The organism is Bacillus sp. GBSW19 (genome assembly GCF_002998655.1).
In the GTDB taxonomy this organism is placed as follows: domain Bacteria; phylum Bacillota; class Bacilli; order Bacillales; family Bacillaceae; genus Bacillus.
In genome coordinates this window covers 460,080-517,750 of sequence record NZ_PVRF01000001.1, presented here as the reverse complement: position 1 = coordinate 517,750, position 57,671 = coordinate 460,080, and the positions used below count along the sequence as shown (strand labels likewise).

60 protein-coding genes (2 of these 60 cut by a window edge) are annotated in these 57,671 nt (G+C 41.1%); 18 read left to right on the top strand and 42 right to left on the bottom strand.

Going from position 1 to position 57,671, the window contains the following annotated elements; translation table 11 throughout:
- Together coxB and cyoE are read right to left on the bottom strand one after the other, a co-directional pair.
- A protein-coding gene (coxB, locus tag C6344_RS02770; protein ID WP_034662616.1) for a cytochrome c oxidase subunit II crosses the window boundary here: on the bottom strand, positions 1–390 show its 5' end (the start). It extends 678 nt beyond the left edge of the window; the window shows 390 of its 1,068 coding nt (coding positions 1–390); it begins with the start codon at positions 388–390; its stop codon lies off the left edge, out of view.
- A 279-nt stretch (positions 391–669) separates the two neighbouring features.
- Positions 670–1,587: a heme o synthase gene (gene cyoE, locus C6344_RS02765; RefSeq protein WP_003211774.1), complete on the bottom strand. Its 918-nt coding sequence runs from the start codon at positions 1,585–1,587 to the stop codon at positions 670–672.
- A gap of 394 nt (positions 1,588–1,981) precedes the next feature.
- Here cyoE and C6344_RS02760 point away from each other — a divergent pair, with 394 nt between their 5' ends.
- Entirely contained in the window at positions 1,982–2,905 is a 924-nt protein-coding gene (locus tag C6344_RS02760) for a COX15/CtaA family protein (protein ID WP_060596176.1), read from the top strand.
- Positions 2,906–2,945: 40 nt separating this feature from the next.
- Here the strand turns inward: C6344_RS02760 and C6344_RS02755 are convergent, their stop codons facing one another.
- From C6344_RS02755 to glsA, 5 genes are all read right to left on the bottom strand, one after another.
- Positions 2,946–4,379, bottom strand: a complete 1,434-nt coding sequence (locus C6344_RS02755) for a cryptochrome/photolyase family protein (RefSeq protein ID WP_106072700.1) — start codon at positions 4,377–4,379, stop codon at positions 2,946–2,948.
- 99 nt (positions 4,380–4,478) lie between these two features.
- Positions 4,479–7,925 carry a pyruvate carboxylase gene (gene pyc, locus C6344_RS02750; protein WP_106072699.1) on the bottom strand — a complete coding sequence of 1,149 codons (3,447 nt, stop codon included), beginning with the start codon at positions 7,923–7,925 and terminating at the stop codon, positions 4,479–4,481.
- An 80-nt stretch (positions 7,926–8,005) separates the two neighbouring features.
- A complete protein-coding gene (ftsW, locus tag C6344_RS02745) occupies positions 8,006–9,217 on the bottom strand; it encodes a putative lipid II flippase FtsW (RefSeq protein WP_034662626.1) in 1,212 nt (403 codons plus the stop codon).
- Between the two features lie 210 nt (positions 9,218–9,427).
- Positions 9,428–9,709, bottom strand: coding sequence for an Fpa/YlaN family protein (locus tag C6344_RS02740; RefSeq protein WP_003212509.1), 282 nt, complete (start codon positions 9,707–9,709; stop codon positions 9,428–9,430).
- A 122-nt stretch (positions 9,710–9,831) separates the two neighbouring features.
- Positions 9,832–10,761, bottom strand: coding sequence for a glutaminase A (glsA, locus tag C6344_RS02735; RefSeq protein ID WP_034662630.1), 930 nt, complete (start codon positions 10,759–10,761; stop codon positions 9,832–9,834).
- A 120-nt stretch (positions 10,762–10,881) separates the two neighbouring features.
- Here glsA and C6344_RS02730 point away from each other — a divergent pair, with 120 nt between their 5' ends.
- Positions 10,882–11,364, top strand: coding sequence for a hypothetical protein (locus C6344_RS02730; RefSeq protein ID WP_034662633.1), 483 nt, complete (start codon positions 10,882–10,884; stop codon positions 11,362–11,364).
- 16 nt (positions 11,365–11,380) lie between these two features.
- Here the strand turns inward: C6344_RS02730 and C6344_RS02725 are convergent, their stop codons facing one another.
- Positions 11,381–12,703: a PhoH family protein gene (locus C6344_RS02725; protein WP_106036760.1), complete on the bottom strand. Its 1,323-nt coding sequence runs from the start codon at positions 12,701–12,703 to the stop codon at positions 11,381–11,383.
- A gap of 140 nt (positions 12,704–12,843) precedes the next feature.
- On the opposite strand from C6344_RS02725, the gene C6344_RS02720 reads away from it, so the two are divergent.
- Positions 12,844–13,461, top strand: coding sequence for a YhcN/YlaJ family sporulation lipoprotein (locus C6344_RS02720; RefSeq protein WP_106072698.1), 618 nt, complete (start codon positions 12,844–12,846; stop codon positions 13,459–13,461).
- Positions 13,462–13,562: 101 nt separating this feature from the next.
- Positions 13,563–13,793 (top strand): YlaI family protein, encoded by a 231-nt coding sequence (locus C6344_RS02715; RefSeq protein WP_012009835.1) that lies wholly within the window; start codon positions 13,563–13,565, stop codon positions 13,791–13,793.
- A 31-nt stretch (positions 13,794–13,824) separates the two neighbouring features.
- Here the strand turns inward: C6344_RS02715 and C6344_RS02710 are convergent, their stop codons facing one another.
- The gene (locus tag C6344_RS02710; protein ID WP_044334035.1) at positions 13,825–14,106 is read right to left on the bottom strand and encodes a YlaH-like family protein; all 282 of its coding nucleotides are present in this window, start codon (positions 14,104–14,106) and stop codon (positions 13,825–13,827) included.
- A gap of 96 nt (positions 14,107–14,202) precedes the next feature.
- Complete coding sequence (gene typA, locus C6344_RS02705) at positions 14,203–16,041, bottom strand: translational GTPase TypA (RefSeq protein ID WP_106036759.1); 1,839 nt, start codon at positions 16,039–16,041, stop codon at positions 14,203–14,205.
- Between the two features lie 113 nt (positions 16,042–16,154).
- Here typA and C6344_RS02700 point away from each other — a divergent pair, with 113 nt between their 5' ends.
- The gene (locus C6344_RS02700) at positions 16,155–16,334 is read left to right on the top strand and encodes a DUF5325 family protein (protein ID WP_034662648.1); all 180 of its coding nucleotides are present in this window, start codon (positions 16,155–16,157) and stop codon (positions 16,332–16,334) included.
- A gap of 275 nt (positions 16,335–16,609) precedes the next feature.
- Positions 16,610–17,245, top strand: a complete 636-nt coding sequence (locus tag C6344_RS02695; RefSeq protein WP_066030952.1) for a hypothetical protein — start codon at positions 16,610–16,612, stop codon at positions 17,243–17,245.
- Positions 17,246–17,284: 39 nt separating this feature from the next.
- On the opposite strand, the gene C6344_RS02690 is transcribed toward C6344_RS02695, so the two are convergent.
- The 6 genes from C6344_RS02690 to C6344_RS02665 all read right to left on the bottom strand — a co-directional run bounded on the left by C6344_RS02690 (position 17,285) and on the right by C6344_RS02665 (position 21,520).
- Positions 17,285–17,581 carry an anti-sigma factor family protein gene (locus C6344_RS02690; RefSeq protein WP_060596170.1) on the bottom strand — a complete coding sequence of 99 codons (297 nt, stop codon included), beginning with the start codon at positions 17,579–17,581 and terminating at the stop codon, positions 17,285–17,287.
- Entirely contained in the window at positions 17,578–18,096 is a 519-nt protein-coding gene (locus tag C6344_RS02685; protein WP_060596398.1) for a sigma-70 family RNA polymerase sigma factor, read from the bottom strand. Before C6344_RS02685 ends, C6344_RS02690 begins: the two co-directional genes overlap by 4 nt.
- A complete protein-coding gene (locus C6344_RS02680) occupies positions 18,096–18,359 on the bottom strand; it encodes a hypothetical protein (protein WP_060596169.1) in 264 nt (87 codons plus the stop codon). The genes C6344_RS02685 and C6344_RS02680 overlap by 1 nt, the downstream gene beginning before the upstream one ends.
- Positions 18,349–20,280, bottom strand: a complete 1,932-nt coding sequence (locus C6344_RS02675) for a hypothetical protein (RefSeq protein WP_106030792.1) — start codon at positions 20,278–20,280, stop codon at positions 18,349–18,351. The genes C6344_RS02680 and C6344_RS02675 overlap by 11 nt, the downstream gene beginning before the upstream one ends.
- A 111-nt stretch (positions 20,281–20,391) precedes the next feature.
- Complete coding sequence (locus tag C6344_RS02670) at positions 20,392–21,198, bottom strand: inositol monophosphatase family protein (protein WP_106072697.1); 807 nt, start codon at positions 21,196–21,198, stop codon at positions 20,392–20,394.
- Positions 21,199–21,331: 133 nt separating this feature from the next.
- Complete coding sequence (locus tag C6344_RS02665) at positions 21,332–21,520, bottom strand: hypothetical protein (protein ID WP_003211901.1); 189 nt, start codon at positions 21,518–21,520, stop codon at positions 21,332–21,334.
- A 288-nt stretch (positions 21,521–21,808) separates the two neighbouring features.
- Here C6344_RS02665 and C6344_RS02660 point away from each other — a divergent pair, with 288 nt between their 5' ends.
- A complete protein-coding gene (locus C6344_RS02660; RefSeq protein ID WP_060596167.1) occupies positions 21,809–22,444 on the top strand; it encodes a DUF1054 domain-containing protein in 636 nt (211 codons plus the stop codon).
- A 229-nt stretch (positions 22,445–22,673) separates the two neighbouring features.
- Here the strand turns inward: C6344_RS02660 and C6344_RS02650 are convergent, their stop codons facing one another.
- A complete protein-coding gene (locus tag C6344_RS02650; protein WP_060596166.1) occupies positions 22,674–22,943 on the bottom strand; it encodes a UPF0223 family protein in 270 nt (89 codons plus the stop codon).
- Positions 22,944–23,133: 190 nt separating this feature from the next.
- Here C6344_RS02650 and C6344_RS02645 point away from each other — a divergent pair, with 190 nt between their 5' ends.
- Entirely contained in the window at positions 23,134–24,606 is a 1,473-nt protein-coding gene (locus C6344_RS02645; protein ID WP_106072903.1) for an aminotransferase class I/II-fold pyridoxal phosphate-dependent enzyme, read from the top strand.
- 43 nt (positions 24,607–24,649) lie between these two features.
- On the opposite strand, the gene C6344_RS02640 is transcribed toward C6344_RS02645, so the two are convergent.
- Complete coding sequence (locus tag C6344_RS02640; RefSeq protein ID WP_003212464.1) at positions 24,650–24,769, bottom strand: GapA-binding peptide SR1P; 120 nt, start codon at positions 24,767–24,769, stop codon at positions 24,650–24,652.
- Positions 24,770–25,085: 316 nt separating this feature from the next.
- Here C6344_RS02640 and C6344_RS02630 point away from each other — a divergent pair, with 316 nt between their 5' ends.
- Positions 25,086–25,466, top strand: coding sequence for a hypothetical protein (locus C6344_RS02630; protein ID WP_223250460.1), 381 nt, complete (start codon positions 25,086–25,088; stop codon positions 25,464–25,466).
- 117 nt (positions 25,467–25,583) lie between these two features.
- Here C6344_RS02630 and lpdA read toward each other — a convergent pair whose 3' ends face one another.
- The 5 genes from lpdA to C6344_RS02605 all read right to left on the bottom strand — a co-directional run bounded on the left by lpdA (position 25,584) and on the right by C6344_RS02605 (position 31,624).
- Positions 25,584–26,996 carry a dihydrolipoyl dehydrogenase gene (gene lpdA / locus C6344_RS02625; RefSeq protein WP_034662665.1) on the bottom strand — a complete coding sequence of 471 codons (1,413 nt, stop codon included), beginning with the start codon at positions 26,994–26,996 and terminating at the stop codon, positions 25,584–25,586.
- 4 nt (positions 26,997–27,000) lie between these two features.
- Entirely contained in the window at positions 27,001–28,341 is a 1,341-nt protein-coding gene (locus C6344_RS02620) for a dihydrolipoamide acetyltransferase family protein (RefSeq protein WP_024426891.1), read from the bottom strand.
- A gap of 107 nt (positions 28,342–28,448) precedes the next feature.
- A complete protein-coding gene (gene pdhB / locus C6344_RS02615; RefSeq protein WP_012009824.1) occupies positions 28,449–29,426 on the bottom strand; it encodes a pyruvate dehydrogenase complex E1 component subunit beta in 978 nt (325 codons plus the stop codon).
- Positions 29,427–29,429: 3 nt separating this feature from the next.
- Positions 29,430–30,545: a pyruvate dehydrogenase (acetyl-transferring) E1 component subunit alpha gene (pdhA, locus tag C6344_RS02610; protein WP_060596162.1), complete on the bottom strand. Its 1,116-nt coding sequence runs from the start codon at positions 30,543–30,545 to the stop codon at positions 29,430–29,432.
- 410 nt (positions 30,546–30,955) lie between these two features.
- A complete protein-coding gene (locus tag C6344_RS02605) occupies positions 30,956–31,624 on the bottom strand; it encodes a YkyA family protein (protein ID WP_066030955.1) in 669 nt (222 codons plus the stop codon).
- Between the two features lie 234 nt (positions 31,625–31,858).
- On the opposite strand from C6344_RS02605, the gene C6344_RS02600 reads away from it, so the two are divergent.
- Together C6344_RS02600 and def are read left to right on the top strand one after the other, a co-directional pair.
- Positions 31,859–32,050, top strand: coding sequence for a YjcZ family sporulation protein (locus C6344_RS02600; protein WP_106030973.1), 192 nt, complete (start codon positions 31,859–31,861; stop codon positions 32,048–32,050).
- A gap of 112 nt (positions 32,051–32,162) precedes the next feature.
- Positions 32,163–32,720: a peptide deformylase gene (gene def, locus C6344_RS02595; protein ID WP_034662672.1), complete on the top strand. Its 558-nt coding sequence runs from the start codon at positions 32,163–32,165 to the stop codon at positions 32,718–32,720.
- 39 nt (positions 32,721–32,759) lie between these two features.
- Here the strand turns inward: def and C6344_RS02590 are convergent, their stop codons facing one another.
- The gene (locus tag C6344_RS02590) at positions 32,760–33,539 is read right to left on the bottom strand and encodes a Cof-type HAD-IIB family hydrolase (RefSeq protein ID WP_034662673.1); all 780 of its coding nucleotides are present in this window, start codon (positions 33,537–33,539) and stop codon (positions 32,760–32,762) included.
- Between the two features lie 395 nt (positions 33,540–33,934).
- On the opposite strand from C6344_RS02590, the gene C6344_RS02585 reads away from it, so the two are divergent.
- Positions 33,935–34,144 (top strand): DNA-dependent RNA polymerase subunit epsilon, encoded by a 210-nt coding sequence (locus C6344_RS02585; RefSeq protein ID WP_003211882.1) that lies wholly within the window; start codon positions 33,935–33,937, stop codon positions 34,142–34,144.
- A gap of 5 nt (positions 34,145–34,149) precedes the next feature.
- Positions 34,150–35,817 (top strand): ribonuclease J1, encoded by a 1,668-nt coding sequence (gene rnjA / locus C6344_RS02580; RefSeq protein WP_012009818.1) that lies wholly within the window; start codon positions 34,150–34,152, stop codon positions 35,815–35,817.
- A 104-nt stretch (positions 35,818–35,921) separates the two neighbouring features.
- On the opposite strand, the gene ade is transcribed toward rnjA, so the two are convergent.
- The 5 genes from ade to abhA all read right to left on the bottom strand — a co-directional run bounded on the left by ade (position 35,922) and on the right by abhA (position 41,194).
- Entirely contained in the window at positions 35,922–37,652 is a 1,731-nt protein-coding gene (ade, locus tag C6344_RS02575) for an adenine deaminase (RefSeq protein WP_106061530.1), read from the bottom strand.
- Positions 37,653–37,913: 261 nt separating this feature from the next.
- Complete coding sequence (locus C6344_RS02570; protein WP_034662681.1) at positions 37,914–38,582, bottom strand: potassium channel family protein; 669 nt, start codon at positions 38,580–38,582, stop codon at positions 37,914–37,916.
- 37 nt (positions 38,583–38,619) lie between these two features.
- Positions 38,620–39,456 carry a gamma-glutamylcyclotransferase family protein gene (locus C6344_RS02565; protein ID WP_060596396.1) on the bottom strand — a complete coding sequence of 279 codons (837 nt, stop codon included), beginning with the start codon at positions 39,454–39,456 and terminating at the stop codon, positions 38,620–38,622.
- Between the two features lie 4 nt (positions 39,457–39,460).
- Positions 39,461–40,771 (bottom strand): ATP-binding protein, encoded by a 1,311-nt coding sequence (locus C6344_RS02560; protein WP_034662683.1) that lies wholly within the window; start codon positions 40,769–40,771, stop codon positions 39,461–39,463.
- 144 nt (positions 40,772–40,915) lie between these two features.
- Positions 40,916–41,194, bottom strand: coding sequence for a transcriptional regulator AbhA (gene abhA, locus C6344_RS02555; RefSeq protein WP_034662686.1), 279 nt, complete (start codon positions 41,192–41,194; stop codon positions 40,916–40,918).
- A gap of 276 nt (positions 41,195–41,470) precedes the next feature.
- Here abhA and mreBH point away from each other — a divergent pair, with 276 nt between their 5' ends.
- The 3 genes from mreBH (at position 41,471) to C6344_RS02545 (ending at position 44,023) form a co-directional block, all read left to right on the top strand.
- Positions 41,471–42,478, top strand: a complete 1,008-nt coding sequence (gene mreBH, locus C6344_RS02550) for a rod-share determining protein MreBH (RefSeq protein ID WP_034662688.1) — start codon at positions 41,471–41,473, stop codon at positions 42,476–42,478.
- A 74-nt stretch (positions 42,479–42,552) separates the two neighbouring features.
- The gene (locus C6344_RS18800; protein ID WP_003210922.1) at positions 42,553–42,684 is read left to right on the top strand and encodes a protein YkpC; all 132 of its coding nucleotides are present in this window, start codon (positions 42,553–42,555) and stop codon (positions 42,682–42,684) included.
- Between the two features lie 106 nt (positions 42,685–42,790).
- A complete protein-coding gene (locus tag C6344_RS02545) occupies positions 42,791–44,023 on the top strand; it encodes an aminopeptidase (RefSeq protein WP_060596159.1) in 1,233 nt (410 codons plus the stop codon).
- A gap of 236 nt (positions 44,024–44,259) precedes the next feature.
- Here the strand turns inward: C6344_RS02545 and C6344_RS02540 are convergent, their stop codons facing one another.
- Positions 44,260–45,879, bottom strand: a complete 1,620-nt coding sequence (locus C6344_RS02540; protein ID WP_034662692.1) for an ABC-F family ATP-binding cassette domain-containing protein — start codon at positions 45,877–45,879, stop codon at positions 44,260–44,262.
- Positions 45,880–46,022: 143 nt separating this feature from the next.
- Here C6344_RS02540 and C6344_RS02535 point away from each other — a divergent pair, with 143 nt between their 5' ends.
- The gene (locus tag C6344_RS02535; RefSeq protein WP_060596158.1) at positions 46,023–46,298 is read left to right on the top strand and encodes a hypothetical protein; all 276 of its coding nucleotides are present in this window, start codon (positions 46,023–46,025) and stop codon (positions 46,296–46,298) included.
- Positions 46,299–46,363: 65 nt separating this feature from the next.
- Here C6344_RS02535 and lepB read toward each other — a convergent pair whose 3' ends face one another.
- The 8 genes from lepB to yknW all read right to left on the bottom strand — a co-directional run bounded on the left by lepB (position 46,364) and on the right by yknW (position 54,662).
- Positions 46,364–46,936 (bottom strand): signal peptidase I, encoded by a 573-nt coding sequence (gene lepB / locus C6344_RS02530; RefSeq protein WP_034663870.1) that lies wholly within the window; start codon positions 46,934–46,936, stop codon positions 46,364–46,366.
- 211 nt (positions 46,937–47,147) lie between these two features.
- Positions 47,148–49,043, bottom strand: a complete 1,896-nt coding sequence (locus C6344_RS02525; RefSeq protein ID WP_095285096.1) for a PTS fructose transporter subunit IIABC — start codon at positions 49,041–49,043, stop codon at positions 47,148–47,150.
- A gap of 13 nt (positions 49,044–49,056) precedes the next feature.
- On the bottom strand, positions 49,057–49,968 hold the full coding sequence (gene pfkB / locus C6344_RS02520; RefSeq protein ID WP_060596156.1) for a 1-phosphofructokinase: 912 nt from the start codon (positions 49,966–49,968) through the stop codon (positions 49,057–49,059).
- Positions 49,965–50,720 carry a DeoR/GlpR family DNA-binding transcription regulator gene (locus tag C6344_RS02515; RefSeq protein ID WP_034662703.1) on the bottom strand — a complete coding sequence of 252 codons (756 nt, stop codon included), beginning with the start codon at positions 50,718–50,720 and terminating at the stop codon, positions 49,965–49,967. The genes pfkB and C6344_RS02515 overlap by 4 nt, the downstream gene beginning before the upstream one ends.
- A gap of 321 nt (positions 50,721–51,041) precedes the next feature.
- A complete protein-coding gene (locus C6344_RS02510; RefSeq protein ID WP_106072696.1) occupies positions 51,042–52,235 on the bottom strand; it encodes an ABC transporter permease in 1,194 nt (397 codons plus the stop codon).
- Positions 52,222–52,923, bottom strand: coding sequence for an ABC transporter ATP-binding protein (locus C6344_RS02505; RefSeq protein WP_106047738.1), 702 nt, complete (start codon positions 52,921–52,923; stop codon positions 52,222–52,224). Before C6344_RS02505 ends, C6344_RS02510 begins: the two co-directional genes overlap by 14 nt.
- On the bottom strand, positions 52,920–54,026 hold the full coding sequence (locus tag C6344_RS02500; RefSeq protein ID WP_106072695.1) for an efflux RND transporter periplasmic adaptor subunit: 1,107 nt from the start codon (positions 54,024–54,026) through the stop codon (positions 52,920–52,922). The genes C6344_RS02505 and C6344_RS02500 overlap by 4 nt, the downstream gene beginning before the upstream one ends.
- 9 nt (positions 54,027–54,035) lie before the next feature.
- Entirely contained in the window at positions 54,036–54,662 is a 627-nt protein-coding gene (gene yknW, locus C6344_RS02495; RefSeq protein WP_106047734.1) for a YknW family membrane protein, read from the bottom strand.
- Positions 54,663–55,178: 516 nt separating this feature from the next.
- Between yknW and C6344_RS02490 the strand changes: the two genes are divergently transcribed.
- A complete protein-coding gene (locus C6344_RS02490; protein ID WP_003211488.1) occupies positions 55,179–55,556 on the top strand; it encodes a Rok-like winged helix domain-containing protein in 378 nt (125 codons plus the stop codon).
- Between the two features lie 46 nt (positions 55,557–55,602).
- On the opposite strand, the gene moaD is transcribed toward C6344_RS02490, so the two are convergent.
- The 4 genes in view from moaD to C6344_RS02470 are tightly spaced (each overlapping or abutting the next) and all read right to left on the bottom strand, a layout consistent with a single transcriptional unit that may run on beyond the window.
- Positions 55,603–55,836 carry a molybdopterin converting factor subunit 1 gene (gene moaD, locus C6344_RS02485; RefSeq protein ID WP_060596152.1) on the bottom strand — a complete coding sequence of 78 codons (234 nt, stop codon included), beginning with the start codon at positions 55,834–55,836 and terminating at the stop codon, positions 55,603–55,605.
- Complete coding sequence (locus C6344_RS02480) at positions 55,829–56,320, bottom strand: molybdenum cofactor biosynthesis protein MoaE (RefSeq protein ID WP_106072694.1); 492 nt, start codon at positions 56,318–56,320, stop codon at positions 55,829–55,831. The genes moaD and C6344_RS02480 overlap by 8 nt, the downstream gene beginning before the upstream one ends.
- On the bottom strand, positions 56,317–56,841 hold the full coding sequence (mobB, locus tag C6344_RS02475) for a molybdopterin-guanine dinucleotide biosynthesis protein B (protein WP_034662725.1): 525 nt from the start codon (positions 56,839–56,841) through the stop codon (positions 56,317–56,319). Before mobB ends, C6344_RS02480 begins: the two co-directional genes overlap by 4 nt.
- Positions 56,823–57,671: the 3' portion of a molybdopterin molybdotransferase MoeA gene (locus tag C6344_RS02470; RefSeq protein ID WP_223254308.1), read on the bottom strand. Its footprint extends 429 nt past the window's final position; 849 of the gene's 1,278 nt are visible here — the last part of the coding sequence; its start codon lies off the right edge, out of view; it ends in the stop codon at positions 56,823–56,825. The genes mobB and C6344_RS02470 overlap by 19 nt, the downstream gene beginning before the upstream one ends.

Genomic DNA, 57,671 nt, shown 5'->3' with positions numbered 1-57,671 from the left:
TGTCTTTTCAGGATCTCGTTTTTTCTTATCCATAGCGCTTGTATCCCCAAGCTCAAGCGTGTATGCCACAACAGGCACAACGAGAATAATGAGGAGAAGAATCGGAATCGCTGTCCACGTAATTTCTAGGTTACGGTTCCCTTCCACCTGCTTTGGAATCGTATCTTCTCCCACTTTAGAACGTTTGAATTTAATGATGACGTAAAAGAAAATGATCGATACAACAATGACGACAAGAACCATAATGAGTGTACTCAGTACCGTTAGGAAAAACTGTTTATCTGCTACTTCCCCAACTGGTTTGAGTGTTGATAAGTATGGTTCACCACAGCCCGCCAAAACGAGCGTCAGTAAGAGAAACAGTGAATAAACACGCCATTTTCTTATCATAATTTGTCCCAACCCCTTTTGCTTGATCTCCTTTGCCTTTCGCTTTTTACCTCTTATTTATAAAATCACTTTTCACCCATTCATAACCCCCGCCTCTTATAAAAGCACTTACATTTCCTCTTTTCATAAAAAAATGATGTTTTTACTCAAAATACCATCTATGTATAAACAGAAAGCCGCCTAAATAGAACTGAATATCAGGCGGCTTTCATAGTTGTTAGAAAATGTTGTGTTATAAGATATAGCCATTGTTTTGATGTGATCAAAGTGTATTTTACTCTAGAATAGTGTAATGATAATCATCGCGACGAAAAAGATGGTTAAGTAGTTTAATGAATAAACGAACATGAGCGTTGACCACTTCATGACGTCTTTCATTTTAAAGCCCATAAGGCCAATGACGAGCCATCCAATATTCAGCAATGTGCCAAGTGCGACAATCGGCCATCCTAATCCACCTAAGAAAAATGGAAGTGGAAGAAGACATGCTGTCCAAATGATAATTTGGCGTTTCGTGACTTCAAAGCCATAAACGACTGGCAGCATTGGAATACCTGCCTTACGGTAATCTTCCGTTTTCTTAATCGCAAGTGACAGGAAGTGAGGGATTTGCCAAATGAACATAATCATAAACAAAACCCAAGCCGTTGTGTCAATTGTACCTGTGACAGCTGTCCAGCCGATTAATGGCGGCACCGCACCAGATACACTTCCAATAACGGTATTGATGGTGTAATGACGTTTAGACCACATGGTGTAAAGAACTGCATAAGTAAAGACTCCGATAAAACCAATCACTGCTGATGTTATGGTTGTCATCAGAAGCATGATGAGTCCAAGTACAACAAGCAAAATACCAAATGCATACGCTTGCCCCGGCTGAATCTTACCTGTAACCGTCGGTCTTGTTTTTGTTCTTTCCATTAATATATCAATATCACGGTCAAACGCATTATTAATGGCGCATGAACCGGCAATAATAAGAGAAGAACCAATCATTGTTAACAGCACAATATCAAGATTCCCAAGGAAACTCATACCTGTAAAATAAAAAGCAAGCCACATTCCAGTAAATGTTGTAATGAAGTTGGAATTGACGATGCCCATTTTAATCAGAGCAAGAAAATCTTTCCAAGCTGTTGTTTCTTCTATTTGTCCATGAATAGCTGCTTCCGCGGCTGTTTTGGAATTTGCCAATGTGTATAACCTCCCTTGCCCAAACCTTCAAACGAACAAATGAAACGTAAATTCGTTACAACTCTATCATACAAGATAAACAGCTGTAAAAAAACATCCTATTAAATAATAAACGACAATCTTGAAGTTATTTGTGAACTTTTCGTGAATTTATAAGGATTTATGTGTGTTTCAGAAGGCGGTGCAAAATGAAATATTCTCTCCTCTATTTCTATCAGACTGTCAAAGAAAGATCAAGCACTCTAAATCTGTAAACTTTGTGAACTAACATATCATTTTTTTGTGAACTTTGGTCATTATGAATTGCAACAGAACACGCATTTGGCTTAAACTTGAGAGCATATGAGGTTTTTCATTTAGATCAGAAGTTTTTTAGAGAAGGTGAAATAATTTGATGAAATTTGCTTTAAGGTTATTGAGCGTGATCACAACGTTTGTGATGCTGATCGTTTTGATTGGCGGTGCGCTTGTGACGAAAACCGGCTCGGGTCTTGGCTGCGGCCGGCAGTGGCCCCTTTGCCACGGACGTTTCTTCCCTGAAATGAACCCTGCTTCCATCATCGAATGGAGTCACCGCATGTCAACAGGGGTTTCCACCATTCTTGTTCTGGCACTGGCGGTCTTATGCTGGAAAAAGATTAGTCCAGTATTCCGTGAAACCAAATTTTTGGTCATCATGTCGATTATATTCTTACTGCTTCAAGCGCTTTTAGGAGCTCTAGCCGTCGTGTTTGGTTCTAACGCCCTTGTGATGGCACTGCACTTCGGTATTTCACTCATTTCTTTTGCTTCAGTGTTACTGCTTGCGCTTCTTGTATTTGAAGCAACCAGATCTGAAACAAAGCTTGTGAAGCCGCTTCATATCGGCAAAAAAATGCAGTTCCATATTTATGGTTTGATCACCTATACGTATATCGTGGTGTATACGGGTGCTTATGTGAGGCATACAAAGTCAAGCCTTGCTTGTTCTGTCTTCCCGTTTTGTTCAAAAGACGGTGCACTTCCAGCGTACTTTAATCAGTGGGTGCAAATGTCTCACCGAGCAGCAGCACTTCTTTTATTCGTCTGGATATTTGTTGCGATGTTCCATGCCATGAAACATTATAAAGAACAGAAGCAGCTGTATTATGGATGGATTATTTCAGCCATTCTGATTACACTTCAAGCCATTTCAGGTGTGATGTCTGTTTATTCTCAGCTTGCACTTGGTTACGCGCTGGCTCATTCATTCTTTATTTCCGGTTTGTTTGGGATACTTTGTTACTTCTGCTTACTCATTGCCCGGTTTAAATATGAAAGCAAAGAACCATTCAAATAAGAATTTGTATCCCCCTTTCATGCGGAATGGGGGATTTGTTTTATTGTTGTTTTGCTTCTTCAAATAGCGAAATGGCTTTTTTGCGTCTTTCCTGATGATCAACTGTAGGCAGCGGATATGTATCACCTAGCACACATCCCGATTTCAATTGCTCATCAATCGGCATTTTACTTGGTTCATGAATCCATTTTTCATCGACATGCTCTAGCTCTGGTACATATCTTCTAATATATTCCCCGCTCGGATCAAATCGCTTCGACTGGGTCGTTGGGTTAAAAATACGGAAGTACGGCACGGCATCTGTCCCGACAGAGGCAGCCCACTGAAATCCTCCGATATTTGACGCCTCATCATAATCCACAAGTTTTTTTGCAAAATACGCTTCGCCCTTTCTCCAATCAATCAAATAATCCTTTGTTAAAAATGAGGCTGTGACCATTCGCAAGCGGTTATGCATCCAGCCCTCCTCATTTAACTGTCTCATCCCTGCATCAACGAGCGGAAAGCCTGTTTCCCCTTTACACCAAGCTTCAAACAGCGCCTCATCTTCATTCCATTTCATTCCTTGAAACGCCGAATTGATTTCTTTTTCTTTCATCTCTGGATAATGTGCATAAATCATATGGTAAAAATCGCGCCATGCCAGCTCTTTGATAAAGGTCTCTCTGCCCTCGTCTTCAAATAGTGCTTCTTCATACATCGCATGAAAAATCGTTCGGATCGAAATAGTGCCTGTTTTTAAGAAACGCGACAGCTTGCTCGTTCCAAAAAGAGACGGAATATCTCGTTTCTCATGATAACGCGTTAATCTTTTTTGGATAAAGTGATGCAGCGTGTTCATCGCTTTGTCTGAGCCGATTTGATCAAACTTCCTTGAGCAGCCCTTTAACAAGTCTCGCAGTTTGTCATTTCCTTTTTGCGAAAGTGACTCATCACAAATCGTATGCTCACTGCTGAAAAATGATTTGTCAACTTTTATCACAGGCTGCTTTTCTTGCTTACGCCATGATTGATAGTATGGGGTAAACACTTGATAATGTGACCCATCTGCTTTTAAAATATCTCGCGCCCCGTGAAGGTGTGTATCTTGCCACGTTGACACATGAATGCCCTTCTTTTCTAAAAAATCGGTTACTTGCTGGTCACGCCTTTGGCCGATACCCACTTCATCTTCATTAAAAAAGACGGCTTTGATGTCATACACATCCATGACCTGTTGAAAGACGCGCAGGACATCATCATGGAGAAGGTGAACATACACTTGAGATTCTCTTGCTTCCTTGACGAAATGCGCCAAGTTTTGAAAGAAATGTTCGTTGTTTATATCCAGTTCCATTTCAGTAAAAAATGGATCTAGATGATAAAGAGCCAATAATTTGTACTCGTGTTTTTTTGCATATGTGATCGCTTTTGATAAGGCGATATGATCATCCAATCGCATATCTCGGCGAAACCAAATCACGACAATTTCCAACTTTCTTCACCTCACTCTATAGTGTAATTACTCTCGCAGGCTGCTGCACATTTTAATGCGCTCAAAAAAAGACACATCACGACGGATGTGTCTCACTTATTATTCAGGCTTTAACACAATCAGCAGATCACCGGTTTGAATCGGTTCTCCATTTGTCACATGTATTTCATCTACGACCGCAGTGAATGGCGCTTGTACAGTCGTTTCCATTTTCATGGCTTCATTGATCATCAAATGCTCACCTTGCGAGATTTTCTGTCCTTTTTCCACGAGCACTTTGATGACAGTGCCTGGCATTGATGCGGCAATGTGATTTGGATTTGAACGGTCCGCCTTCATTTTTTCTTGAACGGAGGATTTGATGCTTTCATCCTTAATCACCACTTCACGCGGCTGTCCATTTAGCTCAAAGTAAAGAACTCTTGTGGCATCTGGATTCGGTTCTCCAATCGACACGAGTTTGACAATCAGGGTTTTTCCTTTTTCGATTTCTACCTCAATCTCTTCACCGAGCCTCATCCCATAGAAGAACGTTGGAGTGTCAAGAACAGAGATGTCCCCATAGCTTTCTGCTGTTTGGACAAATTCAGAAAAGACTTTTGGATATAAGGCATACGCAATCGCGTCTTGCTCTGTCAGCGTCAGGTCATGAGATTCTTTGAACTGCTGCTGAATAGCTTCAAAGTCCACTGGCTTCAGCTTCTCACCAGGTCTGACAGTGAGCGGTTCTTCTCCTTTTAAAATCAGCTTTTGTAATTTTTCAGGGAATCCGCCATGCGGCTGGCCTAAATAGCCTTTAAATAATTCCACAACAGAATCCGGGAAGTCTAATGTTGCTCCTTTTTCATAGACATCTTCCTCTGTTAAATCATTTTGCACCATATAAAGTGCCATGTCTCCAACTACTTTAGAGGAAGGTGTGACCTTCACAATATCACCAAACATGTCATTCACACGTCTGTACATTTCTTTTACTTCGTTCCAGCGGTCGCCAAGGCCAACACCTTTCGCCTGCTGCTGCAAGTTACTATACTGACCGCCAGGCATTTCATGCTCATAAATTTCTGTATGAGGTGAGTTCATGCCGCTTTCGAATTCACGATAGTATTTTCTGACAGAATCCCAGTATTGAGAAAGGTGTTCGACAGATTGGACGTTCATGTCTGGCTTTCTTTCATGCCCATCTAAAGCATAGTACAGTGAGCTTGCACTTGGCTGCGATGTGAGTCCGGCCATAGAGCTGACGGCCACATCCACAATATCAACGCCTGCATCAATCGCTCTTGCATAGGTGAACAGTCCATTTCCACTCGTATCATGCGTATGAAGATGGATAGGGATCGTGAGCTCATCTTTTAAAGCAGAGACTAACTCATAAGCTGCCTGCGGCTTTAATAATCCCGCCATATCTTTAATACCTAAAATATGTGCACCGGCAGATTCAAGCTCTTTCGCAAGAGATACATAATACTCAAGATCATATTTCGGACGAGATGGATCAAGAATGTCCCCCGTATAACAAATGGCTGCCTCTGCCACTTTGCCTGATTCACGAACAGAATCAATGGCAAGCGTCATGCCTTTGACCCAGTTTAAGCTATCGAAAATACGGAAGACGTCAATGCCTGCTTCGGCCGACTCCTTTACAAATGCTTTAATCACATTATCCGCATAGTTTGTATATCCGACAGCGTTTGATGATCTTAAAAGCATTTGGAACAACGTGTTTGGCACTTCTTGGCGAAGCTCTTTTAATCGTTCCCAAGGATCTTCTTTTAAGAAACGGTACGCAACATCAAATGTAGCACCGCCCCACATTTCCATACTAAACAGCTCTGGCCATAAACCTGCTGTTGGCTGGGCAACTTTCTTTAAATCATGTGTTCTGAAGCGTGTCGCAAGCAGAGACTGATGCGCATCCCTAAAGGTTGTATCTGTTAAAAGGACGCTATTTTGTTCTTTCACCCAATTGGCAAGGCCCTCAGGTCCATGTGTGTCTAACAATTGTTTTGTCCCAGACGGAATCTCTTGATGAAGAGGAAGCTTCGGTACAATTGGCTTGTCAAAATGAGGCTTCTTTTTCTCCGCTATACCAGGGAATCCATTAATGGTCACGTTACCAATATAAGTCAGCATCTTCGTTCCACGGTCTTTTTGCTTAGGGAAATTAAATAGCTCTGGCGTTGAATCGATAAACGACGTATCGTATTCCCCTTTTAGAAACTTCTCATGCTTTGCCACGTTTTCAAGAAACGGAATGTTTGTTTTAATCCCGCGAATCCTGAATTCCTGTAAATTTCGGACCATTTTAGCAGCCGCTTGGTCAAATGTGAGCGCCCATGTGGACAGCTTGACCAATAGTGAATCGTAATAAGGTGTAATGACTGCACCTTGAAAGCTGTTCCCTGTATCAAGTCGTACACCAAATCCCCCGCCTGAACGGTAGGCCATAATTTTTCCTGTGTCTGGCATAAAATCATTTAAAGGATCTTCTGTTGTGACCCTTGATTGAATGGCAAAGCCATGTGTAAAAATATCTTCTTGCTTTGGTATACCGACTTCCTTGCTGTGAAGGCCATGACCCTTTGCGACAAGAATTTGGGTTTGGACGATATCGACACCTGTGATCATTTCAGTGATCGTGTGTTCTACCTGTACCCTTGGATTGACTTCAATAAAGTAAAACTCTCCATTTGCGACAAGGAATTCTACAGTCCCTGCATTAATATACGATACATTCTGGGCCAACTGAACAGCCGCTTCGCAAATATCTTCACGCAGTTGATCTGTAAGAGACACACTTGGCGCCACTTCAATGACCTTTTGATGCCGCCTTTGAACAGAGCAGTCACGCTCATATAAATGAATGATATTGCCGTGATTGTCACCAATCACCTGCACCTCAATATGTTTCGGATTTTCAATCAGTTTTTCAACGTATACTTCGTCATTTCCAAAAGCAGCTTTTGCCTCTGACTTCGCACGGTCATAGGCTTCCTTTAGCTCCTCTTTCGTTCTGACAATCCGCATACCTCGGCCGCCGCCGCCTAGTGAAGCTTTAATAATAAACGGGTAACCGTATTCTTCACCGAATTTTTCGACTTCTTTGACCGAATCAACTGGTCCGTCACTTCCTGGAATGACTGGAATTCCAGCTTTTTTCGCTTCATCTCTTGCCTTTACTTTATCTCCAAACATATCTAAATGCTGAGAAGTTGGACCGATAAATTGAATGCCTTCCTCTTCGCATCGTCTTGCAAAATGAATATTTTCAGATAAAAATCCGTAACCTGGATGGATCGCATCCACGTCATTTCGTTTTGCAATTTCGATGATCCCCTCGATATCAAGGTAGGCATCAATCGGTTTTTTCCCTTCTCCAACTAGATATGCTTCATCTGCTTTATAGCGATGATAAGAGCCCGAGTCTTCTTTGGAATAAATGGCCACTGTACGTAAATTGAGCTCCGTACAGGCCCTGAAGACTCTGATAGCAATTTCCCCTCTGTTTGCAACTAGAACCTTTTGAATTGTTCTCTGTGACATTTCTCACTCCTCCATATCCCTTAAAATTTTATATGTACTCTATAATAAAGGAAGAAATGAAAACTGTACACTTTTGTTTTCTAAAGATTCAAAGTTTTCTGCAATCCATTTTTTTGAACTGATGGCTTGCTCATTGATTTTTTCTTTTTGTAACGCTCTTTATATTCAGTAAACATGCTGATATTCAGCAATATTCCCATACAGCCGCTAAGTAAAATGATGGACGATCCCCCGTAGCTGATAAATGGAAGTGTGACCCCTGTAATCGGAATCAGACCTGAAACACCGCCTAAATTAATGCATGTTTGGATGGCAATCATGGAGGAAATTCCTATTGCAAGCAAACTTCCAAATGGATCTTCACACTTTCTTGCAATATAAAAACCTTTCACGACGATGAAGCCAAGGAGAGCGAGAACAAAAAATACACCGAAAAAGCCAAGCTCTTCTGAAATGATCGCCATGATAAAATCTGTATGCGGCTCTGGAAGATATCCGTACTTTTGAACGCTTTCTCCGAGACCCAGTCCAAAAAAGCCGCCTGATCCAATAGCATAATAGGAATTAATCAATTGATGTCCAGTCGCCCCTGCATCTTTAAATGGATCTTGGAAACTCTCAAAACGCCCGAGACGATTTTGCGTGAAAATTTTATCCCAAAAAAGAATAATAAATGGGGTCACGACGACCATCACGGCACTAAATAGCGCCAGCAGCTTCGCAAGTGTTTTCCCGCTAAAGCCTGAGCATAAAATCATCGCAAGGGCAATCATTCCAATGATAAAGGCTGTCCCATAGTCTGGCTGCAAAATGATAAATCCGCATAAGATCGAGACAATCACGATGGGAGGTGTGACTCCTCTTAAAATATGATCAATATAATGCTGCTTTTTTGCATACACAGCAGCAAGATAGATAATGACGACAATCTTCACAAATTCCGCTGGCTGAAGACTAAATGGGCCTATTTTGATCCAGCTTCTTGCGTTCCCTGCAATATGACCGCCAAAGTACACATAGATGAGTGAAAACACTGATAGCAGCAGCATACCGATCTGGAATTTCTTATTTGAAAACAGCTGATATGGAACTAGTGCTGTAAAGAACAAGATGACCGCTCCAACGATCATAAATAAAAGCTGTTTCTTAAAAAAATTATCTGGTGCGGCATCGTATCTGATCACAGATGTAATCATACTTGAGCTATACACCATGACCAAACCGAATGCGCTAATTAAAATAATGGCGAACAATAATGAGTAGTCATACGATTTTAGCATTCTCTTTAACATATAATCCTCTTCCTAACGTCTGTTTCTACTGCTTGATATCCTCTTAGCTGTTTTTATTCTACTACATTTTCTCCGTTTGATCTCGTTTTACCTCTTTTATATTGTTCGTCATTCATGAAAGAATCAAGTCCGTTTGACATCAATCAATGAAAAGAAAATAGAGGACAAAAAAACTCAAACTTATGTTGAGGAAGTTTGAGTTTTCAATCATTATTTTTTTGTGAACGCATCATGAAGTGCGGAAAGCTCTCTCTCAAGTTTATCGAGTAGTTTCTTACCTTCATGTTGATCAACTAATCCAAGCCGGACAGCAAAATCAATTTCTCTCGATAATCCGAACATTTGAGTATCTAAAACCTCTTCATAAAGAGGACATTGCGGCATCGTTAAGTTGTCCATTTGCACTTGGATCAATTTTAAAATTTTATCTGCATCCAATTTTAATAAAGCCAGTGCTTTTTGCCGATGATCGACTAAAATTTCTGACGCCAAAAGTATCCCTCCGTTCCCCAGGCGAGTACCTAATTCTTCTATTTATCATAAAGCGAAACGCCCAAAATTGCAAGCAGATTTGTACAGTTCGCTTTGTAAAAATAAAAAGAAGCCTTCCTTCATTAAAAGATACTCATCTCATATTTTTCACTCATCAGCTCAAGCAGCTTAATCCCAGCAATACTATTCCCTTTTTCATCCAGAGCTGGACCGAAGATACCGATCCCGAAATCATATGGTGCCGCCCCCATAATCCCGCCTGAGACACCGCTTTTAGCAGGAATTCCGATGTTAATGGCAAATTCTCCGCTCGCATTGTACATGCCGCACGTCACCATAAAGGTTTTACAAATTCTAGCGACATCTTTCGAAAGAATCTGCTTACCCGTCTCTGGATGTCTGCCGTCTAATGAAAAAACACAAGCAATTTTCGCCAAATCCAAGCTATTCATCATGATGGCACATTGTTTCGTATAGACGTCCATGACTTCTTCTACGTTCCCTCTAATAATATGATATTGCTTCATATAATAGCACATCGCCCGGTTAATCATGGATGTCTCAAATTCGGAGGCAGCTGTTTCTTTGCAGTATGTAATGCTTTTGTCATTTGCCAGCTCTCTAATGAAGCCAAGCAAACGGCTCAGCTGATCTTGCGGAGTCGCTCCTCTGATTAAACTCGTGACTGCGAGCGCCCCTGCATTAATCATTGGATTCAGCGGTTTATTCGGGCTCGCTGTTTCCAGTTTGATCATCGAATTAAACGGGTCACCTGTTGGTTCTTGTCCAACAAATTGAAATACTTTTTTTGGTCCTTCTTCTGAGAGCACGAGCGCAAGTGCTAATACTTTTGAAATGCTTTGAAGAGTAAACCGTTTATCTACATCTCCTGCCGAGTGGCACGTATTACTCACATGATACACAGCCACAGATAAATCCGTCTGATCCGCTTTGCCGAGTGCGGGAATATAGGATGCTACTTGACCATCTTTGGCCACTTTTTTTGCTTCTTCTACAAATCGCTGAAGCTCTTCATTGTCGCGACATGCCATGCCTAATATCCTCCCTATCCTTCATGTAAGATTAGTGTGTACAAGGAGACGCATGTTTATGAAAGTGACAAAGCGGGGGAAAACTTCTATAATTTATGTTGGAAAGGGGTTGTCTTGAACATGAGCATCATTCAAATCAAGGGGAACGTACAGTACAAGATCACCATTGATCCAAGTGTATGGATTTTTGATGACCGTAAATTTTTAATGGATTCATTCTTTGAAAAAAGTGCAGAAAGTGAAGAGAATCAGCTAGATCAGGAGCTTGACCAAGAGCGGGTCATAAGAGAAGGTCAAACACTTCCACCCACGTTAAAAACAGAGAAGAAGTACGAAAAGGAAAGACTCGTCACAGGCAGCTTCGGGATGAAGCTTGGCGATATGCTAAAAAATGCTGAGCCGCTTGAACATGCGGATACATGCGAATTTGTCACAGAAACAGGTACAATTGCTGTGCCGCTTTCTCAGGCAATGGAGAGCATTGCTCATTTCAGTCAAAATGGTAAGCCAATCACAGAAGAAGGACCAATCCACGTCTATTTCGCGGATCAGTCCAACCTCACTCAGCCGATAAAAGGTGTCAAAGAGCTGATGATTACATAAAGTCAGAGGGTCTGGACTATAGCAAATCAGCGGCAAGCTGTGCAAGTCCAGACCTTTCTCCTTTGACAAGCTTGACATGTCCAGAGATTTGCTGTCCTTTGAACCGCTCGATCACATACGTAAGCCCATTATTTAAGCTGTCTAAATAAGGATGATCAATCTGCTCTGGATCTCCCATCAGCACAATTTTACTTCCTTCTCCGACTCGCGTTAATAATGTTTTCACCTCGTGCTTTGTTAAATTCTGTGCCTCATCAATGATGATAAATTGATCAGGTATACTTCTTCCCCGGATATACGTTAATGCTTCGACTTGAATAGATCCAATTCCCGCCAAAATCGCATCAAGCTCACCTGGTTTTTTTGTATTAAATAAAAACTCTAGGTTGTCATAGATCGGCTGCATCCATGGTCTGAGCTTTTCTTCCTTTTCTCCTGGCAAGTAGCCTAAGTCTTTCCCAACAGGCACGATTGAGCGCGCCACGATCAACTTTTTAAACATACCGAGATCCTCTGTCTGCATTAATCCGGCAGCAAGTGCAAGCAATGTTTTACCAGTCCCTGCTTTTCCGATCAGCGTCACGAGCGGAATGTCACGGCGCAAAAGCAGCTCGAGTGCCATCGTCTGCTGGACATTTTTTGGACGGATTCCCCAAATATACTCTTGATCATAAACGAGACGTTTCATATGCTCTGCCTTTTGATCAAGCATTCCTAAAGCAGAACCGCCTTCATTTCCCTTCATGATGACAAATTGATGAGGGTTAAATGGTGCACTTGTGACCTCTTTTATTGGTAATTGATTGTGCTTATAAAATGTATTCAATTGCTCAGTCGGAATGTAGAGCTCATGATAGCCATTATCGATGTCTTCATTTTGCAGGACACGGTCACTTAAGAAGTCTTCTGCTTGAAGCCCTATAGCATCTGCCTTTACCCGCACTAACACATCCTTGCTGACCAAAATGACAGGCCGGCCATGAGGCTTTGTTTCTTCCTCTAAGCTCAAATTTTTCGCGACTGCCAAAATCCGATTATCGTTCGTTTTTTCAATAAAAATTTCTTGAAGCTCATGGAAGGAGCGGTGATTCAGTTCAATGCGCAGCGTCCCTTTTGATTCTAGTGTAATTTTTTCATGCAGTTTCCCTTTCGATCTTAAACCGTCGATTAAGCGTGAGACACGCCGGGCATTTTGCCCAACCTCGTCCATATATCTCTTTTTCGAGTCTACTTCTTCTAACACAACGGCTGGTATGACGACCTCGTTGTCTTCAAATGAAAAGATTGAATTCGGATCCTGTAATAACACATTTGTGTCTAATACATAAATTTTACTCAGGTCCTTCGCCTCCTGATCGGGGTTTCATTCATCCTTGTCTTTCCCAAAACGATTGTTAAAATATATGTTTTCATGAATAAAGTTAGAAGGTTAATTCAACAATAAAATAAATCATGCAGTTTGTGAAGGAGGGAATATAGATGCGACTATTTATGAAATTATTCATGATTCAAGCCATCATTCTGTTGGGCGCTTGCCAGCAGCAGGAAAAGCCAGAAGCACTGGACAAGCAAGATGGACGCCAGCACGTAGTACGGGTGTCAGACTCAACAAAGAAAAAGACCAATCAAGCCCGGTCATCCACAGATGTTGCGCAGCATCTTGTCAAAGTGACAGAGAACGTAGCAGATGTCAATGATGCAACGGCGATCGTCATCGGCCGCTATGCTGTTGTTGGTATTGATGTAAAAGATGATTTAGATAGAAGCAAAGTAGAAACCATTAAATATTCAGTTGCAAAAGCGCTGAAAAATGACCCAGAAGGTGCGAATGCTGTTGTAGTCGCTGATCCGGATACAGTCAGCCGGTTAAAAGAAATGGGCAAAGAAATACAAGCAGGCCGTCCTGTAAGTGGGATTATGGATGAACTAGCTGCCATTGTCGGCCGCGTGATGCCAGAGATGCCGAGAAATGAAATCGATCGTCACGAAAAAGACCCGACGAATGAGCCAAATGATCAGCTCAAACAAAACGATCAAAAGCAGTTAGACAAACATCAAAATGATCAATCAAACCATCATATGAATCAGAAGAAATAAAGAGAACGGCTTATATCTCCTGTGATATAAGCCTTTTTCTACGCTGATTTCAAGTGCTTGGAAAACATGCTATAATAAATGCAATAAGTGAGGTGAAAATGATGAGAGTGAAGTGCTCATTATGTGAGAAGCTTGAAACAATTGATGATGATACACTCGTTGCTAAGCGGTTAAGAAATCGACCGATTCATACATATATGTGCGATGACTGTCAGGAACGCATTAAAGTAAAGACAGAAGCACGCATCAAAACTGGCAGATTCTCTCTTTATCAAGATCCTGCGACGAAAGAGAAAAAGAAGAAAAAAGGAAAAAAAGAACAAAAGACATAAAAAAGACCTGACACATGTTCAGGTCTTTTTTTTACGTATTCACTGTTCCTTCTTTTTTTGCACGATGCAGCCGTATTTTATAAATAATCAAAATGGCAGCTGCCACGACTAGGCCTTCCGCTACTGGCAGAAAGATTCCTAGAAATGTGAGAAACGTGCAGCCAAAAATCAAAAACAAGTAAATCACGAGTGCTTTTAAAATCGGTAAACGTCTAGCAAAGCCGAGCTTAAAAACAATAATCGCTAAAACAAGGATGGTACCATATAGGAGCCACATCCCTGTTTGCGGATTTTCATCGACACGAAACAGCATCGCGAAAAAGGATAGATTTTCACTTACTTCCTGATCATTCAAAAAGATTCCCTCCCCTTATCTTTCAGGGTTCTATCTTTTTAATTCTTCATGGAATTACGATAATCCTGCTAGCTTTTTCTTCTTCGCTGCTTTCTCACGTTCGTTTTTATCTAAAATTTTCTTTCTTAAACGAATCGATTCAGGTGTAACCTCACAGTATTCGTCTTCATTCAAGTACTCAAGAGATTCCTCAAGTGACATAATACGTGGTTTCTTCATGCTCACCGTTTGATCTTTCGTCGCTGAACGTACGTTTGTTTGTTGTTTCATACGGCTAACGTTGACAACAAGATCGTTCTCACGGTTATGCTCACCAACAATCATTCCTTGGTATACTTCAGTACCCGGCTCAACGAAGATCACACCGCGCTCTTCAACGCCTTGGATTCCGTAAGCAGTCGCTTTACCTGTTTCCATTGAAACAAGTACACCTTGACGGCGTCCGCCAACTTGGCCAGACTGCATTGGCTGGTAGCTGTCAAACGTATGGTTTAAAATACCAAAACCACGAGTTAATGAAAGAAATTCAGTTGTATATCCGATTAAACCACGTGATGGCACTGTAAAGATCAGGCGAACTTGACCGTTACCATTATTGATCATGTCAATCATTTCACCTTTTCTTGCGCCCATTGATTCCATGATAGAGCCAGTGTGCTCTTCTGGTACATCAATTTGAACGCGTTCAACAGGCTCACATCGAACACCATCAACTTCTTTTACAATAACTTCTGGCTTCGATACTTGTAATTCAAATCCTTCACGTCTCATATTCTCAATAAGAATGGATAAGTGAAGCTCTCCGCGTCCAGATACAACCCAAGCATCAGGTGAATCAGTTGGATCCACACGAAGACTGACGTCTGTTTGAAGCTGCTGCTCTAAGCGCTCTTCAATTTTACGTGATGTCACGTATTTTCCTTCACGGCCTGCAAATGGGCTGTTGTTTACAACAAACGTCATTTGAAGTGTCGGCTCATCAATACGAAGGATTGGCAGGGCCTCTTGGTGTTCTACCGGACAAACCGTTTCACCTACGTTGATGTCTTCCATTCCCGATACAGCAACAAGATCTCCTGCTTTCGCTTCGTTGATTTCCACTCGTTTTAACCCTTGGAAACCAAAAATCTTTGTCACACGGAATTGTTTCACACTGCCGTCAACTTTCATTAAGGCCACTTGCTGTCCTACTTGCATTGTTCCTCTGAAGACACGGCCGATCCCGATTCTTCCAACATAATCATTGTAATCAAGTAGTGCCACTTGGAATTGAAGCGGCTCTTCATGGTTATCAACTGGGCAAGGGATATGGTTAACAATGGCTTCAAACAAAGATTCCATGTTTTCATCTTGCGTGCTCGCATCGTTACTTGCTGTACCATTGATTGCTGATGCATAGACAACTGGGAATTCAAGCTGTTCTTCTGTTGCATCCAATTCAATGAACAAGTCAATTACTTCATCGACTACTTCAGCCGGACGAGCAAAGTCGCGGTCAATTTTGTTGACAACAACGATTGGTGTTAAGTTTTGCTCAAGTGCTTTTTTCAGCACAAAGCGTGTTTGAGGCATACAGCCTTCATAAGCATCCACAACGAGAAGTACACCATCTACCATTTTCATGATACGCTCAACTTCACCACCGAAATCGGCGTGTCCTGGTGTATCTAAAATATTAATGCGTGTATCTTTATAATGGATCGCAGTATTTTTAGCTAAAATCGTAATACCGCGCTCTCGCTCTAAATCATTTGAATCCATGGCTCTCTCAGCGATATTTTCATTCGCACGGAAAGTACCAGCTTGATGGAGCAATTGGTCAACAAGCGTCGTTTTACCATGGTCAACGTGGGCAATAATTGCGATGTTGCGAAGATCTTTTCGAAGTTTCACATTTTCATCTCCTAAAATAATTAGATAACTTTCATATTATATCACAATCCCCTTTAAATGCCGATCGTTTTTCTGTAAACTTATATTAACTCTAAAAAAAGGGATGGAGACAAATGAAACAAATCAAATGGCTTCTATTATTATGTGCATTACTTGCAGTTGTCAGTATGGCGTTTATTGGGGTATCTCTTGCAGAAAAAAACGTGCTGGGTATTTGTCTAAGTATTATGTTCGCCATGATTTTCATGGGTACAGGATTTACATTAAAAAGAAAATTAAACGTGCAATCATAAAATTCCTCAAAAGCCTTTTACATTCTACATGTAGAAGGCTTTTTATTTTGAGTAAAAACAAGACCAATCACCTATGAAAGCTCGAGTGTAGAGACGAAACATATCATATAGAATTGGCAAAAGTAAGCAATCTGAACCTCTTCATTTTTCGACAATAACGTTTATAGTTCTCCAAAACCAAACATAAAGTTACAATTTTCCTATTCTTCCACAAAGTTTCTCATGGTATGCTGTTCTTGCAACAAAATTTAACAGAAAAGGGAGAGAAAAGAAGCATGAAGAAGTTTTTGAGTAAATCGCTCAGCTCTGTTGTATTTTTCGCTTTAGCTATCATCCTTACTTTCACAACAGTAGCTCCTGGGCAAGCAAGTGCTGCAACTTTCAAAGGGATTCCTTTTGAACAGCAGCAAATCATTAAAGAATTATTGGAGAAAAACGAGCGCGTCATCAACATTCTCATCAATTCATTTGTTGAAGAAGACAACAGCTACACATTTGATGTGAAAAAAGCTGTTGAGCTCGGACTAACTGAAGAAGAAGCGGCGACTGCTGAGAAATTCTTAGATCGCGCAGCTGTTCTTACAATCGTTTTCAGTGAAAGCATCACTAAAAACGAAAAAGGGAAATTGATCTTTGATTCAGCAAAAGCTGTTGAACTTGGTCTTACGAAAGAAGAAGCAGCTAAATTCGAAAAACTTTTCAAATCAGTGATCAGACTTGCTGATCTTGCTGGTGATGCACTTGTTCTAGACAAAAAAGGAAACGTTGTAATTGATTCAAAAATTGCAAAAGGCCTTGGATTCAGCTCTACTGAATTACTTGTTTTCAACCAAATGCTGAAGAAAATTCCTCAAGAGCAATTAAAAACGTTCTATGATGCAGTTCAAATGGCAAAAGAAAAATTAAGCTAAGCACAAACCCCCCATCTGGTTCGCCCAGATGGGGGTTTTTTATTTCAGCCAATAAAGAATGATCATCATGACGTACCCTAAACCAAACACGATGCTTGCTCGGAATATTAACTTGCCATAGTAGCGCTTCTCGAACCTTCTTTTTTCTTCCTTTTCATTTATATATGGCGTCCGATCAGGTGTCTGTATAAGAGTGATTGGTTCTTTCATTTCTTGATAAAGTTGCCGGCAGCTCTCGCAAGATTGTAGATGCTCGGCTATTATTTTATTGGTTTCTGCACTTGTGTCTCCCTCTATATAAAGTGGTAACAATTCTTCGATCAAATAACAGCTCATTTATTGAACTCCTCACAATGTAGCATTCGCTTCAGCTCTAATCTGGCTCGATGAAGGGTTGTTTTGACTTTAGATAAAGTCCAATTCAAAATTTCAGCTACTTCTTCATATGACAATTCCTGAATATCTCTTAAAATGAGGACCTCTCGGTATGAATCCTTCAGCTGATTGATATGATGCCACAGCCTTTGAATGTCAGCTTGTGTTTCGATGTGGTCCTCTGGTGTCATAAAGGACTGCTGCTCTAAGTAATCAACATCTTCTACATTCGTAAATGTCCATTTGATTTTCCGGCGATAGTCATTCACAAATGTATGATAAGCAATGGTATAAAGCCATGTTTTCATACTAGAGTGTCCTTTAAAAGAGGATAATCCATGTAAAGCCTTCATAAAAACATCCTGCGCAAGATCCTTGGCCGTTTCCATATTTCCTGTCCGCCGATATAAATATTTGGTGATTTCCTGAAAATATTCTTCATAGATTTTTTCAATTTGATCAGCTGGTCTGGACATTAGAAATAAAACCACACAGTCATCCAAATCGATAAGACAATGAAAAAGAAGTATAACGAGTAAATAAACCCCTTCATGCGCTTTAACTCATTATAGTCATTCTGATCTTCAATCAGCGCTGAACCCTGTTCATTCCCTATGACAACATGCTGAAATTGCTGTTCATGTGTCTTCATCCAGCTGGCTGCCTCGTCACCCAGCTCCCCTTCTTGATACAGTTCATATAAGTCTTGAAAGATGGCTTGTTTTTCTTTATCTGTCAAAACGGTGCACCTCTTTTGTTCGTCCATTTACTTCATAGATTTTACGCTCATTTGATCCGAAGGTTTGAATGATGACAAGCCATGAAATGTCCATGTCCCCTTCTTCGTTGATCATTCTGACTGGTTTTATTTGTTTTTTATAAATCATAGATGGTTTTTCACTTTTCAATACTTGTTGATAGACTTCATCACGATCTTTATTCGATACGGCATCCGGTATAAAGGACACTGGTTCCAGCCTCAGTTCAATTCCATCATGATCTCTAAACACACGCAGTAGATGAGAGGATCGGTTAAATGTATACTGTTTGGTTTCATTAGTGCCTGTCTTTTTCTTCACGTCTTCTGGCTTTTTCTCTATGAGCTTTAACAAATTCTCATCGCTGATTTCCCCTTTTTTCTGTTGAAGAAGCGATTTAGACAGCTTTAAATTGATAACATCTTTTGTGGAGCCATTAAACCGAAACTCCGATTGATCATTTGTTGTCACATTCACTTCATGCTGCCAATCCAAATAAAAATCATCAATACCTGTGATTTGATAAACTGGCGGCTTTAGATGTAAGTTTTGATACAGACTGTTTATTGTGTTTTTTATCTCAGTTTCCGTTATATTGATTCCGTCAATATCCTTTAATTTAAAGATGGCATTTCCATATTGCGCTTGTCGAAGTGTCCCCTTTTTCCAAGTAGCAAACGCAAAGCTTTCACTCTCGTTATGAGACATTTTTACTTTTGGCAGAAGAAGAACACTCGTCTCCCCGCCCTCTTTTTTGACAACTACTTGAATGCGATTGAGATCTATTGACCGTCCGCTTCTTTCAAAAAATTCAATTGTTTTTTTTCTATATTCTTTATCGGTCAGTTCCTTCCCCTCTACACGGCCTCGATAAGAATAACCGCTCAATTCGCCCGTAAATGCAGAAATGTTAACTTCATACTGATCAGCTGCAAACACATATTGATAAGGAATAGGCTCAGAACTAGCATTTAAATATAATTTCTGATCAGCTGGTACAAATTTTGAAGCAAGTTCTTTTGCACTTATGGCAGATAAAGGGCGATATTCTTCTGAGAAAGTATCGACCAATTCCGTTTTGGTGAATTGGAACATGGTATGAGGGATATTAACGATCGGGTTGAGTAATAGTAGAAAAAAGACAGCTATACACCCAGCACCCCACTGCCTTAGCCTCACCTTGTCTCGTAGTAAAGCACATAACAAATAAATCATCATAAAGCTTCCTGCTGCTGCAGCTAAAATCACAATCGATTTAAATGAAGATTGAAGCTCATACTTCGTGATAGAAGGATAAAAAATATAAAGCAGGGCAGCGAAAATCAGGCCATAAAACAACAGCGATTCCTTCCACTTCTGCTGCCAAAACAAACGGAAAAAAAGGTACAGTACCAAAACGGCAAAGCCAACCATGATCACTACAGTGATAAGGTCTCTCCATACTAGCCCTGTATCACCGCTGAGAAAGAACTTTTTACTTTCAGCAAAAAGGATAAACACTGTCTGACATAAAGGCAGAAGCAAGACAGATAAATCAAATGCAAAAAACATGCCTTTATTCTTTAAATAAGGAAGAGAGATCACATAATAAAGTGATGCAAGCAAGACATACCCATAGATGAGAAATTGCATGAAATCCGTCAGCACTTCAAATGTTTCAATCGTATACTGTCTGGCTAGGACTTGGTGGCTCATTTCAAGTGTCATTCCGCCTAGCAGGACTACTCTTAATACAAGCCCAGCATAAAATACATAATCACTTTTCTTTTCTTTCCATATAGGCAGTGTAATAAAAAGGACAAATAGTCCAAGTACACACCATTGAATGATGTGGATACTGTACTCATTTAAAATAAAATATCTTTCAAAATGGAGGGATAAATCACTAAACAAATCTAACATTAAAACACAATCCTTTACATCAAATTAAGGCCTCGTTCGTATAGACATTTCTCCTACCAAAAAGTTTCATCAAACACAAAAAATCACTTCATTCTCATGAAGTGATTTGGTTTATTTTTTATTTCCTCTGCCTTTTATGTAATCGTGTAAAATCTTTTCACAAACGGATCGATTTCCGGCGACTATACTGTTTTTCTCTAGAAAAGTTAGGCGTTCTCCATGTATATTTGAGTAGACAGCCCCTACTTCATCTAGAATCACACAGCCTGCTGCATAATCCCACGGCGCAAGCCTTAACGTGACGTATGCGTCACTTCTGCCGCTTGCGATATAAGCGAGCTCAAGGGCAGCTGATCCAATCGTTCTCGTCCCTCTCACATCACGCACGAGACGGGCAAACGGTTTAGCATCAAAATAAGGGCTTTCGATCGCCCAGGTCGGGTTAATGCCGACAATGGCTTTTTCAATCGCTACATCTTTTAATGGCGGAAGCAGGGTATCATTCATATAGGCCCCTTCCCCTTTGACCGCATGGTAAAGCTCGTCATGAATGACGTCATAAATGAGACCGATTTTCCCTATGCCATTTTCAAATATCCCGATGGAAATGGCAAAGTTGCGTTTTTGATGGACAAAGTTCATTGTGCCATCGATTGGATCAATGATCCACACAATCCCATCCAGCGAGGTCACCTCTTCCCCTTGTCCCTCTTCTCCTAAAATGTGATGATCTGAAAATGTCGATTGTATCTTTCCAATGAAAAAACGTTCTGTTTCTTTATCGATATTAGTGACAAGATCATTTGGATTTGATTTTGTTTCAATTGATAGACCTTCCTGCATGGACGCTTTAATACGGCTTCCTGCTTCTTTTACCCAAAGCTTTGCAAGACGGTCAATTTCCACCCAGTTTGTCATCAGACTGTAAACCTCTTTTCTATGTAATACCTATTTGTATTAGCATACTGATATTATGTACGTAAAAGCAAGAAAAAAGCAGCTTCATACAAAAACGAACCGATGAATTGGTTCGTTTTTACCTCACCTTGTTTTACCCTTTAAGCTGCTCCCATTCTTTTCTTAGGCGCTCAAGCTTTCGTTTGCTGCGTTCGATTTGGATGTCATCTTTTTGCTCGATGGCTTCATGAAGCGTAGAAAGCTCATAATCCACCTCTAATCTCCACACAGCGATGCGATTCTTCTTCTCCTGTCTATACCCCTGCTTCACGATTTGCTTCATTTGGTCAACGCCCCTTCCAGAGAATGATTCATTCCTTGTCAGTTTTCATTGATAAAAAATTCAATCGATAAGAGAATTGGTTCTTGCTTATATCGTATGAAGCGATCGCATAACCGCAACGACATTCTAAAAATTGTGTCTTTACCTATTTATTATGTACCACAAAATCGTTGTTTTTAAACGCTGTCCTACTTCCTCTACAATCTTTGATCTGACAGTGCATCTTTTTTTGAGCTTGACCCAAGCTATGATAAAATATGATCAGCTAAAGAATACAGGAGGCATAATATGAGTGAAATGCGTTTTAGAGATGAAGATTTTGAGACATTTACAGTTGACGGTTTAGATGAACGAATGACCGTATTAAAAGAAAGAGTCCGTCCAAAGCTCGAGGCACTTGGTGAACACTTTGCACCACTTCTTTCTTCTATTACAGGAGACGAAATGTTTGTACATGTCGCAAAGCATGCTAGAAGATCAGTCAATCCGCCAAATGATACGTGGGTTGCTTTTGCAAACAGCAAGCGTGGGTATAAAAAACTCCCTCATTTTCAAATTGGGCTGTGGAAAACACATGTCTTTGTATGGTTTGCGCTCATTTATGAATCTCCTGTGAAAGGCGAGTATGGTCAGCTGTTCGAAAAAGAACTAGATACCATTCAGAAGAAAATACCACAAGATTTTGTTTGGTCTAAAGATCATATGAAACCAGATGTCATGCGTCACAGCGAGCTTGATGCAGAACAGCTGAAAACGCTGTTTGAACGTGTCCAAACGGTGAAAAAAGCTGAGCTCCTTTGCGGCATTCAGCTGCCTAGAGAAGAAGTCGTTCAAATGAATAATGAAGAATACTTATCAAAAATCGAAGATGCCTTCCGCACGTTGACTTATCTATACCGCTTTACACAAAAAGAATCTGTATAAAAAAAACGAGCCCATGCGGCTCGTTTCTGATTGTTGACAAAAGGCTAAAATGATCTTCATTTTAGCCTTTTGTCTTCTTTTCAGCGTGATAGAAAACCTTTGCAGTCTAGGAAGGACGAGTACCGGAGCGGAGCGAATTTGACATTCGGGAGCACCGGCACGCAGGACTGACACCGAATGCGAGGGTTTGTCTACACGCTGAAACGAGCCCATGCAGGCTCGTTTTTTCTTACATACGTATAACGGCTGTCTCTTCTGCCTCTCTTGCAGATTTCACTGTACGATAAGGAGAATACCCGCTTTCCTTTTCAAACGCTGCACAATGCGTCTTTTCCTCTGCTTTTGATGGCACAACCTCTTTAAATCGTTTATAAGTATCTAATAACTCCTGCTTCGCAATTCCTTTTTCATAGGCTTTTTCAACAGCTTGAAAAAACGAAATAACGGCAATCTTTTCCTCTGTCGTCCAGTCGACATCCATTGGATATTGATATTCCATTTACTTGTCCCTCACTTTAACACTCATTTCTTATTTGAACTTTTATTATAGCATCTGTTCGATCAGAAACCGATTGATTTTATGCTTTACATTCCGATCAGTTCATAATATAATTCTTTTGTTTTATGCAATGAAATCTGCCATTATTGGCACAATAATAGCAGGTATTTCGATGAAGGTGGGAAAGCAATTGTCACAACATGATACACCCTTATACACTGGACTAAAAAAGCATGCTGCAACCAATCCAGTCCAATTTCACATTCCAGGCCATAAAAAAGGAGCCGGGATGGACCCTGAATTCAGAGCATTCATTGGCAACAATGCATTAAGCATTGATCTCATTAATATAGAACCTCTCGATGATTTACATTCACCTCGAGGGATGATAAAAGAAGCACAGGAGCTCGCTGCTGAAGCATTCGGTGCTGACCATACATTTTTCTCTATTCAAGGAACAAGCGGCGCCATCATGACAATGGTGATGACCGTATGCGGACCTGGAGATAAAATCATCATTCCGCGCAACGTCCATAAATCGATTATGTCCGCCATTGTATTTTCTGGCGCAGTTCCTGTTTTTATTCACCCAGAAATAGACAAAGAACTTGGCATCTCTCACGGCATTACACCAGAATCAGCGAAAAAGGCGCTCACGGAGCACCCAGATGCAAAAGGTCTGCTTGTGATTAATCCGACGTATTTTGGGGTTTCAGCAGACTTAAAATCGATTGTAGACATTGCCCATTCATTTCATGTGCCTGTCCTTGTCGATGAAGCACACGGCGTGCATATTCATTTTCACGATGAGCTTCCACTATCTGCGATGCAGGCAGGTGCCGACATGGCAGCAACGAGTGTCCATAAACTCGGCGGTTCCCTTACCCAGAGCTCTATTTTAAATATGAAGGAAGGGCTTGTCTCAAAAGATCGCGTACAATCGATTTTGAGCATGCTGACGACAACGTCTACTTCTTATTTGCTCTTGGCGTCACTTGATGTCGCTCGAAAGCGATTAGCCACTGAAGGAAAGGCACTTGCAGATGAAGCCATCCGTTTGGCTGAATCAGCGAGAAACCGTTTGAACCAAATTGATGGCATTACGTGTATTGGCAAGGAAATACTCGGTTCAGCTTCTACGTACGATTATGACCCAACGAAATTAATTATCTCAATTAAAGACCTTGGGCTAAATGGCCATGATGTCGAAAAATGGCTGAGAGAAAGCTACCGGATTGAAGTGGAGCTCTCTGACCTTTACAACATTTTATGTATTGTGACCCCTGGTGATTCTGATGAAACAATCGATACGCTTATAACGGCTATAAAGGAAATTGCCGCAACCTCTACAAGTGAGAGCGGCACACAAGCGGTCACAGAAGTCCTGCTGCCTGAGATTCCATCGCTTGCCATGACGCCCCGTGACGCCTTTTACGCCACAACAGAAGTGGTTCCGTTTAAAGAAGCAGCGGGCCGCATCATCGCAGAGTTTGTTATGGTGTACCCGCCAGGCATTCCTATTTTTATACCAGGAGAAATTATCACAGAAGAAAATATCTCATATATCTTTAAAAACATTGAAATTGGTCTCCCTGTCCAAGGACCAGAAGATTCAACGCTTGAAATGATCCGCGTGATTAAAGAACAAAAACCAATTTTATAAAAAAGAAACATGCAGCCCCAAATGGAGCTGCATGCTTTTTTATTTATTCAGAGGCTTCATCACAGCAATGACAGTGACCACACGTTCCGTATAGCGTTGTCACTTTTTCATTTTCAAATTGATCAATGGTTTCATTGCAATCTTGACAAATAATTGTACCCACGTACATTCCCCTTTTCTTCATTCATAATTTGAAAGCGTTTAATCTATTTCATATCTCTATAATATGATGTCACATTTAAGTTGTCAACGGTTAATTGTATGACACATTTAAATATTTTTTATGAATATGTGCTTTTTTCTCATCATATTGAGGGAACGTTTCAATTGTATTTTGCTTCATATCAATTCTGTAACAATTGAGTAACAATCGAAAATTGTCAAAAAGGACATGATACACTAGAGTGACTAACAGGTAACCAGCTCCTAAAAATGTTGGGACAACCCCAAAGGATTTTGAGGTGAATAGATTGAATTTTATGAGGTCACTTCTCATTATATTCCCCATGCTCTTTGTACTTAGTTCATGCTCATTTGCGTATATCATACCGAATCAGACCGACCAAGTCAGTCATATTCAGAAACCAAGAATTCTCTTTTTTACAGATGCAGAAAATCTTGATAAAGAAAGTCCTTATTATGATGCAGTCCTCGATTTAAAGAATGAATATCCGAAGGAAATGTCAAAGATGATTGTGAAAGAAGATCGTAAAGGCTGGAAAAATGAAGTAGACGAATTGCCGGCTATTTTACTTGTAAATAATGAAAAAGTCATTGTGAAGATTGAAGGAAATGTCAGCAGCAAAGAGGATATTTTATCGCCCTTATGCCACGCTTTAGACCGCGTGAATACAAATTAATGGCCTAACCTTGCACTTATATATCCATATGAAAAAGCCCCTCATCTCATGAGGGGTTTTTCATATGGGAGCGCTCAAAAAAACCCTCTCCATCAAGAGAGGGTTTTAATAGGTTCATTATTTTACGATATGAATTGGGCTTCCAATTGCTACTTCAGCCGTTTCCATTGTAATTTCACCTAAAGTTGGATGAGCGTGAATTGTCATTGCGATATCTTCAGCAGTCACTCCAGCTTCGATTGCAAGGCTAAGCTCTGAAATCATATCAGAAGCGCCAACACCTGCGATTTGTGCACCGATAACAAGACCATCCTCTTTACGAGTGATCATTTTCATGAAGCCATCAGTTGCATCAAGAGAAAGTGCACGTCCGTTCGCTGCGAATGGGAATTTCGCTGCAACGATTTCGATTCCTTCTTCTTTTGCTTCTGCTTCAGTGTACCCAACAGTTGCAAGTTCTGGCTCAGAGAATACAACAGCAGGAATACCAAGGTAATCAATTTCAGCTGGCTCTCCAGCGATTGCTTCAGCTGCAATTTTACCTTCGTAAGAAGCTTTGTGTGCAAGTGGTGGTCCATCAACGATGTCACCAATTGCATAGATGTTAGATACGCTTGTACGGCATTGTTTGTCTGTTTTGACAACTCCGCGATCAGTCAATTCAACACCAACTTGCTCAAGACCAAGCTCATCCGTGTTTGGACGACGACCAACTGTAACAAGTACGTAATCAGCATCAACTGTTTTTTCTTCACCTTTTACTTCGAAAGTAACAGTGACACCATCAGATTTTTCTTCAACGCCTTTTGCAAGAGCGTTTGTATGAATTTCAACGTTTCCTTTTTTCTTCAAGTTACGTTTAACCAATGAGCTCATTTGCTTTTCGAAACCTGGAAGGATTTCGTCTCCACCTTCAAGGATGACAACTTCTGTTCCAAAGTTTGCATAAGCAGTTCCAAGCTCAGTACCGATATATCCACCACCGATAACAACTAACTTTTTAGGTACTTCTTTAAGCGCCAAAGCACCAGTTGAGTTGATCACGCGGTCTGTGTATTTAAAAGTAGGCAATTCAATTGGACGAGATCCAGTTGCAAGAATTGCATTTTTGAAAGTGTAAGTCTGTGCTGAATTTTCATCCATTACACGTACAGAGTTGCTGTCTACGAAATAAGCTTCACCTTTAACGATGTCTACTTTATTTCCTTTAAGAAGACCTTGAACTCCACCTGTTAATTTGTTAACAACAGAAGCTTTCCACTCTTGAACTTTTGTGAAATCAACTGTTACGTTTTCAGCTTTGATACCCATGTCTTCAGAATGCTTAGCATTTTCGAAACGATGGCCAGCATTGATTAATGCTTTTGAAGGAATACAGCCAACGTTTAGACATACGCCGCCAAGTGTTCCTTTTTCAACGATTGTTACTTTTTGTCCAAGCTGTGCAGCACGAATAGCAGCTACATATCCACCAGGACCTGCACCGATGACAAGAGTATCTGTTTCGATTGGGAAATCTCCTACTACCATGACATTACGCCTCCATTAAAATTAATTGTGGATCATTCAATAAACGCTTGATGTGGTTAAGGGCATTTTGCGCAGTAGCTCCGTCGATCATACGGTGGTCAAAGCTTAGGGAAAGAGCTAAGACTGGAGCTGCAACGATTTCGCCATCACGAACAACCGCTTTTTCAGCGATACGGCCAATACCAAGGATCGCTACTTCTGGGTGGTTGATGACTGGAGTAAACCATTGTCCACCAGCAGAACCGATGTTTGTGATTGTGCAAGATGCACCTTTCATTTCAGCTGGAGCCAGTTTACCATCACGTGCTTTTGTTGCAAGCTCATTGATTTCGTTAGACACTTCGAAAATTGCTTTGCGATCTGCATTTTTCACAACTGGAACGAGCAGGCCTTTTTCAGTGTCAGCTGCAATTCCGATGTTGTAGTAATGCTTTTGAACAACTTCATCTGTTTTATCATCGATAGAAGTGTTAAGTACTGGGTACTTTTTCAAAGCAGAAGTTAGAGCTTTTACAACGTAAGGCAAGTAAGTTAACTTGATTCCTTGATCAGCTGCAACTTGTTTGAATTGTTTACGATGTGCAACAAGGTTCGTTACATCAACTTCATCCATTAATGTTACGTGAGGAGCTGTATGCTTAGAGTTCACCATTGCTTTCGCGATCGCTTTGCGGATGCCGCTCATTTTCTCGCGAGTTTCTGGGAATTCTCCTTCAAGAACTGGAGCTGCTGCCGCTTTTGGAGCTGCTTCTTCTTTCGCACTTTCAGCTGCTTGAGGTGCTGCTTCTTGAGCTGCAGAACCACCATTAACGAAGCTGTCGATATCTTCTTTTAACACACGGCCGTTTTTACCAGAACCTGCAACTTTGTAAATTTCAACGCCTTTTTCGCGAGCATATTTACGTACAGATGGCATAGCGATGACGCGTTTGTTTGGATCAGCATCTACTTGCTCTTGTGCGCCTGCACCAGTTGCTGCTGCCGCTTCTTCTTGTGCCACTTCTTTCTTCTCTGGCTCGTTACCAGCTTCAGCAGTACCTTGTACTTGAGCTTCAGTTTTTGCTTCGCCTTCTTCTTCGCTGCCTTTAAATTGAAGATTTTCGTAACCAGGTGCATCAAACGTAATGATTGTTTGTCCTACAGTTGCAACTGTTCCCTCTTCAACTTTTAATTCTAATACTTTTCCTTTAACAGGTGAAGGAATTTCTACAACTGCTTTATCGTTTTGTACCTCTGCTAAAACGTCATCTTCATTAATTTCGTCGTTTGGTTTAACAAACCACTTAACGATCTCACCTTCGTGGATACCTTCTCCGATGTCCGGAAGTTTAAATTCAAATGCCACTGTTTTTCGCCTCCTAGATTTTGTTGAATCCTTGTTGTGTATGTTTACACGGTCTTGTAATTGATAAAGGGGAAGAGAAATAAATTCTTTTCCCCTCTGTCATTTAATTAAAATTCAAGAACTTTCTTAGCTGTTTCAAGCACGTCTTTATGGTTTGGAAGCCATACGCTCTCAGCTTGAGAGAAAGCAAATACAGTATCAGGTGCAGCTACACGAAGTACTGGTGCTTCTAGGCTAAGGATTGCTCTGTCATTGATTTCAGCTACTACGTTTGCAGCAATACCAGCTTGTTTTTGTGCTTCTTGAACAACGATCGCACGACCTGTTTTTTCAACAGAAGCGATGATTGTTTCAATATCAAGCGGGCTTACTGTACGAAGGTCGATCACTTCAGCAGAAACGCCTTCTTTTTCAAGTTCTTCAGCAGCTTTAAGTGATTCGTGAACCATTGCACCATAAGTGATGATTGAAAGGTCAGAACCTTCACGTTTCACGTCAGCTTTACCGATTTCAATTGTGTACTCTTCTTCAGGAACTTCCTGACGGAAAGAGCGATAAAGTTTCATATGCTCAAGAAACACAACCGGATCGTTGTCGCGGATTGCAGAAATTAATAGTCCTTTTGCATCGTAAGGTGTTGAAGGAATGACAACCTTGATACCAGGCTGTTGTGCGATAAGACCTTCTAAGCTGTCAGCATGAAGCTCAGGAGTATGAACCCCTCCACCGAATGGAGAACGGATTGTCACTGGAGAATGCCAGCGTCCGCCAGAACGGTAGCGCATACGAGCCATTTGTCCAGAAACAGAATCTAATACTTCGTAAACGAATCCGAAGAATTGAATTTCCATTACTGGGCGGAATTCTTGTAGTCCAAGGCCAATTGCAAGACCGCCAATACCAGATTCAGCAAGTGGAGTATCGAATACACGATCCTCACCAAACTCTTTTTGCAATCCTTCAGTCGCACGGAATACGCCGCCGTTTTTACCAACGTCTTCTCCGAAAACGAGAACGTTTTCGTCATTTTTCAGTTCTGTGCGTAACGCATCAGTGATCGCTTGAATCATTGTCATTTGCGCCATGGCTTACTTCGACTCCTTCTGTTTGTAAATTTCAAGCTGTTCAACTAAGTTGAATGGTTTCACATCGTACATGTTTTCAATCAAGTCAGTGACTTTTTGCTTAGGCTGTTCGTCAGCTTCTTTGATCGCTTGTTTGATTTGTTCTTTTGCATCTTCGATGACTTTATTCTCTTCTTCTTCAGACCATAGGCCTTTGTTTTCCAAGAATCTGCGGTAGCGTACCAATGGATCTTTTTGCTCCCACTCATTTTCATCTTCTTTTGTACGATATCTTGTTGGATCGTCACCAGCCATTGTATGTGGACCGTAACGGAATGTAAGAGTTTCGATTAATGTTGGACCTTCGCCATTTACAGCACGCTCACGAGCTTCAGCAGTTGCTGCATATACAGCTAATGCATCCATACCGTCAACTTGTACGCCTACGATACCAGCTGCAGCTGCTTTTTGTGCAATTGTTTGTGCAGCAGATTGCTTTTCAACAGGTGTAGAGATTGCATATCTGTTGTTTTGGACAACAAAAATCGCTGGCGCTTTGTAAGCCCCTGCAAAGTTGATACCTTCGTAGAAATCACCTTGTGAAGCTCCGCCATCACCAGTGTAAGTGATTGCAACAGCATTTTTACCGCGCTTTTTCAAACCAAGAGCTACACCAGCAGCTTGAATGATTTGTGCACCGATGATGATTTGTGGAGAAAGTGCATTCACATCTTCAGGCATTTGGTTACCAACAAAGTGTCCACGAGAGAACAAGAACGCTTTTGTTAATGGAAGGCCATGCCAGATTAATTGTGGTACATCACGATATCCTGGAAGAATGAAATCTTCTTTCTCAAGTGCAAAGTGAGTTGCAAGCTGAGAAGCCTCTTGTCCAGCTGTAGGCGCATAGAAGCCAAGACGTCCTTGACGGTTCAATGAAATTGAACGTTGATCTAATACACGTGTAAACACCATACGGCGCATTAATTCTTTTAATTGGTCATCTGAGAGATCCGGCATTGCCGCTTCGTTTACGACTTCGCCTTTTTCGTTTAAAATTTGAAACGTTTCAAACTGCTTTTTGATGGCATCAAATTGCTTTTTGCTATCAACAATTGCTTTTTTTGTTTTTGCAGCCATTCTAAAGTCACCTCTTCCTTTCTTTTAACAGTCAATTTGTCGTGAATCCATTTATACATACAGATATAGGATAACCCAAAATACTCATATGACTCCTGTATTTAATAGCCACTAGGATCGTTGTCGAAACATTAGATGATCGCTCGTTTTTGAGTTCTTCTAACTGTATTAACGATAGTTCACAAAAAACTAATACAACTTCTGTTAACAAGGACTAGTTTACAACAAGAAAAATAGTCCGTCAATTGATTTAACGGCTTTATTTAAATAAATGTATTCGCTTTACTTTTTATAGTGAGCTGTATCAATCTGTTTAACAAACACCTCGAACTGTACTAGTATAGATTGTACTACTGTACTACAATAGAAAATGTTTGTTTTTGTCGAAAAATAAAAAAAGAGCTGTTTTTTCAGCTCTTTTGGGACTCTTGATCTGCCGCTTTAGACAAAGCCTGTTTATGCTCATTCAATTGCTTTGTATATTGATTGAACTTCTTACCTTCTTTTCTGACTTTGCTATAAGAACGGTTCACCGTCTTCAGCTTGGATTTCAACTCTTCATATCCTAAGTCCTTCTTCTTTAAAGATTGATACAAATGCTGATCTTGTTTCAGCGCCTTTTGATATTCCTTGTAAAGCTGGTCATACGACGCATATCTTTTCTCAAGCGATTTGACCGTTTCATCTGCTTTTTCTTTTAAATCCGTATCTTTTATACGTCCGGCAGATTCCTTTACCGTTTTCAATTCTTTTTTCGATTCATCCATGCTGTCTTTTTCTGTTTTTAAATGTTCTTTTCGTTTCGCTGCAGATGCTAACGCCTGATCAGAAAGGCTTGACACTGTTTTTGTATGATCTTTTGTGGTTTGAATCATTTTTGTATAGAGCTGCTGCTCTTTTTTCTCATAGCTTTGCAGTGTACCTTGCTCTTTTTCAAAGGATGCCTCTTTTTCGCTCATTTTCGTCATCGCATCTTGCATGTCATGAAATGGACTTTGACCTCCGCATCCCGCCAGCAAAAGGGTACATATCCCCGCTAAAGCAGCACATGCTTTCATGCTTCTTCTCATCTGTCTCATCACAAGGTTCCCCCTTTACATCTCCACATACCACTATAATTTTTATAGGCGCTTGTGACAAGGAAAGAGGTCATCCTGATGAGCCGGAGAAGATTTTTTTCAAGTGATAGGCGCATGACTATACAAATAGTGCATTCATACATAGTTTATATTACACGCTTCGCCTTCACTTATGAGAGGCCGAGTGTATTTCCAAAGGAGGTCAAAAGTATGTCTAATTATAGTCATGGAAGTATGTATGGTGGATACGGCGGTCACGGGTATGGATACGGTGGTGGATATGGCGGTGGCTGTTGTTACCCAAGTTATGGCGGTGGCTACGGATACGGCGGAGGACGGACATTCGCTTTAATCGTTGTCCTTTTCATCCTATTAATCATCGTTGGCGCAGCATTCTTAGGCGGCGGCGGTGGCGGCTGCTGCTAATGGCTGTTTAAGCCTCTGACCGGTCTCATAGGACCGGTCTTCTTTATTTCATTGCATATGTTGTGTATCATTTTATATACTTTACATACAAAGGAAATAGGAGTGAAGATTTGTGATTACCATGGAAGATATCGTACGGGACGGACATCCCGTCTTAAGACAAACAGCTGAAGCGGTCGAGCTCCCGCCGACAGAAGAGGAAAAACAGCAATTAGCTGACATGATTGAATTCGTCAAAAATAGTCAGGATGCTGACATGGCTGAAAAGTATGGACTCAGACCCGGCGTTGGACTAGCAGCTCCGCAAATTAATATCAGTAAACGGATGATCGCTGTTCACTGTGAGGACGAAGATGGAGAGGAATACAGCTATGCCCTTTTCAACCCGCGCATTGTCAGTCACTCGGTCAAAAGAGCTTATTTAGCAACTGGTGAAGGCTGCTTATCTGTTGATGAAGCCATTCCTGGATTTGTCCCTCGATATCAAAAGATCAGGGTGAAGGCCACAACGCTTGAAGGAGAAGACATTGATATTCGCCTAAAAGGGTTCCCGGCCATTGTTTTTCAGCATGAAATCGACCATTTAAACGGCATTATGTTTTATGATCATATTCAAAAGGATCAGCCCTTCGCTGAGCCAGACAACTCTGTTGCGATCGGCAGATCATAAAATAAAAAGAAGACCCATTAGCCTAAGGGTCTTCTTTTTTTACTCTTCAATGAGGCCTAGATGAGTCACTGCATGGAATATGCCGTCTTCATCTACTGGCTTTGTCACAAAATCAGCCAAATCTTTTAATTCATTCACAGCATTACCCATGGCAACGCCAGTTCCAGCAAATGAAATCATCTCTCGATCGTTCAGACCGTCTCCAAAGGCAACGGTATCCTTTTGATCATAAGGCAGCCTTTCGATGACTCGTTTAATGCCTTCAGCCTTCGACCCGCCTTTTGGCAGGACATCTGTTGACAGCTCGTGCCATCTGACAAGATCAATTTCTTCGCGGAACGCCTCGTATTGGACTTCCTCTTCAGCCTTACAGAATAACAGCATTTGAAAAATCTCGTTTTCTTTAAAGTAAGACAAATCATGCTCAGGATGCTCTGTTTTTAAAGTCCCAATCCCCTCATGGATAAACGGATGATTTGGCACAGAAGCCTTCATCGTTTTTTCCCCCATAAAAACAAGCGGATGATCATGACGATCCGCCGTTTCATAAATTTGCTCCATCAGCTCCAGTTTCAGCGGATTGCCGTAAATGACCTCTCCCTCATACATGACATACTGACCGTTATAAGCAATAAAGGAGTCAAGCCCTAATTCCTCTAAAATAGGCTGAATCAAAAAAGGCGAACGCCCAGATGCAATAAAGAGATGATGACCTTTTTCTTTTAATAAGCGAACCGCTCGCTTCGTTGATTCAGGTATTTTTTTATCATGATCATATAAAGTACCGTCGATATCAAAGAAGATGACTTTTTTATTCATATCCCGTCTCCTGTCTCTTGTTATGTATACCCACTCCCTTTCATCATACAGAAAGATTTCCTCTTTCGAAACCACTTCCTATGAAAACGCCTATTTCCCACATATAACCATGTAACATTCAATGGAATCGTCATATAATACAAGTATAAAGAGAGCACGGAATACATGGTCTAATCTGACTTCAAACCGAAAGGAGGCGACCTGTGATGCTTCGTCGTCTGCGCAAGAAAATTAGAAGACAATGGAAGGACATGCTTCGTAAAAAATCGATCGCTTAAAAGGATCTTCCGCACATTTGCCGAAGGTCCTTTTTTCTCAGAGACTTTTCTTATGCGCGTTTTTTTAATATAATAGAATTAGCGAGTGTAACATACGGTATTTAAGGAGAGATTTGGATGATATATAAGGTATTTTTTCAGGCAAGTACTACTGAGGTACCTGTAAGAGAACACACAGATTCACTATACGTTGAAGCGGTTTCTGAAAGAGACGTACGCGATAAGTTGAAAAAACATAGCTACAACATTGAATTCATTCAGCCTGTAGACGGTGCTTTTTTAGACTATGAACGAGAAAGTGAAAATTTTAAAGTATTGGAGCTATGAGAGGAATGAAATTTGTTAAAAACGATCAGGCGGCAGTTTTTGCGCTCGGCGGTTTAGGCGAGATCGGTAAAAACACGTATGGCGTTCAATTTCAAGATGAAATCATTTTAATTGATGCTGGTATTAAGTTCCCTGAAGATGAGCTTCTTGGAATTGACTACGTCATCCCTGACTATACGTACTTAGTTAAAAACGAAGATAAAATCAAAGGTCTTTTCATCACTCACGGACATGAAGACCACATCGGCGGTATCCCTTACCTTCTCAAGCAAGTGAATATTCCAGTTTACGGCGGCAAACTCGCAATCGGCCTACTTCGTAATAAATTGGAAGAGCACGGTCTCTTGAGACAAACAAAACTTCACATTTTTGAAGAAGAAGATACCATTAAATTTAGAAAAACAGCTGTGTCTTTCTTTAGAACAACACACAGTATTCCAGATTCTTATGGAATTGTCGTGAAGACACCTCCTGGTAACATCGTACATACAGGTGATTTCAAGTTTGACTTTACGCCTGTTGGCGAGCCTGCCAACTTAACAAAAATGGCTGAAATCGGGAAAGAAGGCGTTCTATGTCTTTTATCCGATAGTACAAACAGTGAAATTCCAGAATTTACGATGTCTGAAAGACGCGTAGGCGAAAGCATTGATGACATCTTTAGAAAAGTCGACGGACGTATCATCTTTGCTACGTTTGCTTCAAACATTCACAGACTTCAGCAAGTCATTGAGTCCGCTGTTGCCAACGGCCGAAAAGTTGCTGTGTTTGGACGCAGTATGGAGTCTGCCATTGATATTGGACAAGATCTTGGCTACATTAAATGTCCGAAAAACACGTTTATTGAACATAATGAAATCAACCGTCTACCAGCAAACAAAGTGACCATTCTTTGTACTGGGAGCCAAGGTGAACCGATGGCTGCTCTTTCACGTATTGCAAACGGCACTCACCGCCAGATTTCGATTAATCCTGGAGACACTGTTGTCTTCTCATCTTCACCGATTCCGGGTAACAATATTAGTGTAAGCCGCACCATTAACCAGCTTTATCGTGCTGGCGCTGAGGTCATTCATGGCTCACTCAATAATATTCATACATCTGGTCACGGCGGACAAGAAGAACAAAAGCTGATGCTCCGTTTAATTAAACCAAAATTCTTTATGCCGATTCACGGTGAATACCGCATGCAAAAAACGCATATTAAACTTGCGAATGATTGCGGAATTCCTGAGGAAAACTGCTTTATCATGGATAACGGTGAAGTTCTTGCACTAAAAGGTGACGAAGCAAGTGTCGCCGGCAAAATTCCATCAGGTAACGTGTATATCGACGGAAGCGGAATTGGCGATATCGGGAATATCGTCTTAAGAGACCGCCGCATTCTTTCAGAAGAAGGTCTTGTCATTGTGGTCGTCAGCATGGACATGAAAGAATTCAAAATCTCTGCTGGTCCTGATCTCATCTCAAGAGGCTTTGTCTACATGAGAGAATCTGGAGACCTCATCAACGACGCACAAGATTTGATTTCAAAGCATCTTGAAAAAGTAATGGAACGTAAGACAACTCAGTGGTCGGAAATTAAGAACGAAATTACGGACACACTTGCACCTTTCCTTTATGAAAAAACAAGACGCCGCCCAATGATCTTACCGATTATTATGGAAGTGTAATAACAAAAAGAGACACGAGCCGACTGGCTGTGTCTCTTTTTTTCATCAAGCATTGAAAAAAACCGCACATATAATACAAGGTATACATGCAGTTTCTCATTCTTTTATGATTGAATTGGGAGGTGCTGAAAGCTTCTGACATCAAACAAGCCCTTTGTCGTCATTTTCACATCAGGAATGACTGGAAGTGCCAAGAAGGACAGCGTCAAAAACGGATTAAAGTCTAAGGAAAAACCAGTTTCTTTTAGTGCTTCATGGAGTTCATGGAGGCTTTCATTGACGAGATGTACCGGCTGATCTGACAATAAACCGGAGATCGGTAATGGCAGCGTATGAAGAGACTGGCCTTCTTTGACAACGGTCAAACCGCCGCCTGCTTCTTTTAACGCCTCAATCGCTTTAATAATATCGGCATCATTTGTGCCAACTGCAATTAAGTTATGTGAATCATGTGCAACCGTTGTTGCAATCGCACCCTGTTTGATGCCGAAGCCGCTGACAATCCCTACCCCCATTTCAGATAAACCTTGATGACGTTCGACAAGCACCATTTTTAATACATCTCTGTCTGTATCACTTGTAAATTGTCCGTTCGTTTCTGAAGGAGTGACTTGTTCTAATTTTGTTTCAAGCTGATTCGGAATAATACGGATGACATTCATTTTTTGATCGTCTGTGATAGGCAGTGCAATATCTTGCTCTTGAACGTCTACTGCATGAACAGATTGTAATAATGCTGAGCTCGGTGCGATCTTTTCGACACTCGGTTTGTACACTCCATGCTGCGCAACCAATTCTCCCGCAATAAATACGCTTGAGATGTCTACATGATGAAGGTCTGAGACGAGCATAAAATCAGCATCATAGCCTGGTGCAATGGCTCCCTTTGTTTTAAGACCAAAACACTCTGCGGCATTTAAGCTTCCCATTTGATAGGCTAAAAATGGATCTAAGCCTGCTTTTATGGACATCCGTACTTGCTCATCAATACTTCCCTGCGCCATTAAATCATCTAAATGTTTATCATCTGTACAAAAGAAAAAACGTCTCGCATTCTTCTCATTCACAGCAGGTAAAACGTTTTTCACGTTTTTGGCAACAGATCCCTCTCTCAGCATGACATACATGCCTCGTTTTACACGTTCAAGGGCTTCCTGTGCTGTTGTCACCTCATGGTCTGTTTGGACATTGGCCGTGCGGTAAACGTTTATTAATCGGTCTGTTAAGCCTGCTAGATGGCCATCAATCAGTTTATTCTCGTTTTGAGCATCAAGCAGCTTTTGAAGCATATCTTCTTCTGCCTGCTCCACACCGACATAGTCCATCACCTCAGCAAGACCAAGCACTTCCTTCTCTTGATAAAGGGGCTTTAAATCTTTCGCTTTTAATGTAGCACCTGATCGTTCAAAACTGACTGCCGGTACACAGGATGGCAGCATGAAATAAATATGTAAGGCAGCTTTTCTCGCTTCTTCAAGCATAAAACGGATGCCTGTTATACCTGACACATTGGCGATTTCATGCGGGTCTGTTACGACAGTTGTCACACCGCGCGGAACGACAGCTTTGGAGAATTCAGCAGGGGTAACCATAGAAGACTCGATATGAACGTGGCCATCAATAAAACCAGGTACAAGCATTTGACCTGCTGCATCCAGCTCCTGTTCTCCCTCGTACTCCCCTATCCCGACTATTTGTCCATTTTCAACAGCGACATCAGCGTCTATCCATTCCTGGTTAAACACATCCATGACTTTCGCATGTTTAATCACGAGGGCTGCTTTTTTTCTCTTTGCTGCTACCTCAATTTGATGTCTGAAAAGCTCCTTATCCAACGACACTGCCTCCTCCAAGTAAACAATATAATGTTTCTTATCGTAAACGAATCTGTTTGCCCAGTCAATGACATTTAGAGAAAATCAACCATATCAAAACACTGTTTTTTATTTCTGAATAGTGATAATTGCACGAAAAATATGATGACTCATTTTTGAGGTTATACATGAACAAAGCAACCCTTTTCAGTGTCTATTTCCTTCTCAATGTCCACCTGTCATGTACACATTCATATAAAAAACACCCCGTCATCGGAGTGTTTAATAATCGTTCTGCATTTCTCGTTTTTCAAAGCGTCCTATATCGGCTACTGCCCCTATGACAATGAGGATATCTTCTTTTTGAATCATTTCATCTGCCAGAGGGGAAACGATGACTTCTTTTCCGCGCTTAATCGCCACAATGTTGATGCCGTATCTTGCCCGAATATCAAGATCTAAAAGAGAATGCCCCGCAAGCCTGTTGTTTGCAACAATCTCAATCAGGCTGTACTCATCTGACAGCTCGAGGTAATCGAGCACGTTATTTGAAATAATTTTATGTGCAATCCGTCTGCCCATATCTCGCTCTGGATGAACGATGCGATCCGCTCCAATTTTGTTGAGCACCTTTTCATGGTAGTCATTTTGCGCTTTCACGGTGACCATTTTGACGCCAAGCTCTTTCAGCATAATCGTTGTTAAAATACTTGCCTGAATGTTTTCGCCAATTGCAACGATGACATGATCAAAATTACGAATACCAAGATTTTTTAAAACGGATTCGTCGGTCGAATCGCCAATGACCGCGTGTGAGGCAATTTTCGCGTATTCGTTCACTCGATCTTCATTCATATCCATGGCCATGACTTCAAGTCCTTCTTCGCTCAGCGCCTTGCAAATACTTCCGCCAAAGCGTCCAAGACCAATGACTGCATATTCCTTTTTCATGTTCAGACTCCTTTTATTTCACTTATCATGTATTTTACTACGGTTTGATTAATGAATCCATATGCGAACGAATTTTTTTGCGGAACGCTTCACTTAAGTAGAGGTCTGCTCCTTTTTCGATTTCACTGCGATAATGAGCTGGCGGAGCGATTTCTTCGCTCTTTTGAAGCACAAGAAAGGTTAAACAGTCCTCATAAATTTGATCACCTATTTTGACATCGACATAAGCCGGACGATATGTGCCCTCATATACTCCTTCTCGTTTATACAAATAACGAATGGCATCAAAAGGAACCTCATATAAAACACCCTCTGTTTCGCCGCCGTCTTCTACCATATCAGCCCTTGATCCATCAGGCCTCACCAATGTAAATCTCGTGGTAAAACCGTTTAGTACACCGCCGCCGATGATTTGTTTGAAGTGATGATCGACTTCTGCCAGCTTAAATCTAGCATCGTCCATACAGGAGCCATAGGCAAAATAATAGAAGGATGACGGCTTCTGCTGCCACAGTCTATAAGCTTTCCAGCACCCTCTCTTTATTTCTTTCAGAGCTGATGTCTTCTGCTCTGGCAAAGTGTATGTCATGGCCTCTACCTGACCTTGATCCGTCATGACATTAATTTCCTGCTTGTCATACCCTTCCTCTAGTACGTCTATCTTATTCAACGCATCAGCGGTCACCTCGTACAATTCCCCGTATACAGTGCCTTTTCCTGCGGGAACGCACGCTGGGTATCCTTGACCTGTATCATAGATCCTTCCACTCATCCAAGCTGATTTAGCTAAAAGCCTGCTTTCCTTCATGTACGCTTCGTGGTGCTCTTCATGCAGCAATAGCGTCCCATATACAAATAAAGCTTTCATCGTCATGACATCACGTCCTCTCAACTTGCTGCTGCCTGCTTTTTTGACACACAGGCAAATAGATTTGAAAAGCTGCGCCTTTTCCAAGCTCACTGGATACGTCCATTCTTCCGTGATGATCTTTTAAAATCGTCGCACAGATGGTCAAACCAAGCCCTGTCCCTTCTTTTTTCGTGGAAAAGAAAGGATCATATATTTTTTGAATATCCTCTTCAGACATCCCTTTTCCTTCATCTTGAATGGTAATCTTCCATTCATTCAATACTTTTTCTGTAGATATGTATATGCTGCCACCTTCAGGCATTGCCTCAATAGCATTTTTAATTAAATTAATGAACAGCTGCTTCATTTGATTAGCGTCTGCTAGGATAGCACCGGCATCCTGCTTTTTAAATGGCTGTTTGAGATCAATATTTGAAAGAACTGCATTTGTTTTTAATAAGGTAATCACCTGTTCTAGGAGCTCATGAAGCTGGACTTCTTGAAAATGGACCGCTTGAGGCTTAGCCAATACAAGCAGCTCACTTAAAACAAAATCAATCCGTTTAATTTCGGAAAAGATAATGTCAAAATAATCGGTTCTTTCAGGATATTGTGTCTTCATCAGCTGCAAAAAGCCATTTACTGATGTCAGTGGATTTCTGACTTCATGGGCGATCCCAGCAGCTATTTGTCCAGCAACAGCCAGCTTTTGCGCCTGCATTTGCAATTGCTGATTGGATCTTTCAAGCTCAAGCTTTGCCTGCTTTTGTTTCGTAATATCAGCAACCGTCCCAATCCCTCCGGTAAACTGGTGATGCTCATCAAAATAGAGCTTGTAATGAACGTCTCCCCATACCTTCTTTCCCTCTTTATGGAGAAGCTGCAGTTCTACCCGCCCCGCATCCTTATGTTCCTTGATCACAGATAACAAATGCTGGACCACGCGCTCCTCTTGATCAAAGTACTGATTGTACATGGTGCCTAGACATTCATCTATGTCATAGCCTGTCATTTGTGTCCATGCTTGATTTAAGAAAATAATTTCACCTTTCTCGTTTGTTTCAAAGACGATTTCTTGCAAGTTATCTGTGATTCGATTCAGCCGCTCTGTCAGTTCGTGTGCTTCTTTTTCTCTCTTATTTAAGTCTGACACAAGTAGATTTAAGCGGTCTACATAGCCTGAGACAACCCAGATCCCTGTTAAAACCAAGACTGTAAAGGCTAGATCGAGCGGCCAATTAATTTGATAGCCGCCTAGATAATAAAAGAAATCCCAGCTTAAGATTAAAATAAATGCAAGAACAGATAACACGATCCGCACTTGATATGTTTTGTTCAAATGATTCCACCTGCCGCCCTGAGATTCTTTGTCAATTGTACCATTTTCCACTTATTTTTTGAGGGTGATGGGGCATTTTTAAGGAACTTTTTCAGAAAAAAATAGCCTGTTCTCAGCACAAAGGAAGAGAGCAGGCTATTTTAATTACTGCTGAAGAGCTTCTTGCAGCTCTTTTAACAGTAGTTCTGCGCCTTCAGCGCTTAATGTAATTTGACCATTTCCATAATCATGGTTCTCCGATGTAATCTCACCAGTCATGAGGCAAACGCCCTCTGGCTGGTATTTTTTCAAGACGATTTTCTCCCCATCTATAAAAAATTCCATACTGTCTTTAATAGCAATATCAAGTGCTCTTCTTAATTCGATTGGCATCACAATACGCCCTAGTTCGTCTACTTTTCTTACGACTCCGATAGATTTCAATTTCGTTCCCTCTTTCTTTCATTAGCTCAAGATCAATCTGTTTTGCACCAATTGATATATCGTAGACGTAAGAGATTCTCAAAAGGTTTCTCCTCTATAAAAATTTTTTTCATAAAAGAAAAAACAAAGGGAAAATTTATTGTGATTGTCAAAATGATACTTGAATTTTACAAGTTCATTTCAAGGTCATCACAAACCCCCACAAATGACATCAACCCTCTGAACTTTTAAATGTAAAATTGTTTAAAACAGCAAAAATAGAGGTTGGGTGAAAACATGTTTCAAAATGCCGAAATTGGAATTGATTTAGGAACAGCTAACATATTGGTTTATAGTAAAAATAAGGGAATTATTTTAAATGAACCGTCCGTCGTGGCAGTCGATACAGAAACAAAAACTGTACTTGCAGTCGGAGCAGAAGCAAAAGAAATGATTGGGAAAACACCTGGTAAAATTGTGGCGATCCGTCCGATGAAAGACGGTGTCATCGCTGATTATGATATGACAACAGATTTACTCAAACAAATCATGAAAAAAGCAGGGAAAAATATCGGGTTTACCTTCAGAAAACCAACGGTCGTGGTATGTACACCTTCTGGTTCAACAGCTGTTGAACGCCGTGCCATCAGCGATGCTGTGAAAAACTGCGGAGCAAAGCACGTGCATTTAATAGAAGAACCTGTTGCAGCCGCAATCGGCGCTGATCTCCCGGTAGATGAGCCTGTTGCAAACGTCGTGGTCGATATTGGCGGAGGAACAACGGAAGTTGCAATTATTTCGTTTGGCGGCGTTGTCTCTTGTCATTCCATTCGAATTGGCGGAGATCAGCTGGATGAAGATATCATTACGTTTGTCCGAAAGAAATATAATCTATTAATCGGCGAGCGGACAGCCGAGCAGGTTAAAATGGAAATTGGTTATGGTCTCATTGAGCATGAGCCGGAATCATTAGAAGTACGTGGACGTGATCTGGTGACAGGTCTTCCAAAAACGATCACACTTAAATCTCATGAAATTCAAGGTGCCATGCGAGAATCACTTCTTCATATTTTAGAGGCGATTCGTGCCACATTAGAGGACAGCCCTCCAGAGCTTAGTGGTGACATTGTAGACCGCGGCGTGATCTTAACTGGCGGCGGCGCTTTGTTAAATGGGATTCAAGAATGGCTCTCACAGGAGATTGTCGTTCCAGTTCATATTGCAGCAAATCCACTTGAATCTGTCGCAATCGGAACAGGTCGTTCACTAGAAGTCATTCATAAATTGCAAAAAACATTAAAATAATCTTCTTGTTCTACTTCTTTTTTTATCATTTCGATCATATCGTGAGAAATGGATAAACGTGAAGGAGGAAGAACATGTTGCTTGATTTAGGTAAACGAGTCGTTGTCACAGTTATTTTAACGGGTATTATTTTAGGAGGAATGAGCCTGTCGTTTTCACATATGCCCCCTTCTAATGCACAGCCTGTGAAACAACTGAACCGCTAAAAAAGCCGCACGAAAGCGGCTTTTTTATTTTGGCTTTAAGCATGCTCCCCATTTTCCTTTTCGGTCTTAAATCTGATATGATGAACATGACTAAAGGAGGGTTTTTATGAGTTCATTTGAAAAACAACTAGATCAATATGCTAAGACCATTGTTGAAGTCGGTGTGAATGTTCAAAAAGGACAAGAAGTCGTCGTATCTGCATCTACTGAATCTGCAGACCTTGTTCGTCTTGTCGCGAAACATGCGTATGAGCGCGGGGCGAAAAACGTACATATCCGCTGGAGTGATGGTGTTCTTGCCCGTTTAAAATATGAACATGCACCGCAGGATGTGTTTGACCAATTCCCAGAATGGGAAGCACAGATGATGGAAACCATCGCAAAACGCGGCGGCGCTTTTATCACGATCTTGTCAGAAAGCCCTGACCTTCTGCGAGGCATTGATTCGAAAAAAATCGCTGCACAGCAAAAGGCCGCTGGATCAGCCCTTCATACATATCGCCAATACGTTCAATCAGACAAAGTTGCTTGGACGGTCGTAGGCGCTGCATCAAAAGAATGGGCAAAAAAGATTTTCCCTGACCATACAGATGAAGAAGCTGTCGCTTTATTATGGGATCAAATCTTTAAAGTCGCACGCGCTGATCAAGCAGATCCTGTTGAGGCTTGGAAAAAGCACGATGAGTCACTAAATGAAAAGGTCAAAATACTAAATGAGCGCCACTACCACAAGCTTCATTATGATGCTCCTGGCACAGATTTAACGATTGAGCTCCCAGAGCAGCACATTTGGGTAGGTGCCGGCAGCGTGAGTGAGCGCGGCGTCTCTTTCATGGCCAACATGCCGACAGAAGAAGTATTTACCGTACCTAAAAAAGACGGTGTAAATGGGACTGTCTCAAGCACAAAACCGCTCAGTTATGCAGGAAATATCATTGATGAATTTACATTAATATTTGAAAATGGTCGAATTGTCAATGTGAAAGCGAAGGAAGGCGAAGACATTTTAACTTCGCTCGTTGAAACAGATGAAGGCTCCCATTATCTAGGTGAGGTTGCTCTCGTACCAGACGATTCACCAATCTCAAACTCGAATATTCTCTATTACAATACCCTTTATGATGAAAATGCATCGAACCACCTTGCCATCGGCAGCGGGTATGCGTTCAATATCGAAGGCGGAAAAGAGATGAATCGTGAAGAATTGGATGCAGCTGGTGTGAACAACAGTATTACACACGTCGATTTCATGATTGGTTCAAAGGAAATGAATATTGACGGGATTACAAAAGACGGGAAACGCGAACCGATCTTCCGTAATGGAAACTGGGCGATTTAATCGAAAAAAAGACATCCACTTATGGATGTCTCAGATTGTTGACAAAGGGCTAAAATGATCTTCATTTTAGCCTTTTGTCTTCTTTTCAGCGTGATAGAAAACCTTTGCAGTCTAGGAAGGACGAGTACCGGAGCGGAGCGAATTTGACATTCGTGAGCACCGGCACGCAGGACTGACAACGAATACGAGGGTTTGTCTACACGCTGAGACATCCACTTTTGGATGTCTTTGCTTATTTATGCATAAAGCTCATCGAGTCTCTTTTGAATGTCTTGATCTGATAAGAACTCATCATATGTTGTTTGTTTATCGACGATGCCATTTGGCGTCACTTCGATGATACGGTTTGCCACTGTTTCAACAAACTGATGGTCATGAGATGAGAAGAGCATAGCTCCTTTAAAGCTCATTAAACCGTTATTCAGCGCTGTAATGGATTCTAGATCCAAGTGGTTCGTCGGCTCATCCAGCAGCAGAACATTCGCTCCTGACAGCATCATTTTCGATAACATACAACGAACCTTCTCTCCTCCTGATAAGACGCTTGCTTTTTTCTTTACTTCTTCCCCAGAGAAAAGCATACGTCCTAAGAACCCGCGTAAGAAGCTTTCACTTTGATCATTAGGAGAATATTGACGAAGCCAATCCACTAGATCGACATCGTTTCCTTCAAAGTATTCACTATTGTCTTTCGGGAAAAAGGCTTGAGATGTTGTAACGCCCCATTTAAACGTCCCGCTGTCTGGCTCCATCTCACCAGCAAGAATTTTAAATAAAGTGGATACAGCAAGCTCATTACGGCTTAAGAACGCAATTTTATCCTCGCGATTCATGATAAAGCTGACGTTATCAAGTACTTTCACACCATCAATTGTTTTCGATAGACCTTCTACTTGAAGGACATCATTTCCGATTTCGCGCTCTGGCGCAAAATGAACGTACGGATATTTACGTGAAGATGGCTTAATGTCGTCTAAAGAGATTTTATCAAGCAATTTCTTTCTTGAGGTCGCTTGCTTCGATTTAGAAGCGTTCGCACTGAACCGGGCAACGAACTCTTGAAGCTGCTTAATTTGTTCTTCTTTTTTCTTATTCGCATCTTGGCTGAGCTTCAGCGCTAGCTGGCTGGACTCATACCAGAAATCATAGTTACCGACATATACTTGAATTTTTCCAAAGTCTAGGTCCGCAATATGTGTACATACTTTGTTTAAGAAATGACGGTCATGCGAAACGACAATCACGGTATTTTCAAAATTAATGAGGAACTCTTCCAGCCACTGGATTGCTTGTAAGTCCAAGTGGTTCGTTGGCTCATCAAGAAGAAGAACGTCAGGCTTACCAAATAAAGCTTGGGCTAGTAGTACTTTTACCTTTTCAGAACCACCAAGCTCAGACATTTTCTTCGATTGAAGGCTCTCTGGAATGCCAAGACCTTTTAATAAGATCGCTGCTTCACTTTCTGCTTCCCAGCCGTTTAACTCAGCGAACTCACCTTCAAGCTCTGCTGCACGAATCCCGTCTTCATCTGAGAAATCAGGTTTCATATAGATCGCATCTTTCTCCTGCATCACATCATATAGACGTTTGTGACCCATCATGACGACTTTTAATACTTCAAATTCTTCGTATTCAAAATGGTTCTGTTTTAAAATCGCTAAACGCTCACCAGGGCTCATATGAACATCGCCCGTCTGAGCTTCAATTTCACCTGAAAGAATCTTTAGAAACGTTGATTTACCAGCTCCATTGGCACCAATTAGACCGTAGCAGTTGCCAGGAGTGAATTTAATATTTACTTCTTCAAATAGTTTACGATCAGCAAAACGCAAACTAACATTATTTACTGCAATCATTTATTAATCCTCCATCACTCATTCATCATTATGAAGTATAACATGAATAACGTTTGATAGAAACGTCTCTCGCTAAGAACGAAGGCAATTTGTCCATTATGGTATAATAAATGGGAATGATTTATTGAAGGAGTTCGTGCGATTTGAGATTACTTACACTTATGGAATACTGTTTATTGATTTTCTTTATGGGTATTTATTTATCTGCAACAGGCTTTAATGCAAGGGATTTTGGCCTTTATATTGGGCTTGTGCTTATTTACACACTGGTACACATCTTTTCGAAACGCTTTTTACAAAAGCGAGGGAAAGAAAATCAAAAGGTCGGATTGTTTCGGTCCGTTTTAGCCATTACTGGGTCTGTCTTCGCTTCTGTGTTGGCGATTGTGATCATTGTTACGGTGCTCACGCCAAATTAAAACGACCCTTCTTTTAAAGGGTCGTCCATTCAAGCACTTTTCTCACACACCTGAGAAGGGTGCTTTTATTTTGTTTGCCGAATGTCGCCAAATGGGAAGAAAACAAATTCTGATGTCCCGACAACCCGATCCTTTTCAATGAGTCCAAGTCCATTTCTGCTGTCCATGGAATTGAGTCTGTTGTCCCCCATCACAAAGTAATCGTTTTTCGGTACTTTCACTGGACCAAAATCCCCTGTTAAATGCACTTCATACTCTTTCGCATGTGCCTTGTTCTCTTTTAAATAAGGCTCATCAACTTTTTTACCATTAATGTAAAGCGTATCATCCTTCATTTCAATCGTGTCTCCCGGAAGGCCGATCAATCGTTTTACATAATGAATCTTCTGGCCATCTTTTCCATTAATAATCACGATGTCACCTCGTTTGACACCACCTAGATAGTTAATGGTTTTGTTGACAAACAGCTTTTCCCCATCATGAAGAGTCGGTTCCATTGACTCTCCTTCCACCACATACGGCTCAAATATAAACGTACGGATGAGCAGGACGAGCGCAAGTGCAATTAAAATGGCTTTGATCCATTCAAACAGTGAACTTTTCTTCTCTGTTTTGTCTTGCTTTGCATCAGATTGAATATCATTTTCGTTTTGTTTGTTTTCTTCGTTCAAAATACTGCTTCCTCCTAAGACTTTCTGCTAAAAGACTTGAAACGTGAATTGAATAACTTTACTTTATCACATGTCATTTAAAAATTCACAAGACAACCATTCAATTAGATATTTTTTCCTAATTTGTTCATGATTAAACAAAAAGAAGCACCGCTCTTCACGATGCTTCTCTTCTGAATTACGCTTCTAGTTTGACTGGTTTTTTCAAAATACCCAGTAAAATCGCTGTTACAACGGCACCGATTAAGATGCTGATGATATAAAGAACCGGATGATTTGTTACCCAGAAAACGAATAGTCCGCCGTGCGGCGCAGGAAGCGTGACTCTAAAGAATTCCGTTAATCCGCCAGCCACTGCTGCTCCAATAACAGCTGAAGGAATTACGCGCAGAGGGTCAGCCGCTGCAAACGGGATCGCCCCTTCAGTGATGAAGGCAGCTCCCATGAAGTAGCATGTAATCCCTGCTTCTCGGTCACGTTTTGAGAATTTATTTCTAAAGATTGTTGTAGCAAGTGCAATACCTAATGGTGGTACCATTCCGCCTGCCATAATGGCAGCATGCGGTGCATAGTTTCCAGCAGCAATCATCGCAAGACCGAATGTGTAAGCCGCTTTGTTAATTGGGCCCCCCATATCAATCGCCATCATACCTGCCAAAATAATGCCCATTAAGACAAGGTTTCCAGTACCTAAAGTTTCAAGCCAGTGAGTTAATCCATCCATCACCATTTTTACCGGTGTGTTAACAATGTAATGCATGATGATGCCTGTGAAGAAAATACCGAACAATGGATACAGCAGAACCGGTTTAATCCCGTCGAGTGACTGCGGTACGAATGTGAATACTTTTTTAAGTAGCACAACGACATAACCTGCAAGGAAACCGGCAATTAGTCCGCCTAAGAATCCTGCACCTGCTGCCGACGCCATAAATCCACCGACCATACCTGGCGCAAAACCTGGACGATCTGCAATACTCATTGCAATAAATCCGGCTAAAACAGCAACGATTAAGGCAAGCGCATTATCTCCGCCAATTCCTTTTAATACAGCTGCAAATGAATTAAATGAAGGGTCCTTAGGATCTGCTGAGTTAATTCCCCAGAAAAATGAAATTGCAACAAGGATACCGCCCCCGACAACAAATGGAAGCATGTTGCTTACACCACTCATTAAGTGCTTGTAGAAACCACTTCTACCTTTGCCAGATGACTCATTTTCGTCTTTTGAAGAACTGCCGCCTGAGCCTTTATAAATCGGCGCATCTTGATTGACTGCTTTTTCAATTAATTCCTGAGGACGGCGGATTCCAGCTGTCACAGGTACTTCAATGACATGTTTGCCTTTAAAGCGTTCCATTTCAACTTGCTTGTCCGCTGCCACAATGATGGCTGGTGCTTCTTCGATTTCTTTTGCCGTAAGGGCGTGTTTAATACCGCCAGAGCCGTTTGTTTCGACTTTAATGTCAATGCCCATTTCTTTTGCTTTTTCTTTCAAAGCATCTGCTGCCATAAATGTATGCGCAATACCTGTTGGGCAAGCTGTTACTGCTAAAATCTTAGCTGGTTTACCTGATACAGCCGGCTCTTCTTGAACTTCCTCTTCTTCTTCATCATCGTCCTTGTCATGCGTATTGATGATATCGATGATTTCATCTTCAGTAGCCGCTTCAAGAAGCTGCTTTCGGATTTCTTCACGCATGAGAAGTGTTGATAAACGAGAAAGTGCTTCTAAGTGCGTGTTGTTTGCGCCTTCAGTTGCGGCAATCATAAAGACAAGATGACTCGGCTGCGCGTCCAGTGATTCATAATCTACACCAGCTGTCGAGCGGCCAAATGCAATGGCAGGCTCTTTTACACTTGCTGTTTTAGCGTGAGGGATAGCAATTCCTTCGCCAATACCAGTAGAGCTCTGTTTTTCACGGTTGATCACTGCTTCTTTGTAGCCCTCTTTATCATTTAGCTTGCCTGCTGTATCTAAAACAGTGACTAGTTCTTCAATGACTGCTTCTTTCTGCTGGCTGTCTAATTGAAGCTTAATTGTCTGCTTTGTGAGTAGTTCTGTAATTTTCATGATGACTCCTCCTTTAAATGCGTGTGACTTTTACTTGTGGTAATAGTGTGTCGACAAGCTCTTTTGTTCCAAGCTCCTCAGAAAATGCTGTAGCGCTGCCTGATGTGACGCCAAGCTTAAATGATTCTTCAATCGAAAGGCCTTTCGAAACGCCGGCTAAAAATCCTGCAACGACTGAATCCCCTGCACCAACTGAATTAACAAGCGTGCCCTTTGGAACATTGGACTGATAAACCCCTTCCTTACTGAATAAGAGAGCTCCATCTCCAGCCATTGATACGATGACATGTTCAGCACCTTGTTCTAACAGCTTCTTCCCATAAGGAATGGCTTCTTCCGCAGATGAGATGCTCGTCTCAAACATTTCACCTAGCTCATGATGGTTTGGCTTCATTAAGAACGGTTTCAAGCCTGCTGCTTTTTTTAGTGCTTCCCCGGAAATATCAAGGACAACTCTGACACCTTGCTTTTCGCACACCTCAGCAATACGTTCATACGTGTTATGAGGCAATGAAGAAGGAATGCTGCCAGCTAAGACAACGACATCTCCTTCAGTCAATGAAGAAAATTGAGACAGAAACGACTCAAATTGCGCTTCAGTAATAGATGGGCCGAGTCCGTTGATTTCGGTTTCTTCACCTGTTTTTAGTTTCACATTAATTCGTGTATCTTCTGACACCTCGTGAAAGGCTGTTTGTAATTGTTCGTTTTGTAAAAAGTCTTGAATATATTTTCCTGTAAATCCGCCTATGAATCCAAGCGCTTTTGATTCAACACCGTGACGTTTTAAAAGCCTTGAGACATTGATCCCTTTTCCACCTGGATATTTTTTGTCATAGGTTGAACGATTCAAACCGCCGACTGCGAAATCCTCCACGTGTACGATGTAATCAACTGATGGGTTTAAAGTAACTGTATAAATCATGTTTTCACTACCTTTATAACCGTTTTTTCATGGTAATTATCGAATGAATCCTCTTTTGCGTCGTTTGTGATAATGGTGGCTTCCTGTAAACTAGCAAAGGCTGAAAACGATATTTCGCCAAACTTAGAGGCATCTGATAAGATATAGGTTTTTTTCGCCTGCTTCATGGCTCTTTTTTTCATGAGCGCTTCCTCTGGATCAGGTGTTGTAAACCCCGCCTCGGGATGAATGCCGTTCGTCCCAACAAAGCTTTTGTCAAAACGGTAATTTTCCATCGCTGTCAAAGCTGCGGCTCCCACCATGGCTCCTGTTCGATGTTTCACTGATCCGCCTATCAGGTAAAAAGAAATGCCTTTTCTCATGAGTGCTTCAATGTGCATAACACCGTTTGTCACCACAACAATATCTTGATCGGGATCGATATATTCAATCATTTGCTGTGTGGTCGTACCAGCATCTAAATAAATACAATCGCCTTGTTTTAAAAGTGAAGCAGCTGCCTCTGCAACCAATGACTTTTCTTGAAGGTTTTTGGCAGATTTCTCAAATACATCTGGTTCAAGACGGATACTTGATATCTTGGCTGCTCCCCCATGGACTCTTTTAAGAAATCCTTTTTCTTCAAGGGCTGATAGATCTCTTCTAATTGTAGATTCAGACGCATCCGTCATAATCGTTAAGTCCTGTATTTTGATGACATCATTTTCTTCTAAACAGTCGATAATGAGTTGATGTCTTTCCGGTGTCAACAAGAAAACACCCCCTTTTGAAAACGTATTCATTTTGCGCGCACCTTTATTGTAATCGCTTTTTTCAACATTATCAATACAAAACAATCAAATACATTCAATAACTATCAAAATCTTTCACCATGGTCATCTTACCTTTATATGTACCATTTGTAAACTGAAAAATATGTGACATTAAGATGAAAGTCATGATCTTAGCATTTCTATCATTTTTCATTTCATTCAATGGAACTAAAAAAAGCTTTTATGCGATGTGCATAAAAGCTTTTGATGGTGGATTACAGGCGAATTCACACTGTTTGTATGCTTTTGTTCTTCTCCAAATTATTCATATCTAAGAGAATCAATAGGATCTAGTCTTGCTGCTTTATTCGCAGGAATTAACCCAAAAACAATCCCAATAAGCATACTAAACAGCACACCGCCACAGATGACTTGCCAAGATACTAAGGACGGCCAGCCGGCAACTAGTGATACTAGCGCGGCGCCACCTAAGCCAAGTGCGATCCCCATCAACCCGCCGATCAATGTTAAGACGACAGATTCAATTAAAAATTGAACGAGTATTTGAGCCCTTGTTGCTCCAATCGCCTTTCGGATACCGATTTCCCTTGTCCTCTCTGTCACAGAAACAAGCATGATATTCATCACACCGATACCGCCGACAAGCAAAGAAATCCCAGCTATTGAGCCAATGATTGTTGTCATAACAGATGTGATTTGACCAATGCCTTCTGCGATTTCTTCCATATTGATCATTTCATAAGCATCTTCTGTATGATGATTTTCATTTAATAATGCAGCCGCACTCTTTCCTAATTCCTTCATTTGATCAGCATGTGCGACTTGAATTGACAACTTATCATATTCATTGATCCCAAATGTGGAGGTGAGCATAGCAAACGGGACAAATATTTCGTTCATATCAAATGAAAACATCCCTTTCTGTTTTGCTAAAACACCGATGACTTCAACAGGCTGTCCGTTCATCCAAATCATTTCGCCCAATGCCTTCTGTCCATTAAATAATTCTTTTTGTAAGCCTTCAGAGATGAGAGCGGCTCTTCTGCCGCTTCTAAAGTCAACATCTCTTAAATTCTGTCCTTCTGCTATTTGTAATGAATGGACATTCGTATACCCTTCATTTATACCGTTAACTGTCGCATCCACTGTCGTATCTTGAAATCTCAGCTGCATTCCTTGTGCAGTCGAAGAGGCAACCTGATTCACCCCGTTGATTGTCTTAATGCTTTTTATGTCTTCCTCAGTAAATGTGGCGTCGAATAAAGCGTTTGGATTTGCATTTAACTCTTCGTCAGAAGGCGTATATGTCATATCAATGGTATTGTTTGGACCTGAAATCGACCCTTTTAACATTTGCTCGCCGCCTTGACCGATAGCCACGACCGCAATGACCGATCCAACACCAATAATAATCCCAAGCATCGTTAAAATAGAACGTAATTTATGAGCTAAAACAGAATTCATCGCTATTTTGATATTTTCAAAGAGTTTCATTCATAGCGTCCCCTTGTGTCAATCTATCTTCAACGAGCCGTCCATCTCTTACAACGACCGTCCGATTTGTATACGCAGCCATTTCTTCTTCATGGGTGACAAGCACAATCGTTGTCCCCTCCTCATTCAGCTTAGTAAACTGTTCCATGATTGAGAAGCTTGTTTTTGAGTCAAGAGCACCTGTTGGTTCATCTGCTAAGATAAGCTGCGGCTTATTGACAATGGCACGAGCAATTGCCACCCTTTGCTTTTGCCCTCCCGACAACTCACTTGGCATATGTTTCATTCGGTCTGCCAAACCAACCTTTTCAAGTGCCATTTCTGCGCGTTCTTTTCTTTCCTTTTGACTGATACCAGCGTAAATCATCGGAAGCTCAACATTACGCCTCGCATTTAACCTCGGCAGCAGGTGAAATTGCTGAAAGACAAATCCAATGAATTGATTTCGAATCACTGCAAGCTCTTGATCCTTTGCAGCTGACAGCTCTCTTCCTTGAAAATGATATTGTCCTGTGGTTGGCCGGTCTAAACAGCCAATGATATTCATTAACGTCGATTTTCCAGAGCCGGACGGGCCCATAATGGACATATACTCGCCTTTTTCAATGACAAGATCGATCTCACTTAATACATCAAATGTTTCTTGGGCGACCTCATAGCTTTTTGTCACGTTTGAAAGCTGAATCATTCAGCATTCACTTCCATTCCGTCATACATGTCATCTGATGGATGAGCAATGATTTGATCCTCTGCCTTGACACCTTTTGTCACTTCAAGGTCATTACCTGACGTTTCCCCTAGCACCACTTTTACTTTTTTAAGTACATTCTTTTTGACAATATAAACGTATTGTCCATCATCCTCTTTTTTTACAGCTGATTCAGGAATCGTTTGGGCTTGACGCTTATCTGTTTCAATTTCCATGATCATTTTAAAACCAGGTTTCGCTTCAGGTTTTTTTCCCTTTATTTCGATTTCAACAGGATATTGTACCGTTTGATCACCCGCAGTTGTTTCGGATGCTGCCTGAGCAGGTACAGCCCCCACTTTTTTCACGACCCCTTGCCAGCTCTTTCCGCGAATGACATCAGATGTAACCTTTACTTTTTGTTTCTTTTTCACTTTTATGGCGTCATACTCAGAAATCAATCCTCGCACAATCATTTTTTTCTCATTGCCAATATGAATGATCGGCTGTCTTTCTTCCGGCTTTCCTGCCCCTTCTTCTTGCTCAATGGAAATCACTGTACCGTCAATTTTACTATGTACGGTTAAATCTTCTATTTGTGCTTTTACTTTTTCTTGGCTGATCTCTGCTTGTTTTTGTTCTAATTCAGCCGCTTTCAGCTCTAATTCGAGCTGGTCTCGCTCGTTTTTAGGATGGGCGACTGAGTCGCCTGCTTGTTTTTCATCTAATTCGCTCAGTCTATTTTGTAATTGTTCGCGTTTTAGCGTACTTGATTCAGCCGCAAGAGCTTGCTGCTGCTCTTCAAGCTCCAGCTCCCTATTTTCATATGTAAGAAGCGGCGTTCCAGCCTTTACCTTTTCTCCTTCTTTCACAGAAATCCCCTTCAAGTATCCTTTTTCCTCTTCTGCATAAATGAACTGCTCTTCAGAGAATGAAAGTGTCCCTGGCGTCATTACCGTAGTGGTGATTTCTTTTTGCGTGGGTTTTACTGTTTTAATAGCTGCTGTCGAAGCAGGCTTTGATTGATTTTTCGCAATGTTAAAGCCAATAAATAGACCGATGACAATAATAAAAATGGATCCGATGATGATTTTCTTTCTCATAAAGACATTCTACCCCCAGCTTACTGATATGTTGATTGCGGTTCCTACATATTGAAGAATGAAAGAAATGACATAAAAGACTCCTATCATGATCCAAGATATTCTTGGAGATATATGACCGACTTTGATCAATAAAAAGCCTGTTAAAACAAGATTCCAGATCACAAAGAGATCAATATTAGCAAACACACCGTGCCATGGACCAGAAGTTTGAATGAGTGCATTTAATGAGGTGATTGTGATGTTTTTTGGCACATGGAACAGGATGACGGACAGATGAGAAATAATCGTACCAATGATCGTAACTGGTGTAATAAACAGGACCGCTGAAAACAGCTGCTGAAACGATGCATCACCCTTTGCTAAAAATACGATGAACTTATATATAGCAGCATTAATCACAAGCCCGAGAATTAGACCAATTAGCGTCACCACATAAACGACCGATACCGGCAAGCTTAAATCTGCCCACATTCCTTCATTCACTAGCTCTGACAAATAAGTCACAATCACTGTTAAAAGAAGCACCCAGGATAAAGGCCACCAAACCACCGGGTTTTCCCATACTCTTTTCAGGTGCTCTGAAGGTCTTGTGCTCACTCCAATGATCGTGGGCTTTTGCATATTTTCTTTCATCAAATGTCTCCTCTCTATGTCATGCAAGTATGCAAACGCACATGTTCTCTCTTGTTCTTTCTATTTTATCAAAAGATTGCCAATAAGTGATGGATGATTTGATTTTATTATTTTCATTGAGGAAAAAATTTATCTATTATTCTATTATCACGAATGACATCCTCCAAATGACACCATGACCAGACCATATTCATATCAAAAAATAGAGGTTTTACTGACCTAAAAACATTTTATCAAAAAACCACATGTCTTTCGGAATAAATATCCTTTTCCTTTGAATTCGGATGGTCTTAGTTAGACACAACAATTTTTTGTTAAAATAATCCTAGTAATTTCGACAAATCCCGGCTTTATAGGACTATGATTGGTTTCTTTTATAGAACAAATGAGCCTTTAGTATCAATACTTTCATATTAAAAAATGAAAAATATAAGGTTTTTACTTGATCGAAAGTTATTTTTTCATATAATGTAAAATAGAGGTAGGTTAAATGATAGTGGAAATGGAGTCAAGTGAATGTTAAGAGAAAAATTGAAAACACAATTGATTTTACTTTATGAAAAGGAACAAGAAGCATGGCAATACTTTCGAAAGGAAAGAGAACTAATTTATCATGAGCTCAAATTACTTGATATGAAAGAAAGCAGACCCTCTAATGACAAAATATACTACGCTGCTAGATGTGTAGATATTATTAAAGAGAAAAAGGGAAGCATTGTGAGTACAAAAGAATTAAAAGAACAGCTTCAAGCCCAGACAGATTTCAATGTGAGACGAATTAGCGAATTGTATGATCTGATCCAGCAGCTCGACCCTCACATTTCTAAAGCACGAAGGGGATGTTTTATTTACGAAGATCACACCCAAATACCTCTACAATCTTTTCACACATAAAAAATTGGTTACAGCCGCTGGCCATAACCAAATCCTCTAATATCTATTATCCACCGCTTACAGGAGGAATGAATGCAACAGTGTCCCCGCTACGCACTTCAGCGTTTTCCCTCGTATATAGTTCGTTGACTGCAACCATCACGTTTTGTGCAGCATCAACACCATATACCTCCTGTAATTCTAATTTAATCTCATCAACCGTTGTTTGATCTTTTTGAATGATGATTTGTTGTTTACCGGCCTTCTCAGCAAGGCCGGCGAACAATAATACACTAATCAAGCTGATCACCTTCTTTCTTTGCAAGTTGAAGATCGCTAGGTTTCCCCTCTGGATATGAAACCGTTTCAAGCTGATCACCTATCCAGGCTTCCCCGTCTTCCCAATATTCTTTTTTCCAAATTGGAACGATTTCCTTAATTCGCTCAATGGCATATTCGTTCGCTTCGTATGCAGCCTTCCTATGAGGAGATGAAACGGCTATCACAACAGCAATATCCGTTATATCAAGTGTCCCGATCCGGTGCACAATGGCTGCTTCAGTTTCAGGCCACTGTTTCTTGATTTCTTGTCCAATTTGACTTAGCATGCTTTCAGCCATTGGTATGTATGCTTCATAAGTTAAATGCAATGTTTTTTTGCCGTTTGTCCACTCTCTGACCGTCCCGATAAACGTCGTAATGGCCCCTGCCTTTCGCCTTGTCACATGCTGAATCAATTCGTTTACATCAATCGGCGTTTTTGTTATTTTAAAAAATTCACTCAAGCAGAGACGCCTCCCTTCAATAAGTTAAAACCAAATGTGACTGCGCCCTTTTCAAAGGCTGAAAACACTGGAAACGAGTAATTTTCGATTAATTGAAACTCTTGAGAAAAATAAATAGCTGCTTGTATATTGGAAAGAGTTGAAAGATCAATGAGCTCCTCTTCATTCTTTACACAAACGATTTTGCGGTATGGTGCCTGTTTATACCCTTCTATCAAGACAGCGTCTAATGGAAGATGCTGACACATGTTGAGCAACTGCTCTAACGTGATGTGCTGCATTGAAAAGTGAAATTCACCCTCTCCTTCCACGCCAGCGGCAAATGCACCTGCTTGAACATATCGATCGGTGTCTTTTTCTTTCAAAAGACGATCTGGTTTACCGCCATGTCCATGGTGTTTAAAGCAGCCTAGCTTCAGCCCGTCAAGTACAGCCAGCTGACAGAGCTTTTCAATCAACATAGTCTTGCCGCTGTTTTGATAACCGACCACCTGTAATATGCTTAATGTGTCATCCAGCATGGGGAACCCTCTCCTTCGTGCTGAAACAGCAGAACATGGACCTGATCACCGGCCTTAAAACCTCTTGTTCCTCCGGGCAGCACGATGAAACAGTTAGCATCTGCAATAGAGGTCACGGCACTTGATTTATCAAGACCTGTTGGGGTCACACTGAGCTGACTGCCCGTGAATTGTAGTGCCGCTCTGACAAATCGAGTGAACGGATTGGCTTTTGGAAAATCGTGTGTCAGCTTCGCCTCAGCAAAAGCAGGAAACGGCTGCTTCTTCAAAGACCATTTATAGATCATCGGTTTCACAAATAATTCAAAGCCAACAAAACAGGCAGCGGGATTTCCTGACAGCCCAAACAGCAGTTGACCATTTGGCATTGCAGCAACCGTCGTCACACTTCCGGGTCTCATGGCCACTTTATTAAACAGCACCTCAGCTCCCAGCTTTTCATAAATCGCAGGGAGAAAGTCAAAATCACCTACTGACACACCGCCTGTTGTGATTAAGAAATCTACCTTGCTTAAGGCTGCTTTGACTGCATGATAGCTTTTGTCAAAATCATCAGACACACCGCCTAAATCAAGCGGCTCTCCCCCGGCCTCAAGTATCTGGGCATAAACCATACTAAGATTACTGTTTCTAATCTTACCGTCCACCATCGCATCACTCACTTGAAGAAGCTCTGTACCTGTTGAGATGATGCCGATCACTGGCTTTTTGACAACTGGCACTACACCATATCCAAATGTCGCCAATAGGGCCGTAACGCCCGGAGTTACTTTGGTTCCTTTTTTGACCATCACATTTCCTTCAAGTACTTCTTCTCCTTGACGAGAAAT

What these genes read in the sequence shown, in the direction of transcription:
- C6344_RS02510 (WP_106072696.1), bottom strand. Translation starts at nt 52,235, where the DNA reads ATGAAACTCTTTGAAAATATCAAAATAGCGATGAATTCTGTTTTAGCT.
- C6344_RS02545 (WP_060596159.1), top strand. Translation starts at nt 42,791, where the DNA reads ATGAGTTCATTTGAAAAACAACTAGATCAATATGCTAAGACCATTGTT.
- C6344_RS02570 (WP_034662681.1), bottom strand. Translation starts at nt 38,582, where the DNA reads ATGAAAAAGGAATATGCAGTCATTGGTCTTGGACGCTTTGGCGGAAGT.
- C6344_RS02700 (WP_034662648.1), top strand. Translation starts at nt 16,155, where the DNA reads ATGAAACAAATCAAATGGCTTCTATTATTATGTGCATTACTTGCAGTT.
- C6344_RS02715 (WP_012009835.1), top strand. Translation starts at nt 13,563, where the DNA reads ATGAGAGTGAAGTGCTCATTATGTGAGAAGCTTGAAACAATTGATGAT.
- ftsW (WP_034662626.1), bottom strand. Translation starts at nt 9,217, where the DNA reads ATGTTAAAGAGAATGCTAAAATCGTATGACTACTCATTATTGTTCGCC.
- C6344_RS02675 (WP_106030792.1), bottom strand. Translation starts at nt 20,280, where the DNA reads ATGTTAGATTTGTTTAGTGATTTATCCCTCCATTTTGAAAGATATTTT.
- C6344_RS02565 (WP_060596396.1), bottom strand. Translation starts at nt 39,456, where the DNA reads ATGACGATGAAAGCTTTATTTGTATATGGGACGCTATTGCTGCATGAA.
- pdhB (WP_012009824.1), bottom strand. Translation starts at nt 29,426, where the DNA reads ATGGCGCAAATGACAATGATTCAAGCGATCACTGATGCGTTACGCACA.
- C6344_RS02590 (WP_034662673.1), bottom strand. Translation starts at nt 33,539, where the DNA reads ATGAATAAAAAAGTCATCTTCTTTGATATCGACGGTACTTTATATGAT.
- yknW (WP_106047734.1), bottom strand. Translation starts at nt 54,662, where the DNA reads ATGAAAGAAAATATGCAAAAGCCCACGATCATTGGAGTGAGCACAAGA.
- C6344_RS02605 (WP_066030955.1), bottom strand. Translation starts at nt 31,624, where the DNA reads ATGAGACAGATGAGAAGAAGCATGAAAGCATGTGCTGCTTTAGCGGGG.
- C6344_RS02505 (WP_106047738.1), bottom strand. Translation starts at nt 52,923, where the DNA reads ATGATTCAGCTTTCAAACGTGACAAAAAGCTATGAGGTCGCCCAAGAA.
- C6344_RS02720 (WP_106072698.1), top strand. Translation starts at nt 12,844, where the DNA reads ATGCGACTATTTATGAAATTATTCATGATTCAAGCCATCATTCTGTTG.
- C6344_RS02695 (WP_066030952.1), top strand. Translation starts at nt 16,610, where the DNA reads ATGAAGAAGTTTTTGAGTAAATCGCTCAGCTCTGTTGTATTTTTCGCT.
- C6344_RS02500 (WP_106072695.1), bottom strand. Translation starts at nt 54,026, where the DNA reads ATGAGAAAGAAAATCATCATCGGATCCATTTTTATTATTGTCATCGGT.
- C6344_RS02585 (WP_003211882.1), top strand. Translation starts at nt 33,935, where the DNA reads ATGATATATAAGGTATTTTTTCAGGCAAGTACTACTGAGGTACCTGTA.
- mreBH (WP_034662688.1), top strand. Translation starts at nt 41,471, where the DNA reads ATGTTTCAAAATGCCGAAATTGGAATTGATTTAGGAACAGCTAACATA.
- mobB (WP_034662725.1), bottom strand. Translation starts at nt 56,841, where the DNA reads ATGCTGGATGACACATTAAGCATATTACAGGTGGTCGGTTATCAAAAC.
- glsA (WP_034662630.1), bottom strand. Translation starts at nt 10,761, where the DNA reads ATGGCATGTCGCGACAATGAAGAGCTTCAGCGATTTGTAGAAGAAGCA.
- C6344_RS02540 (WP_034662692.1), bottom strand. Translation starts at nt 45,879, where the DNA reads ATGATTGCAGTAAATAATGTTAGTTTGCGTTTTGCTGATCGTAAACTA.
- C6344_RS02730 (WP_034662633.1), top strand. Translation starts at nt 10,882, where the DNA reads ATGAGCATCATTCAAATCAAGGGGAACGTACAGTACAAGATCACCATT.
- C6344_RS02685 (WP_060596398.1), bottom strand. Translation starts at nt 18,096, where the DNA reads ATGTCCAGACCAGCTGATCAAATTGAAAAAATCTATGAAGAATATTTT.
- C6344_RS02525 (WP_095285096.1), bottom strand. Translation starts at nt 49,043, where the DNA reads ATGAAAATTACAGAACTACTCACAAAGCAGACAATTAAGCTTCAATTA.
- C6344_RS18800 (WP_003210922.1), top strand. Translation starts at nt 42,553, where the DNA reads ATGTTGCTTGATTTAGGTAAACGAGTCGTTGTCACAGTTATTTTAACG.
- C6344_RS02490 (WP_003211488.1), top strand. Translation starts at nt 55,179, where the DNA reads ATGTTAAGAGAAAAATTGAAAACACAATTGATTTTACTTTATGAAAAG.
- pyc (WP_106072699.1), bottom strand. Translation starts at nt 7,925, where the DNA reads ATGTCACAGAGAACAATTCAAAAGGTTCTAGTTGCAAACAGAGGGGAA.
- C6344_RS02600 (WP_106030973.1), top strand. Translation starts at nt 31,859, where the DNA reads ATGTATGGTGGATACGGCGGTCACGGGTATGGATACGGTGGTGGATAT.
- pdhA (WP_060596162.1), bottom strand. Translation starts at nt 30,545, where the DNA reads ATGGCTGCAAAAACAAAAAAAGCAATTGTTGATAGCAAAAAGCAATTT.
- pfkB (WP_060596156.1), bottom strand. Translation starts at nt 49,968, where the DNA reads ATGATTTATACAGTTACTTTAAACCCATCAGTTGATTACATCGTACAC.
- C6344_RS02630 (WP_223250460.1), top strand. Translation starts at nt 25,086, where the DNA reads ATGAGGTCACTTCTCATTATATTCCCCATGCTCTTTGTACTTAGTTCA.
- C6344_RS02690 (WP_060596170.1), bottom strand. Translation starts at nt 17,581, where the DNA reads ATGAGCTGTTATTTGATCGAAGAATTGTTACCACTTTATATAGAGGGA.
- C6344_RS02650 (WP_060596166.1), bottom strand. Translation starts at nt 22,943, where the DNA reads ATGGAATATCAATATCCAATGGATGTCGACTGGACGACAGAGGAAAAG.
- C6344_RS02710 (WP_044334035.1), bottom strand. Translation starts at nt 14,106, where the DNA reads ATGCTGTTTCGTGTCGATGAAAATCCGCAAACAGGGATGTGGCTCCTA.
- C6344_RS02665 (WP_003211901.1), bottom strand. Translation starts at nt 21,520, where the DNA reads ATGAAGCAAATCGTGAAGCAGGGGTATAGACAGGAGAAGAAGAATCGC.
- C6344_RS02760 (WP_060596176.1), top strand. Translation starts at nt 1,982, where the DNA reads ATGAAATTTGCTTTAAGGTTATTGAGCGTGATCACAACGTTTGTGATG.
- C6344_RS02670 (WP_106072697.1), bottom strand. Translation starts at nt 21,198, where the DNA reads ATGACAAACTGGGTGGAAATTGACCGTCTTGCAAAGCTTTGGGTAAAA.
- lpdA (WP_034662665.1), bottom strand. Translation starts at nt 26,996, where the DNA reads ATGGTAGTAGGAGATTTCCCAATCGAAACAGATACTCTTGTCATCGGT.
- C6344_RS02660 (WP_060596167.1), top strand. Translation starts at nt 21,809, where the DNA reads ATGAGTGAAATGCGTTTTAGAGATGAAGATTTTGAGACATTTACAGTT.
- rnjA (WP_012009818.1), top strand. Translation starts at nt 34,150, where the DNA reads ATGAAATTTGTTAAAAACGATCAGGCGGCAGTTTTTGCGCTCGGCGGT.